The organism is Pedobacter psychrodurus (assembly GCF_032678585.1).
GTDB classification, from domain to species: domain Bacteria; phylum Bacteroidota; class Bacteroidia; order Sphingobacteriales; family Sphingobacteriaceae; genus Pedobacter; species Pedobacter psychrodurus_A.
The window spans coordinates 1-57,671 of record NZ_JAVTSN010000007.1; the positions used below are offsets into that span (position 1 = coordinate 1).

At 37.8% G+C, this 57,671-nt stretch carries 50 protein-coding genes, 5 tRNA genes and 1 pseudogene (1 of these 56 running past the window's edge); 17 read left to right on the forward strand and 39 right to left on the reverse strand.

Going from position 1 to position 57,671, the window contains the following annotated elements:
• From R2S57_RS06185 to rpsU, 20 genes are all read right to left on the reverse strand, one after another.
• On the reverse strand, positions 1-1,046 hold a 1,046-nt coding region (locus R2S57_RS06185), incomplete at its 3' end, for an SGNH/GDSL hydrolase family protein (RefSeq protein WP_316844196.1).
• Position 1,047: 1 nt separating this feature from the next.
• Complete coding sequence (locus tag R2S57_RS06190; protein ID WP_316844197.1) at positions 1,048-2,781, reverse strand: DUF4091 domain-containing protein; 1,734 nt, start codon at positions 2,779-2,781, stop codon at positions 1,048-1,050.
• 491 nt (positions 2,782-3,272) lie between these two features.
• A complete protein-coding gene (gene rpoC, locus R2S57_RS06195; RefSeq protein WP_316844198.1) occupies positions 3,273-7,559 on the reverse strand; it encodes a DNA-directed RNA polymerase subunit beta' in 4,287 nt (1,428 codons plus the stop codon).
• 93 nt (positions 7,560-7,652) lie between these two features.
• Positions 7,653-11,456 carry a DNA-directed RNA polymerase subunit beta gene (gene rpoB / locus R2S57_RS06200; RefSeq protein WP_316844199.1) on the reverse strand — a complete coding sequence of 1,268 codons (3,804 nt, stop codon included), beginning with the start codon at positions 11,454-11,456 and terminating at the stop codon, positions 7,653-7,655.
• A 157-nt stretch (positions 11,457-11,613) separates the two neighbouring features.
• Entirely contained in the window at positions 11,614-11,991 is a 378-nt protein-coding gene (gene rplL, locus R2S57_RS06205; protein WP_029279312.1) for a 50S ribosomal protein L7/L12, read from the reverse strand.
• Between the two features lie 64 nt (positions 11,992-12,055).
• Positions 12,056-12,577, reverse strand: coding sequence for a 50S ribosomal protein L10 (rplJ, locus tag R2S57_RS06210; RefSeq protein WP_108200815.1), 522 nt, complete (start codon positions 12,575-12,577; stop codon positions 12,056-12,058).
• Positions 12,578-12,579: 2 nt separating this feature from the next.
• Positions 12,580-13,278: a 50S ribosomal protein L1 gene (gene rplA, locus R2S57_RS06215; RefSeq protein ID WP_116250007.1), complete on the reverse strand. Its 699-nt coding sequence runs from the start codon at positions 13,276-13,278 to the stop codon at positions 12,580-12,582.
• Positions 13,279-13,298: 20 nt separating this feature from the next.
• Entirely contained in the window at positions 13,299-13,742 is a 444-nt protein-coding gene (rplK, locus tag R2S57_RS06220; RefSeq protein ID WP_010601094.1) for a 50S ribosomal protein L11, read from the reverse strand.
• 208 nt (positions 13,743-13,950) lie between these two features.
• Positions 13,951-14,469, reverse strand: coding sequence for a hypothetical protein (locus R2S57_RS06225; RefSeq protein ID WP_316844200.1), 519 nt, complete (start codon positions 14,467-14,469; stop codon positions 13,951-13,953).
• Between the two features lie 134 nt (positions 14,470-14,603).
• Entirely contained in the window at positions 14,604-15,143 is a 540-nt protein-coding gene (gene nusG / locus R2S57_RS06230; protein WP_025143263.1) for a transcription termination/antitermination protein NusG, read from the reverse strand.
• A gap of 9 nt (positions 15,144-15,152) precedes the next feature.
• Positions 15,153-15,350: a preprotein translocase subunit SecE gene (gene secE, locus R2S57_RS06235; protein ID WP_090502364.1), complete on the reverse strand. Its 198-nt coding sequence runs from the start codon at positions 15,348-15,350 to the stop codon at positions 15,153-15,155.
• Positions 15,351-15,441: 91 nt separating this feature from the next.
• Positions 15,442-15,512: transfer RNA gene (locus R2S57_RS06240), tRNA-Trp, on the reverse strand.
• 85 nt (positions 15,513-15,597) lie between these two features.
• The gene (gene tuf / locus R2S57_RS06245) at positions 15,598-16,785 is read right to left on the reverse strand and encodes an elongation factor Tu (protein WP_029279334.1); all 1,188 of its coding nucleotides are present in this window, start codon (positions 16,783-16,785) and stop codon (positions 15,598-15,600) included.
• Between the two features lie 126 nt (positions 16,786-16,911).
• Positions 16,912-16,983, reverse strand: a tRNA-Thr gene (locus R2S57_RS06250).
• A gap of 81 nt (positions 16,984-17,064) precedes the next feature.
• Positions 17,065-17,140, reverse strand: a tRNA-Gly gene (locus R2S57_RS06255).
• Positions 17,141-17,221: 81 nt separating this feature from the next.
• Positions 17,222-17,304 (reverse strand) — tRNA-Tyr (locus R2S57_RS06260).
• Positions 17,305-17,343: 39 nt separating this feature from the next.
• Positions 17,344-17,416, reverse strand: a tRNA-Thr gene (locus tag R2S57_RS06265).
• 557 nt (positions 17,417-17,973) lie between these two features.
• Positions 17,974-18,321, reverse strand: a complete 348-nt coding sequence (gene hpf, locus R2S57_RS06270; protein ID WP_055914885.1) for a ribosome hibernation-promoting factor, HPF/YfiA family — start codon at positions 18,319-18,321, stop codon at positions 17,974-17,976.
• 14 nt (positions 18,322-18,335) lie between these two features.
• The gene (locus R2S57_RS06275) at positions 18,336-19,220 is read right to left on the reverse strand and encodes a tyrosine-type recombinase/integrase (RefSeq protein WP_316844201.1); all 885 of its coding nucleotides are present in this window, start codon (positions 19,218-19,220) and stop codon (positions 18,336-18,338) included.
• A 163-nt stretch (positions 19,221-19,383) separates the two neighbouring features.
• Positions 19,384-19,578 (reverse strand): 30S ribosomal protein S21, encoded by a 195-nt coding sequence (rpsU, locus tag R2S57_RS06280; RefSeq protein WP_025143268.1) that lies wholly within the window; start codon positions 19,576-19,578, stop codon positions 19,384-19,386.
• Between the two features lie 167 nt (positions 19,579-19,745).
• Between rpsU and R2S57_RS06285 the strand changes: the two genes are divergently transcribed.
• Positions 19,746-20,132, forward strand: coding sequence for a hypothetical protein (locus R2S57_RS06285; RefSeq protein WP_316844202.1), 387 nt, complete (start codon positions 19,746-19,748; stop codon positions 20,130-20,132).
• Positions 20,133-20,240: 108 nt separating this feature from the next.
• Here R2S57_RS06285 and R2S57_RS06290 read toward each other — a convergent pair whose 3' ends face one another.
• From R2S57_RS06290 to R2S57_RS06300, 3 genes are all read right to left on the reverse strand, one after another.
• Positions 20,241-20,414 (reverse strand): DUF6496 domain-containing protein, encoded by a 174-nt coding sequence (locus R2S57_RS06290; RefSeq protein ID WP_316844203.1) that lies wholly within the window; start codon positions 20,412-20,414, stop codon positions 20,241-20,243.
• A 306-nt stretch (positions 20,415-20,720) separates the two neighbouring features.
• Positions 20,721-21,875: an acyl-CoA dehydrogenase family protein gene (locus tag R2S57_RS06295; protein WP_316844204.1), complete on the reverse strand. Its 1,155-nt coding sequence runs from the start codon at positions 21,873-21,875 to the stop codon at positions 20,721-20,723.
• Positions 21,876-22,164: 289 nt separating this feature from the next.
• Entirely contained in the window at positions 22,165-23,064 is a 900-nt protein-coding gene (locus R2S57_RS06300) for a ComEA family DNA-binding protein (protein WP_316844205.1), read from the reverse strand.
• 95 nt (positions 23,065-23,159) lie between these two features.
• Between R2S57_RS06300 and R2S57_RS06305 the strand changes: the two genes are divergently transcribed.
• The 6 genes from R2S57_RS06305 to R2S57_RS06330 all read left to right on the forward strand — a co-directional run bounded on the left by R2S57_RS06305 (position 23,160) and on the right by R2S57_RS06330 (position 29,461).
• Positions 23,160-24,911 carry a lysophospholipid acyltransferase family protein gene (locus R2S57_RS06305; protein WP_316844206.1) on the forward strand — a complete coding sequence of 584 codons (1,752 nt, stop codon included), beginning with the start codon at positions 23,160-23,162 and terminating at the stop codon, positions 24,909-24,911.
• 339 nt (positions 24,912-25,250) lie between these two features.
• On the forward strand, positions 25,251-26,078 hold the full coding sequence (locus R2S57_RS06310; RefSeq protein ID WP_316844207.1) for a 1-acyl-sn-glycerol-3-phosphate acyltransferase: 828 nt from the start codon (positions 25,251-25,253) through the stop codon (positions 26,076-26,078).
• Between the two features lie 307 nt (positions 26,079-26,385).
• On the forward strand, positions 26,386-27,540 hold the full coding sequence (locus R2S57_RS06315) for a hypothetical protein (protein WP_316844208.1): 1,155 nt from the start codon (positions 26,386-26,388) through the stop codon (positions 27,538-27,540).
• Positions 27,541-27,671: 131 nt separating this feature from the next.
• A complete protein-coding gene (locus R2S57_RS06320; protein ID WP_316844209.1) occupies positions 27,672-27,947 on the forward strand; it encodes a hypothetical protein in 276 nt (91 codons plus the stop codon).
• A 295-nt stretch (positions 27,948-28,242) separates the two neighbouring features.
• On the forward strand, positions 28,243-28,569 hold the full coding sequence (locus tag R2S57_RS06325) for a hypothetical protein (protein WP_316844210.1): 327 nt from the start codon (positions 28,243-28,245) through the stop codon (positions 28,567-28,569).
• Between the two features lie 412 nt (positions 28,570-28,981).
• Positions 28,982-29,461: a hypothetical protein gene (locus R2S57_RS06330; RefSeq protein WP_316844211.1), complete on the forward strand. Its 480-nt coding sequence runs from the start codon at positions 28,982-28,984 to the stop codon at positions 29,459-29,461.
• A 629-nt stretch (positions 29,462-30,090) separates the two neighbouring features.
• On the opposite strand, the gene R2S57_RS06335 is transcribed toward R2S57_RS06330, so the two are convergent.
• The 14 genes and pseudogenes from R2S57_RS06335 to rpsT form a co-directional block, all read right to left on the reverse strand.
• Complete coding sequence (locus R2S57_RS06335; protein WP_316844212.1) at positions 30,091-31,518, reverse strand: hypothetical protein; 1,428 nt, start codon at positions 31,516-31,518, stop codon at positions 30,091-30,093.
• A 102-nt stretch (positions 31,519-31,620) separates the two neighbouring features.
• Positions 31,621-34,419, reverse strand: a complete 2,799-nt coding sequence (locus R2S57_RS06340; protein WP_316844213.1) for a TonB-dependent receptor — start codon at positions 34,417-34,419, stop codon at positions 31,621-31,623.
• Positions 34,420-34,530: 111 nt separating this feature from the next.
• Positions 34,531-35,046 (reverse strand): DUF962 domain-containing protein, encoded by a 516-nt coding sequence (locus tag R2S57_RS06345; protein ID WP_316844214.1) that lies wholly within the window; start codon positions 35,044-35,046, stop codon positions 34,531-34,533.
• Between the two features lie 88 nt (positions 35,047-35,134).
• Complete coding sequence (rny, locus tag R2S57_RS06350; protein WP_316844215.1) at positions 35,135-36,706, reverse strand: ribonuclease Y; 1,572 nt, start codon at positions 36,704-36,706, stop codon at positions 35,135-35,137.
• A gap of 326 nt (positions 36,707-37,032) precedes the next feature.
• Positions 37,033-37,323 carry a cell division protein ZapA gene (locus R2S57_RS06355; protein WP_131527169.1) on the reverse strand — a complete coding sequence of 97 codons (291 nt, stop codon included), beginning with the start codon at positions 37,321-37,323 and terminating at the stop codon, positions 37,033-37,035.
• A gap of 33 nt (positions 37,324-37,356) precedes the next feature.
• The gene (locus tag R2S57_RS06360; RefSeq protein WP_025143282.1) at positions 37,357-37,647 is read right to left on the reverse strand and encodes a hypothetical protein; all 291 of its coding nucleotides are present in this window, start codon (positions 37,645-37,647) and stop codon (positions 37,357-37,359) included.
• 31 nt (positions 37,648-37,678) lie between these two features.
• Entirely contained in the window at positions 37,679-40,078 is a 2,400-nt protein-coding gene (pheT, locus tag R2S57_RS06365) for a phenylalanine--tRNA ligase subunit beta (protein WP_316844216.1), read from the reverse strand.
• 187 nt (positions 40,079-40,265) lie between these two features.
• The gene (locus R2S57_RS06370; protein ID WP_316844217.1) at positions 40,266-40,460 is read right to left on the reverse strand and encodes a hypothetical protein; all 195 of its coding nucleotides are present in this window, start codon (positions 40,458-40,460) and stop codon (positions 40,266-40,268) included.
• Positions 40,461-40,475: 15 nt separating this feature from the next.
• A complete protein-coding gene (locus R2S57_RS06375; protein WP_316844218.1) occupies positions 40,476-40,670 on the reverse strand; it encodes a hypothetical protein in 195 nt (64 codons plus the stop codon).
• A gap of 1 nt (position 40,671) precedes the next feature.
• Entirely contained in the window at positions 40,672-42,066 is a 1,395-nt protein-coding gene (locus R2S57_RS06380; protein WP_132394989.1) for a radical SAM protein, read from the reverse strand.
• Positions 42,067-42,071: 5 nt separating this feature from the next.
• Positions 42,072-42,830 carry a prolipoprotein diacylglyceryl transferase gene (locus R2S57_RS06385; protein WP_316844219.1) on the reverse strand — a complete coding sequence of 253 codons (759 nt, stop codon included), beginning with the start codon at positions 42,828-42,830 and terminating at the stop codon, positions 42,072-42,074.
• Positions 42,831-42,836: 6 nt separating this feature from the next.
• Positions 42,837-43,676 (reverse strand): endonuclease/exonuclease/phosphatase family protein, encoded by an 840-nt coding sequence (locus R2S57_RS06390; RefSeq protein WP_316844220.1) that lies wholly within the window; start codon positions 43,674-43,676, stop codon positions 42,837-42,839.
• Positions 43,677-43,782: 106 nt separating this feature from the next.
• Positions 43,783-44,479 (reverse strand): annotated as a pseudogene (radC, locus tag R2S57_RS06400) (RadC family protein).
• A gap of 70 nt (positions 44,480-44,549) precedes the next feature.
• Positions 44,550-44,804: a 30S ribosomal protein S20 gene (gene rpsT, locus R2S57_RS06405; protein WP_029277289.1), complete on the reverse strand. Its 255-nt coding sequence runs from the start codon at positions 44,802-44,804 to the stop codon at positions 44,550-44,552.
• A 242-nt stretch (positions 44,805-45,046) separates the two neighbouring features.
• Here rpsT and purN point away from each other — a divergent pair, with 242 nt between their 5' ends.
• Positions 45,047-45,625 carry a phosphoribosylglycinamide formyltransferase gene (gene purN / locus R2S57_RS06410; protein WP_316844223.1) on the forward strand — a complete coding sequence of 193 codons (579 nt, stop codon included), beginning with the start codon at positions 45,047-45,049 and terminating at the stop codon, positions 45,623-45,625.
• A 2-nt stretch (positions 45,626-45,627) separates the two neighbouring features.
• On the opposite strand, the gene R2S57_RS06415 is transcribed toward purN, so the two are convergent.
• Positions 45,628-47,040, reverse strand: a complete 1,413-nt coding sequence (locus tag R2S57_RS06415; RefSeq protein ID WP_316844224.1) for an MFS transporter — start codon at positions 47,038-47,040, stop codon at positions 45,628-45,630.
• Between the two features lie 82 nt (positions 47,041-47,122).
• Between R2S57_RS06415 and R2S57_RS06420 the strand changes: the two genes are divergently transcribed.
• The 7 genes from R2S57_RS06420 (at position 47,123) to rodA (ending at position 55,179) form a co-directional block, all read left to right on the forward strand.
• Positions 47,123-47,500 carry a helix-turn-helix domain-containing protein gene (locus R2S57_RS06420; protein WP_316844225.1) on the forward strand — a complete coding sequence of 126 codons (378 nt, stop codon included), beginning with the start codon at positions 47,123-47,125 and terminating at the stop codon, positions 47,498-47,500.
• 194 nt (positions 47,501-47,694) lie between these two features.
• Complete coding sequence (gene purH, locus R2S57_RS06425) at positions 47,695-49,221, forward strand: bifunctional phosphoribosylaminoimidazolecarboxamide formyltransferase/IMP cyclohydrolase (RefSeq protein WP_316844226.1); 1,527 nt, start codon at positions 47,695-47,697, stop codon at positions 49,219-49,221.
• A 221-nt stretch (positions 49,222-49,442) separates the two neighbouring features.
• The gene (locus R2S57_RS06430) at positions 49,443-50,465 is read left to right on the forward strand and encodes a rod shape-determining protein (RefSeq protein ID WP_010601761.1); all 1,023 of its coding nucleotides are present in this window, start codon (positions 49,443-49,445) and stop codon (positions 50,463-50,465) included.
• Positions 50,466-50,560: 95 nt separating this feature from the next.
• Entirely contained in the window at positions 50,561-51,400 is an 840-nt protein-coding gene (gene mreC / locus R2S57_RS06435) for a rod shape-determining protein MreC (RefSeq protein ID WP_316844227.1), read from the forward strand.
• The gene (locus R2S57_RS06440; protein WP_316844228.1) at positions 51,393-51,908 is read left to right on the forward strand and encodes a rod shape-determining protein MreD; all 516 of its coding nucleotides are present in this window, start codon (positions 51,393-51,395) and stop codon (positions 51,906-51,908) included. The genes mreC and R2S57_RS06440 overlap by 8 nt, the downstream gene beginning before the upstream one ends.
• A complete protein-coding gene (gene mrdA / locus R2S57_RS06445; protein WP_316844229.1) occupies positions 51,908-53,917 on the forward strand; it encodes a penicillin-binding protein 2 in 2,010 nt (669 codons plus the stop codon). Before R2S57_RS06440 ends, mrdA begins: the two co-directional genes overlap by 1 nt.
• On the forward strand, positions 53,917-55,179 hold the full coding sequence (gene rodA, locus R2S57_RS06450; protein ID WP_316844230.1) for a rod shape-determining protein RodA: 1,263 nt from the start codon (positions 53,917-53,919) through the stop codon (positions 55,177-55,179). The genes mrdA and rodA overlap by 1 nt, the downstream gene beginning before the upstream one ends.
• Positions 55,180-55,365: 186 nt before the next feature.
• Here rodA and R2S57_RS06455 read toward each other — a convergent pair whose 3' ends face one another.
• Positions 55,366-56,571 carry a hypothetical protein gene (locus R2S57_RS06455; RefSeq protein WP_316844231.1) on the reverse strand — a complete coding sequence of 402 codons (1,206 nt, stop codon included), beginning with the start codon at positions 56,569-56,571 and terminating at the stop codon, positions 55,366-55,368.
• A 123-nt stretch (positions 56,572-56,694) separates the two neighbouring features.
• Here R2S57_RS06455 and R2S57_RS06460 point away from each other — a divergent pair, with 123 nt between their 5' ends.
• Both R2S57_RS06460 and R2S57_RS06465 read left to right on the forward strand, forming a co-directional pair.
• Entirely contained in the window at positions 56,695-57,276 is a 582-nt protein-coding gene (locus R2S57_RS06460; RefSeq protein ID WP_316844232.1) for a thymidine kinase, read from the forward strand.
• A gap of 353 nt (positions 57,277-57,629) precedes the next feature.
• On the forward strand, positions 57,630-57,671 hold the 5' portion of the coding sequence (locus R2S57_RS06465) for an SDR family oxidoreductase (RefSeq protein ID WP_316844233.1). The gene runs 765 nt beyond the window's last position; 42 of the gene's 807 nt are visible here — the first part of the coding sequence; the start codon lies at positions 57,630-57,632; its stop codon lies beyond the right edge, outside the window.

Here is a 57,671-nt window from a genome sequence, read left to right on the forward strand (position 1 = left end):
GTGCCATCAATCGTGCTGTCGTCGGTAAAAGCGATTTCTTTTGCTGTGAGGATGTAAAGATCTTTGATACCCGATTTCTGTAATTTCTGATAGGTATTATTTAATATTTGAGAAGTCCAGATGTATCTTCCAGTCAGTGCGGTATCTAGATTAACCTGTGGTAAACCAGAACTGTGTTCGACCAGTAAAATAGGTGTTTTAGGATGTTTTGCTTTTAAACTTTGAACCGAACTGGTAATACGTTTCTCAATTTCCTCTGCGGGATAAGCCTTTTTATCCGTCAAATTAGGCTGGCAATCGAGTACATAGAGTTTAGGATCCGTTTGGTTCATTAAATCGACTAGTGGTGCTTCCAACCGGCCATTACCTGAAAAACCCAAATTAATAACAGGCTGATTTAATTTTCTGCCTAATATATTTAACCAGGCCATACCCGGTCTGCTGGCGCTCGCACCCTGCATAATGGAAGTGCCATAAAATATCAAAGGAAATCTTTCATTGGCTTCCTCCACTTTAAAATCGGTACCTGCAGCTACTCCTATTTTTAACCATCTGGGTGTATTGTAGAGCGGCATATACAAACGGAACTTTTTAATTTTTACCGCAGGATCAAAATTTTCGTAACTATAAGTCACAGTATCCTTATAGTTGTAAGCGGCTTTTACCCAATGCCATTTGTTCTGTACATCTTGTGCATATAAATCTACCCCACTTACGCCTAATGTTGGCATATTATCTAAACTTCGGCCGCCATTAATCTGATATTTTATCACAATTTTAGGTGCCGTAGTATTAAAATCTATGTATTCTCCGGCAGTTTGCTTAGCTAAATTCCACACTTCTTTGCGCACCTCTTTTTCTGCGGCAGAAGGCAAGCGATTATAATAGTTAGCACTATCGGTATTTTGCCAAACTTTCCCCTTTAATGTAGTGTAATCGTTCGTTTGGGGATTAAACCACTTGAAATTCTCATCAACTTGCGCATAAATTGAATTGCAAAATGTCAGGCAGATGAGCAAGGAAAGCAAAAAAATATTAGGCCTCATATTATTTATTTAATAGTGGTTTTACATTTTGTAATGCTTCATCAGCCGTAACAGTTGATAAAGATTTGATTTCGAATTTTCCTAAAGCTTTATTCAACTCATCAAGCGCAGCGGCGTTTTTATTTTTTGCGTATAGTGTTTTCAAATATCTAATTTTCTCGAAATCCTGTCCGCCCTCAATCAGTTTTTCAAATCTAACAGATGTTAAGGGCCCTGGATAAACCTGATAGGTATCGCCAGCTGGCCAGGCAGTAAAACGGGTATCGGTTAATGGATTTTTCGTCCAACTGTTGTAAGCCCAGCGCACATAGCCATCCATATTTTTATTGGCCGTATACCAACCCATCCATACCTGTTCTGCCGGAGAAGAAAAGCTGAAAGCATTTGGATAAGGTTCGGTACAGCAGGTGTACCAGGTACTAGTTTTACCTTGCTCGTTACGTTTTTGCAGTACATCTGATGGGAATTCCCACTTTGAAGCGATGCAATAATTATCGATATCGTTTTCTATTTCCTGATGATATTCACCTGCTAAGGCGAGTTTCCATTTCGGATCAACACTTTTTAACAGTTTAATTACGGCCTGCATAGCTTTCATCGGCCGCTCATCCATAGCGATATAGGTCTTTTCAAACCAGTTTTTGGTTTTAAGGTGTTTGGTGAAATCGGTAAGCATAGTTTTCCAAAATGCATCGTAAGCAGGTGTGCCAATGGCTTCGGTAAAGACAGCTTCTTTGCCAGTGATCTCATCCCAATAGGTAAAAGCAATTTTCCATGGCACCATACTGTAGCAATTGATACGTTGATTTATACCCGTAGTCATTACGAAAGCAATATATTTATCAAATAGACTGTAATCGTAAACCCAATTGCCATCTTTTTTCCTGGTCCATTTGATTAAACTTGGATAATCATCGTAGGTTTGGTGCCCCCAGGGCTCATTTACGATACTCGCCGTAATTGTTTTTTGTCCGGCCTCGGCCAGCATGGTATAATATGGTTTCATTAAAGCAAAATGTTCGTCGCTCCATAATTTAAGCTGATGCGTTCGGGCAATAGCTGCAGGATGCTGCCATAAGTCTAAATCGTACTTCCATTGGCTTGGAGGCGGTAAAGTTTTATCCAATACGTGAATTTTGATGGGCAAGCTATATTCTTTTTCAGCTTTAATTTTGACTGTTCCTGAGTAAAGCCCGGCTTTTGCTCCGGCAGGAACTTTTATACTCACCCAAACCGGCTGTGTGTTTTTAGCGTTAAGGTCAATGTGATTCGTTTTGGTATCGATCAGATCTGCTACAGATGATGAATCAAAATCTGCAGGTTTACGGTAACCACAACCATCTCTAAACTCATCGGTAATTACGTATTTGATAAAACCAGAGCTGATGTTTTCTTTCTTAATGCTGTTGCCTTTCTGATCTTTAAGATCAGAAAGTTGTACACTTACATTAGCAATATTGCCTTTGGCCCAAAGCAACAACTGCGTGTGTATTTTTTCACCTTTCCAGGCTGAGGTTGTCCATGAATTCTGGTTTTGAACCGTTGGCACTATCTCTTTAGCAAATCTAACATTGCTGCTGGCAAAGCTGACATTTAACGCCCTGGATATGTTTTCCCACTGTTTATCTATAGTTTCACTATTTGGCAGTTTTGTTTTTTGGAGCGCCAAACTTACATCCTGGGCGGCGCTTGTTAAGCCTAAACCCATCATTAATATCACTGATAAAAACTTCATAAACCTAAGTTAATGAAAGCAATCAGAATAAGGTTAAGAGATTGGAAAGCCGCCTTTACGCAAACGTTTGACGGATTGTAACAAAATTGATGGATTTTAAATCCCATAGAAAAGCCTCTCAATATATTGAAAGGCTTATAATTATATGAAAAAGTTAAGGTTTAACTTACTTATTAATAAACATCAAAATAAATCCAATTGTTACGGCGATCTGACCAACCCCAAAAAAACATCCATTTTATAATATCTCCTTAGAATTAGCTAAATCTTCTTTAGTAGCTAAAATCTCACGTTTATTTTCAAATTCAGACTTAACTTAAGCTTTTATGTATGAAACCAATTGCTTTGCCCTCTTGCGCTCCGAGTTTAGCCTTTAAAATCTGAAAAAGTTGAATATATGTAAAACTCATGGTTATAAATTTATAAAAAAATTTAGGGCAAAAAAAATCCCGATGTAAAACATCGGGATTAAAATTATTATAAGATTAAATCTAAGCTTCTACTTCTTCTTGTTTCGAGGCTAATAATTTATCGTATTCTTCTTGAGAACCAACAATGATTCTTTCGTAACCACGTACACCAGTACCTGAAGGGATTAAGTGACCAACGATCACGTTTTCTTTCAAGCCTAACATATTATCGCGTTTACCTGCAATTGCTGCCTCATTTAATACTTTCGTAGTTTCCTGGAACGAAGCCGCAGAAATGAACGATTTAGTACCTAATGATGCACGAGTAATACCTTGTAAGATAGAACTTGCAGTTGCTGGTCTAGCATCTCTAACCGTGATCTGTTTTAAATCTTTACGTTTCAATTGAGAATTTTCGTCTCTTAATCTACGTAATGAAACAATCTGACCTGGTTTGAAATCTGTAGAATCACCTGCATCTTCAACAACTTTCTTGTCGTACATGGCATCGTTCTCGTCGGCAAAATCCCAACGGTCAACAGCATTGTTTTCTAAGAAAATAGTATCACCTGGATCTTCAATATGAACTTTCTGCATCATCTGGTGAACAATTACCTCGAAGTGTTTATCATTAATTTTCACACCTTGTAAACGGTAAACCTCTTGAATACCATTTACTAAGTATTCTTGAACCGCTGCAGGGCCTTTAATTGATAAGATATCCGCTGGAGAAATTGATCCATCTGATAATGGCATACCTGCTTTCACAAAGTCATTATCCTGTACAAGAATGTGTTTCGACAATGGAACAAGGTATTTTTTAACTTCACCATCTTTTGATTCGATTGTGATCTCACGGTTACCACGTTTAACGCCACCTAAAGTTACCACACCATCAATCTCAGTTACTACAGCTGGGTTAGATGGGTTACGTGCTTCAAATAATTCCGTTACACGAGGTAAACCACCTGTAATATCTCGGGTTTTACCAGTTGCACGAGGAATCTTAGCGATAATCTGACCAGTTTGGATCGCTTCACCTTCGTCAACTGAAACGTGGGCACCTACCGGAATGTTATAACCTTTGATAAATTCACCTTTTTTGTCAACAATCTGAACTGAAGGATTTTTAGTTTTATCACGTGTATCGATAATCACTTTTTCACGGTGACCAGTTTGCTCATCTGATTCTTCACGGAAGGTAACCCCTTCAATAATGGCATCAAATTGTGCTTTACCGGCAAATTCTGAAAGAATAACCGCGTTGTACGGATCCCATGAACAGATTTTATCCCCTTTTGAAAGTTTATCACCTTCTTTTACGAATAAGAATGCACCGTAAGGGATGTTGTTGGTTACAATGATACGTCCAGTTCCTGGCTCAACAATTTTGAACTCACCTGAACGACCTAATACCACCTGAACTGTACCTTCTTCTGTTTGTGTATCAACAGTACGGATATTTTCAAATTCGATTACACCATCAAACTTAGCTACAATGTTAGATTCTGCAGCGATGTTTGATGCAGTACCACCCACGTGGAAAGTACGAAGTGTTAACTGTGTACCCGGCTCACCGATTGATTGTGCTGCAATTACACCAACTGCCTCACCTCTTTGAACGCGTTTACCAGATGCCAAGTTACGACCGTAACATAGTGCGCAAACACCACGTTTGTTCTCGCAAGTTAATACCGAACGGATTTCGATACCTTCTAATGGAGATTCTTCGATCAATTTAGCAACATCTTCGTTGATATCTTCACCTGCACTTACCAATAATGTGTTATCCAAAGGATTATACACATCATGTAATGAAGTACGGCCTAAAATCCTGTCGTATAATGGCTCAACGATATCTTCCTGATCTTTTAACGCAGTGGTGTACATACCTCTTAAAGTACCACAATCAACCGAGTTAACAATCATATCCTGTGCAACATCATGCAAACGACGGGTTAAGTAACCAGCATCAGCTGTTTTTAACGCCGTATCCGCCAAACCTTTACGAGCACCGTGAGTAGAGATAAAGTACTCTAAAACCGATAAACCTTCTTTAAAGTTTGATAAGATCGGGTTTTCAATGATATCACCACCTGAACCAGATTTTTGAGGTTTTGCCATCAAACCACGCATTCCGCAAAGCTGACGAATCTGCTCTTTCGAACCACGTGCACCTGAATCAAGCATCATGTAAACTGAGTTAAAACCTTGGTTATCGCTAGATAACTGAGTCATAACGAAAGTAGTTAACCTGTTGTTGATACGGGTCCAGATATCGATAATCTGGTTGTAACGTTCGTTGTTGGTAATGAAACCCATGTTATAGTTGTTTCTTACCTCTTCAACCTCAGCAGCTGCCTGTTCTAATAAAGTATGTTTTTCTACCGGAATGTTTACATCTTGTAAGTTGAACGATAAACCTCCCTGGAATGCCATACGGAACCCTAATTCTTTGATATCATCCAAGAACTGAGAAGCACGTGCCATACCTGTCATTTTAACTACCTCACCGATAATATCTCTTAACGATTTTTTAGTTAACAACTCATTGATATAACCAACTTCTTCAGGAACCATTTGGTTGAACAATACTCTACCAACAGTAGTTTCAGTTAATTTATTAACGATCGAACCATCACTTTGCTTCACATTTACCCTTACTTTGATAAATGCATGCAAGTCTAATTCTTTCTCGTTATAAGCAATGATAACTTCTTCCGGAGAATAAAAATTCGAATCCTGTCCTTTTACAACACGAGTTTCATCTGTTCTACGGCCTTTAGTAATATAATAAAGACCCAAAACCATATCCTGAGATGGTACTGTAATTGGCGTACCGTTTGCAGGGTTTAAGATGTTATGTGCCGCCAACATCAATACCTGGGCTTCCAAAATTGCTGCATTACCTAACGGTAAATGCACAGCCATCTGGTCACCATCAAAATCGGCGTTGAATGCAGTACATACTAATGGGTGTAACTGGATTGCTTTTCCTTCAATTAATTTTGGCTGGAAAGCCTGGATACCCAATCTGTGTAAGGTAGGTGCACGGTTTAATAATACCGGGTGACCTTTTAATACATTTTCTAAGATATCCCAAACTAATGGATCTTTTCTATCAACGATTTTCTTAGCAGATTTAACTGTTTTTACCACACCACGCTCAATCATCTTACGAATAATGAACGGTTTGTAAAGCTCAGCAGCCATATCTTTAGGAATACCGCACTCGTGTAATTTAAGGCTAGGCCCTACAACAATTACCGAACGAGCTGAATAATCCACACGTTTACCTAATAAATTCTGACGGAAACGACCTTGTTTACCTTTCAGGATATCTGAAAGTGATTTTAAAGCACGGTTACCTTCAGTTTTCACCGCATTAACTTTACGTGAGTTATCGAATAACGAATCTACAGCTTCCTGTAACATACGTTTTTCGTTACGTAAAATTACCTCTGGTGCTTTAATCTCGATCAAACGTTTTAAACGGTTGTTACGGATAATTACACGACGGTATAAATCATTTAAATCTGAAGTAGCGAAACGACCACCTTCTAATGGAACTAAAGGACGTAATTCAGGAGGAATAACCGGAACGATTTTAACAATCATCCACTCAGGGCGATTCTCGATACGTGTATTAGCACCACGGAAAGCTTCAACAACCTGAAGACGTTTTAAAGCCTCATTTTTACGTTGTTGAGAAGTTTCGTTAGCAGCCTGGTGACGTAAATCATAAGATAAAGTATCTAAATCAATACGTTTTAATAAATCTTCTAATGCTTCAGCACCCATTTTGGCGATGAATTTATTAGGATCTTTATCGTCTAAGTATTGGTTTTCTTTAGGTAATTTATCTAAGATATCTAAATATTCTTCTTCCGTTAAGAAGTCCATATAATTGATACCCTCTTCAGCCATTAAGCCTGATTGAATAACTACGTAACGCTCATAATAGATAATTAAATCTAGTTTTTTTGTAGGTAAACCTAATAAATAACCGATTTTGTTTGGTAAAGAGCGGAAGTACCAGATGTGTGCAACCGGAACCACTAAAGCAATGTGGCCCATACGCTCACGACGTACTTTTTTCTCCGTTACTTCAACACCACAACGATCGCAAACAATACCTTTATAACGGATACGTTTGTATTTACCGCAATGACATTCGTAATCTTTTACCGGACCAAAAATACGCTCACAGAACAAACCATCACGTTCAGGTTTGTAAGTACGGTAATTAATGGTTTCTGGTTTCAACACCTCACCGCTCGAACGTTCCAAAATAATTTCTGGAGACGACAAACTAATCGTGATTGATGTGAAATTGCTTTTTAATTTATTATCCTTTTTGTAAGACATATCTCTTGTATAAGGTTAAAGGCGGAGGGCGGAAAGGTGGAAGGTCTGGGCGCTTAAACCCTCAACCTTCTACCTTTTCACCTTCTACCTTAGTTAATCTAACGTAATATCTAAACCTAAACCGCGTAACTCATGCACCAATACGTTGAACGATTCTGGTACACCTGGAGTTGGTAGGTTTTCACCTTTAACAATGGCTTCGTAAGTTTTGGCTCTTCCGATAACATCATCCGATTTAACGGTTAAGATCTCCTGAAGAATATTAGCTGCACCGAATGCCTCTAATGCCCAAACCTCCATCTCACCAAAACGCTGACCACCAAACTGGGCTTTACCACCCAAAGGTTGTTGTGTAATTAATGAGTATGGTCCGATTGAACGGGCGTGCATCTTATCATCAACCATGTGACCTAATTTCAACATGTAGATAATACCTACCGTTGTAGTCTGATCGAAACGCTCACCTGTTAAACCATTGTATAAGTAGGTTTTTCCTGAAGCAGGAACTCCCGCTTTCGCAATCCATTCTTCTACTTCATCATGGGTAGCACCATCAAAAATCGGCGTTGCAAATTTAACACCCAATTCCTGGCCTGCCCAAGCTAAAATAGTTTCGTAGATCTGACCAAGGTTCATACGTGAAGGTACACCCAGTGGGTTCAACACGATATCAACCGGGCTACCATCAGCTAAGAAAGGCATATCTTCATCACGCACAATACGTGCAACAATACCTTTATTACCGTGGCGACCTGCCATTTTATCACCTACTTTTAATTTACGTTTTTTAGCTACATAAACTTTTGCCATCTGTACGATTCCTGAAGGAAGCTCATCACCTACACTGATCGCGAATTTATCACGTTTGTAAGCACCAAGCTCTTCGTTAACACGGATACCGTAGTTGTGAAGCAACATTTTAATCAACTCGTTTTTATCATCATCAGTAGTCCATTTGTTAGGGCTAATGTGCGCAAATTCAAGTTCTGCTAAAATTTTCTGAGTAAATTTAGCGCCTTTAGCAACCAATAATTCTTTGTAAATGTTAAATACACCCTGAGATGTTTTTCCGTTTACGATCGTGAATAATTTGTCTACTAATTCTGCTTTTAATTTCTCAGTGATATTGTTATATCCTTTGTCTAATTTCTCAATTGCCGATTTCTCTTCCGCTTTTGTAGTTTTCTTAGCACGGCTGAATAATTTAGTATCAATTACCACACCCTGGATTGAAGGAGGAGTTTTTAAAGACGCATCTTTAACATCACCTGCTTTATCACCAAAGATTGCACGTAGTAATTTCTCTTCCGGTGAAGGATCAGACTCTCCTTTTGGAGTGATCTTACCAATTAAAATATCACCTTCTTTTACATCAGCACCAATACGGATAATACCATTTTCATCAAGGTCTTTAGTAGCCTCTTCAGAAACGTTAGGGATATCTGGTGTTAATTCCTCTTCTCCACGTTTAGTATCACGTACTTCTAATTCAAACTCTTCAATATGCAATGAAGTGAAAACGTCGTCACGAACAATACGCTCGTTGATTACAATCGCATCCTCAAAGTTGAAACCTTGCCAAGGCATGAAAGCCACTTTCAGGTTTCTACCTAATGCCAGTTCACCGTTTTGAGTTGCATAACCTTCGCAAAGTACTTGTCCTTTCGTAACTTTCTGACCTTTTCTTACGATTGGTTTTAAGTTGATACAAGTATTCTGGTTGGTTTTTTTGAACTTAATTAAACGGTAAGTTTTGCTATCACCTTCAAATGAAACTAAACGATCATCTTCGTTACGTTCGTATTTAATGGTAATTTCGTTCGCATCTACATATTCTACAACACCATCACCTTCTGCATTGATCAAAGTTCTTGAGTCACGTGCAACGCGACCTTCCAAACCTGTTCCAACGATTGGTGCTTCAGGACGTAACAATGGTACGGCCTGACGTTGCATGTTCGATCCCATCAAAGCCCTGTTCGCATCATCATGTTCTAAGAACGGAATCAACGAAGCAGCGATTGAAGTAATCTGGTTAGGTGCAACGTCCATTAAGTCTAATTTCTCAGGCTCAATAATCGGGAAGTCACCCTCGTAACGCGCTTTAACACGTGGAGTTGTAAATACACCTTTATCATCGTACTCTGCATTGGCCTGAGCGATGGTTTTACCATCTTCATCTTCAGCAGATAAATAAATAACGTCTGAATCTACAACTACTTTACCATCTTCAACACGTTTGTACGGTGTTTCAATGAAACCTAAGTTATTGATTTTAGCATGCACACAAAGTGATGAAATCAAACCAATGTTCGGTCCCTCTGGAGTTTCAATCGTACATAAACGACCATAGTGCGTATAGTGAACGTCACGTACCTCGAAACCGGCACGCTCACGTGATAAACCACCTGGACCTAGGGCCGATAAACGGCGTTTGTGTGTGATCTCTGCCAATGGATTGGTTTGATCCATGAACTGAGATAACTGGTTGGTACCAAAGAACGAGTTGATAACCGATGATAATGTACGGGCGTTAATCAAATCGGTTGGTGTAAACACCTCATTATCGCGAATGTTCATACGCTCACGGATTGTTCTGGCCATACGGGCTAAACCAACACCAAATTGTGCGTACAATTGCTCACCTACCGTACGTACACGACGGTTAGACAAGTGATCGATATCATCTACCTCTTCTTTTGAGTTGATCAATTTGATCAGGTATTTCACAATTGCAATAATATCTGCCTTTGTTAATACTTTTACCTCATCAGGGGTATTCATTTTCAATTTACGGTTAATGCGGTAACGACCAACATCACCTAAATCGTAACGTTTATCCGAGAAGAACAAACGATCAATGATACCACGAGCAGTTTCCTCATCAGGTGGTTCTGCGTTACGCAAAGCACGATAGATGTTCTCAACAGCTTCTTTTTCTGAGTTTGATGTATCTTTCTGTAATGTATTATATATAATGGTATAATCTGCCTGACTTGCGCCATCTTCTTTAGATAAGATGATGCTTTTTACGCCAGCCTCGATAACCATATCAATGTGTTCGTCTTCTAAAACGGTTTCTCTTTCAAGAATCACTTCATTACGGTCGATAGAAACTACCTCACCAGTATCTTCATCAACAAAATCTTCAACCCATTTTTTCAATACTCTTGCAGCCAGTTTACGACCGATGTATTTCTTTAAACCTGATTTACTAACTTTTACTTCGTCAGCAAGATCAAAAAGTTCTAAGATGTCCTTATCAGAATCGTAACCGATAGCACGTAATAAAGTGGTAACCGGGAATTTTTTCTTACGATCGATATAAGCATACATCACGTTGTTAACGTCTGTAGCAAACTCGATCCATGAACCTTTGAAAGGAATAACACGTGCTGAATACAGTTTGGTTCCATTTGTGTGACGGCTTTGACCGAAGAACACACCTGGCGAACGGTGTAATTGCGAAACGATAACACGTTCTGCACCGTTGATAACAAACGTACCTTTTGGTGTCATATACGGGATCGTACCTAAATACACATCCTGGATAATGGTTTCAAAATCTTCATGTTCTACATCATTACAAGAAAGCTTCAGCTTTGCTTTTAATGGAACATTGTAGGTTAATCCACGCTCAATACACTCGTGTATATCGTAACGTGGCGGATCAACAAAATAATCAAGAAACTCTAATACAAAGATATTTCTTGAATCTGTTATTGGAAAGTTTTCAGCAAACACTTTAAACAAACCTTCGCTAGAGCGATCGTCTGATGTGGTATCTATCTGGAAAAATTCTCTGAATGATTGCAATTGCACATCCAGAAAATCCGGATAGTCTATAATGTGCTTACTAGTTGCAAAATTTACTCTTTGTTCGACTGTCTTTGCCAATGGACTAAAAGATTTTAGTTTAAGAATAAACTATTTGTTTGGTTTCGGTTTCAAGCATTCTCATTAACCAAACAAAATGAGATGTTTATAAACAGGTAAAGACACCGACATTTTCAGTCGGTGTCTAATACATTTTTAGCTTAGCTAAGTTAAGTGATTACTTAATCTCAACTACTGCTCCAGCTTCTTCTAATTGTTTTTTAAGAGCTTCTGCTTCGTCTTTAGTAACACCAGCTTTTAATTCTTTTGGTGCTCCGTCTACTAAGTCTTTTGCTTCTTTCAAACCAAGGCCAGTTAAGTCTTTAACAAGTTTCACAACTGCTAATTTAGCGCCACCAGCTTCTTTTAAGATTACATCAAATGATGTTTTTTCTGCAGCAGCAGCAGGTGCATCACCACCAGCAGCAGGACCAGCAACTACAGCAGCAGCTGCAGGTTCGATACCATACTCGTCTTTTAAGATTTGAGCTAATTCGTTAACTTCTTTAACGGTTAAGTTTACTAATTGCTCAGCAAACGATTTTAAATCTGCCATTTTATTAAGATTTTAAAAATTTACGTAAAAATAATTTTGTTTTATTGCGAACTTAAGGTGTTCGTTAACCTTCTCTCTCTTGTAGAGTTTTAACAATTCCTGCAATTTTGCCTCCGCTTGATTTAAGCGCAGATATAACATTCTTAGCTGGTGATTGTAATAATCCAACGATATCTCCGATAAGCTCTTCTCTTGATTTCAAGCTTACTAAGTTATTCAATTGGTCATCGCCAACGTATACTGATGAATCTATAAATGCTGCTTTAAGCAATGGTTTATCAGATGTTCTTCTCAAAGCTTTAATCAACTTAGCCGGAGCGTTTGCTGTTTTTGAGAATAATAATGATGATGAACCTTTAAGGGCTTCGTATATCTCAGAAGCATCGCCATCTAAACCTTCAATCGCTTTGCGGATTAAAGAGTTTTTAGCAACTTTCATTATGATATCACCTTCGAAACATTTGCGGCGGATGTTGTTAATCTGCTCAACAGAAAGGCTAGAAGTATCAGCAATATAGAAATTGCCATACTCTTGCATTTGTCCTTGTAGTTCTAAAACTACTTCGTTTTTTTCTTCTCTGTTCATGATTAAATCCCCGCTACTGATTTTGTTTCAATTGCAATTCCAGGACTCATTGTAGAAGACACGTGAATGCTCTTAAAATAAGTTCCTTTAGCAGCAGATGGCTTTAATTTTGAAATTACCTGAATGATTTCAAGTGCATTCTCATAAATTTTATCTGCCGGGAATGATACTTTCCCTATTGAAGCGTGTATAATACCGCTTTTGTCTACTTTAAAATCAATCTTACCTGCTTTAACCTCTGTTACAGCTTTACCAACTTCGTTAGTTACTGTACCAGATTTTGGATTTGGCATTAAGTTCCTTGGACCTAAAACACGGCCTAATTTACCTACTTTTGCCATACAAGCTGGTGTTGTGATAATAATGTCTACATCGGTCCAACCACCTTCAATTTTAGCCACATATTCGTCTAAACCTACGAAGTCTGCGCCGGCTGCTCTTGCTTCTTCTTCCTTATCAGGAGTTACTAAAGCTAAAACACGAACAGTTTTACCTGTACCGTGTGGTAAAGTAGCAATACCACGTACCATTTGATTCGCTTTACGCGGATCAACACCTAAAGACACATCAATATCAACTGATGCATCGAATTTAGTGGTAGTGATTTCTTTTACCAAAGCAGCAGCAGCCTGTAAAGTATAAGCTTTACCAGCTTCTATTTTAGCGTGTGCCTTTTTTTGATTTTTAGTTAATTTCGCCACTGTTGTAAACTGTTTTTTAATTAATTGTTCCAGGGTGCGTCACCAGAAACGGTGATTCCCATACTGCGTGCTGTACCAGCAACCATACTCATTGCAGATTCGATTGTAAATGCATTTAAATCAGGCATTTTATCTTCAGCAATAACTTTAATCTGGTCCCAGGTCACCGATCCAACTTTTTTACGGTTAGGCTCAGCAGAACCACTCTGTAATTTAGTAGCATCTTTTAACTGGATAGCTACAGGAGGGGTTTTGATGATGAAATCGAATGACTTATCAGCATAAACAGTAATTACAACTGGCAATACTTTACCTGCTTTATCTTGGGTACGAGCGTTGTACTGTTTGCAAAACTCCATAATGTTCACCCCTTTAGCACCTAATGCAGGTCCTACTGGTGGCGATGGATTTGCCGCTCCGCCTTTGATCTGTAATTTGATCATTGCACTGACTTCTTTTGCCATTTTGTGTTTTTTGTTTATTTAAAACTCAATGTTAAATATTGGAAGCATGTAACATTTAATTCCTTCGGGCTCCTATAAAGCTTAAAGGACTGCAAAGATATGGATAATCTTGCATTACTGCAATAGATAAGGATAATATATTTTATTAAATCGAGTGTATTAAAATATATTGGGTCAATAGTTGCAAATCATTTAAATTGGACTCAGCCTATTTGGCATTTAATATACCTAAGATTTGTTTTAAAGCCTCATCTATTTCATTATAGGATAATATTGTTGATGTGCTGGGCTTCGCCATACTTTTGATTACCTCGTTACCCTGTAGATAATAACGTGTTTCGACACTGTTTTTTATTTTAGAATCATTCAGGTACATTGGCTTATCGTAAAATGTTTCCTTTCTGAACAAGAAAAACAACCCTTTACTATTAAGGTAGTAATCCTCTACTGCTCTTCCAATTTCACCGTAAAAAGTACAATGTATCTTTTTTAGGCTATTCTTATCGTAATAGCCGATTACCTCTCCGCCTTCTGCCGACATGTCGGGCGCATCTTTGATTTTCTTTTTATAATGTTTTAACTGTTTATTGATTACCGAAAAGTTTAATTGTATTTTCTTGATGATAGCGGATGTATCAATCGATGTTTTGATTAAACGGTGATGCCTACTGAAACCATTAGCAGTATAACAAAACATACAGATCAAAAATACAAGAAGTCCTTTCATAGCTGTTACGTTTTTCAGATGTTAATATATAATTAAAGATAACCTAAAACCGGGTTGATCAGATATAAATTGATTTAAAACAAAAAAGCCCTAGAAAATAAATCCTAAGGCTCTTTAATATTTTAAATAATTGCTTACTCTTTTTCTACCTGCATATAGTTAAGTTCCAATGGTGTTTTACGACCAAAGATTTTAACCATTACTTTCAGTTTTTTCTTCTCTTCGTTTACTTCTTCGATAATACCAGAGAAACCGTTGAAAGGTCCGTCCATTACTTTAATGCCTTCGCCAACATAATAAGGAACATTCATGGTTTCGCCCTGTTCGCTCATTTCATCAACCACACCTAAGATACGGTTCACTTCTGCCTGGCGCATTGGGATTGGATTACCAGCTTTATCACCTAAGAAACCGATAACGCTATTAATTCCCTTAATGATGTGTTCTAACTCTCCATCTAATGTGGCTTCGATTAAAACATAACCAGGATAAAAGTTACGTTCTTTGGCAATTTTTTTACCATCTTTCATTTGGTAATATTTTTCCATCGGTATTAACACCTGTGGAACCAAATGAGAGAAACCTAAACGGCTGATCTCAGCATCAATGTACTGCTTTACCTTCTTCTCTTTACCGCTAACAGCCCTTACAACGTACCACTTTAGATCGCTCATTCGTAAATATTAATTAGAAAGTGATTTATAAAAAGTATCTAATACAAATGTTGATCCTTTATCCATTGCAAAAATAACCAATGCAATAATTAAAGAAGCTATCAATACTAGAATTGCCGAACTTTGCAGTTCGCCCCAAGTAGGCCATGTAACCTTATTGGTCATTTCATCGTACGATTCTTTTATAAACTCAACTACTTTAGCCATATTATAATGATTAAATGATTGAGTTAGTGAGTGAGAGAATGAAAATACATTCAATCGTTAAAACATTCACTAAATCAATCATTATTTTGAGCACGGGAACAAGGATTCGAACCCTGATCAAAGGTTTTGGAGACCTCTATTCTACCGTTGAACTATTCCCGTAATTAGAAAGCAAAGTGTTTAAGCGTACTCAAACACTTTGCTTTTCTTATTTTATCTTAATTCCCGATAAATCGGAATTTAAGATTTATTTTAAAATTTCAGTTACCTGACCAGCACCTACTGTTCTACCACCTTCACGGATAGCGAAACGTAGACCTTTTTCCATTGCGATAGCGTTGATCAACTTTACAGTGATGGTAACGTTATCACCTGGCATTACCATTTCAGTACCTTCAGCTAGTGAAATTTCACCAGTAACATCTGTAGTACGGAAATAGAATTGAGGACGGTATTTGTTGAAGAATGGAGTGTGACGACCACCTTCTGCTTTTGATAATACATAGATCTCAGCTTTGAAATCAGTGTGAGGAGTTACTGAACCTGGTTTACAGATTACCATACCACGACGGATATCAGTTTTCTCAATACCACGTAACAATAAACCTACGTTATCACCAGCTTCACCATAATCTAAGATCTTACGGAACATCTCAACACCAGTTACTGTAGATTTTAAGTTCTCAGCACCCATACCTAAGATTTCAACTGGATCTCCAGAGTTGATTACACCACGCTCGATACGACCAGTTGCTACAGTACCACGACCAGTGATCGAGAATACATCTTCAACAGGCATCAAGAATGGAAGCTCAGTTAAACGTGGAGGAATTGGAATGTAGCTATCAACAGCATCCATTAATTCCATAATTTTTGCTACCCATTTAGCATCTCCGTTCAAACCACCTAAAGCAGAACCTTGAATAACAGGAATATCATCACCAGGGAAATCGTAGAACGATAATAATTCACGAACTTCCATTTCTACTAATTCTAATAATTCAGGATCATCAACCATATCCACTTTGTTCATGAATACAACCAATGAAGGTACACCAACCTGACGAGCCAATAAGATGTGCTCACGAGTTTGTGGCATTGGACCATCAGTAGCAGCAACAACGATAATAGCACCATCCATTTGAGCCGCACCTGTAACCATGTTTTTAACATAATCCGCGTGACCTGGACAATCTACGTGTGCGTAGTGACGGTTTGCAGTTGAATACTCAACGTGCGCAGTATTAATTGTAATACCTCTTTCTTTTTCCTCAGGAGCTGAGTCAATTGAATCGAATGAACGTGCCTCAGATAAACCTGCATCAGCTAAAACTTTTGTAATAGCTGCTGTTAAAGTTGTTTTACCGTGATCGACGTGACCGATTGTACCGATGTTTAAGTGCGGTTTACTACGGTCAAATTTTTCTTTTGCCATTTTATTTATAACTAATTAGTAGGTTAACTTTTTATTAATTTTTATTTATTGTTTTGATGCAATGCAACACAAAAAACCTTGTCTACACTGCATATTAAACAGATTTAACAAAGCTTTATTATCCTGAGCCAACTATGGGAATTGAACCCATGACCTCTTCCTTACCAAGGAAGTGCTCTACCGCTGAGCTAAGTCGGCTTTTTAGTTTCCAGTTCCAGCCTTTTAGTTTTAAATAATTTAAAACTGTAACCAATAACTGCCCACTTTTTCTAATTTTATTGGAGCGGAAGACGAGGTTCGAACTCGCGACCTATAGCTTGGAAGGCTATCGCTCTACCAACTGAGCTACTTCCGCTTTTAAAAACTAGTGATTGATTGAATGAAAGAATGAGAGATTTATTCTATCATTAAAACATTTGGTCATTCATTTAAAGTGTGGGGAGAGAAGGATTCGAACCTTCGAAATCTTGCGATAACAGAGTTACAGTCTGTCCCATTTGGCCGCTCTGGAATCTCCCCATTTTTTACTTCAAAATGTTAACACTTTAAAATAAAAAGAGCCTCCTATCGGAATCGAACCAATGACCTACTGATTACAAGTCAGTTGCTCTACCAGCTGAGCTAAGGAGGCTTTAAATTTTGTGCAATGATACGAAAAATCTTCATTTTTCATACTATTAACGTGTTTTTTTAAAACTTTTATCTTTTTAAAGAACAACCCTTTTCTTATTGGCTTAACACCGTTTCCGAAAGGGAATGCAAATATACACACTTATATTTCACTTCAAAATAAATTTGAAAAAAAATACCTAACTTTTTTAGCCCTTTAACCCAATATAGCCGATTTAAAAGAATAGGTACTTCATAATCAGCCGCTTTGCCCCGGCATAAAAACGCATTATTTTTTTAACTTTTTATGCGTTTTAAAGTTCCGTGAATCGGTTTTTAGCCTGAACCGTTCTTTTCTTTATTTACCCAACCGAAGCAACGGTCAATTTGTATACTCCTTGTTACATTTAAATCGCTTAAATTCTTTTAAAATTTTTAAAAAAATAACAGATCGTAAGATTTATTTTATCTAAAAAGAGATTATACAGCATTTAAAATTCGATCCCCACAAATGTTGCGCATAAAAAAACGGCAACACCATGATGAATGATGTTGCCGTTTTCATTAAAGCTCCTATATTTAATAGTCAGCTGCTTCGCTTTCGGTTAAAATTGCTTTGTGCTCACTTAATTTTGCACGTGTTTTATCTTTATGTTTAGTGATCTGCTTTCTTAATGATTCAATAGCCAGATCAGTGGCTTCTTCAAATGATTTACATTGTTCTTTAGCGAAGAGGGTACCTCCCGGCACAATGAGTTTGATCTCACTGATCTTATTGGCCTCGTCCTCTACGTTCTCTAACTTTAAATACACTTCGCCGCTAATGATCTGGTCGAAAAACTGATCTAGCTTGTTTGCTTTCTTTTGTATAAAATCTAACAACTTACTGTCTGCACTGAAGTGGATTGATTGAACTCCGATTTTCATTTTTCCTCCTTTTTTTACGCCTTTGGATGGGCTTGTTTATAAATTGTTTTTAATCTTTCGATCGAATTGTGGGTGTAAACCTGGGTTGCCGCTAAACTGGCGTGGCCCAATAGTTCTTTAATGGCATTTAAATCTGCTCCCGCATTTAACAGACTTGTTGCATAACTGTGCCGGAGCACGTGGGGACTTTTCTTCTCATGGGTTGATACGTGGTTTAGGTATGAGGTAACAATACGGTATATTAACTTTGGATATGCCGCTGCACCTGTATTGGTAACGATTAAGATAAGCAAATTGTTATTAAAGTTTTGCAACTTTTTTAGTTCAATGTAGGTATTTACCTGATTGATAAGCTGTTTATTTATAGGGATAATTCTTTCCTTATTTCTTTTACCCAGCACCTTTATCGTTCCCGAATACACATCAACATCTGTATCTTTTAACTGAAGCAATTCGGTTAAACGCATGCCGGTACCAAAAAGCAGTTCGATCACCATCTGGTCGCGAACGGAAGAAAAACTGTCGTTGAAATATTGCTCCGAATCTAACAGCTGATCCATCTTTTGCGCATCAACAAATACCGGAAGTCTTTTGGGTATTTTGGGCGCTTTAATTAAAACAGTAGGGTTTTGATCAATCTTGCCTGCCCTCAGCAAAAACTTATAAAAACTTCGTAATGTAGAAATTTTCCGGTTGATGGTATTTTCTGATACTTCCTTTTCCATCAGCTCTACCATATAACTTCTTAGATGAACATGTTTAATTTCCAGAAAACTGAGATCGAATGTGATATTGATATACGCTTCAAACTGATCTAAATCTGTTTGATAAGAAGTAACGGTGTGCTGGGAATAGCGCTTCTCGTGAGTTAAATAAGTGATAAAACTTTCTAGCAACATTCAATATCTTTTTGGGAGGCATTGATATGAAGTTACAAATAGTTTTGATATAAAGAAATCATTAATTAATTGTTTATTGTAAAGTTTTGGATTTCTTTTAAAAACAAAAAAGTCCTTTCGATTTTAAATCGGAAGGACTTTTCTGTACTTATATCGTGAACAACTAAGAAGTTGTATCTAGATTCATATTCTGAATGTAAACAGCATGTTTAATTTCAGTACGGCGAGCAACGGATTTTTTCTCGTATGCTTGGCGACTACGTAGTTCTCTCAATACACCAGTTTTTTCAAACTTTTTCTTGAAACGTTTAAGGGCTTTATCTAATGATTCGCCGTCTTTAATGTTGATAATGATCATAACGCTGAAATACCTCCTCTCGTGGTTTTTAAATTTCCCGTGTTATCGGGGATGCAAATGTAAGCAAAAGATTGAAAATGAGAAAGGTTTTTAAAAAAGAAATTTTATTTAAATCATTATACAAATTCATCTGTTGATTAACTACATTTATATATACATCATCATATATGACAACAGGCAAAAAAGTTACCTCAATTATCGCAGTTATAGTTGTTATTGCGTTAATCGCGATTTGTTATTACCGCTATTTCTTTGTTTTTGGCGAAGGCGTTAAAGCAGGCGAGTTAAATTACGTCGTAAAAAAAGGTTATGTATTTAAAACCTATGAAGGTAAACTGATCCAAAGCGGTGTAAAATCCAGACAAGCAGGAACCTTGCAAAATAATGAATTTGAGTTTTCTATCGCAAACAAGGGAATTGCAGAGAAAATGATGGCCAATAGTGGTAAATTTTACGAATTACATTATAAAGAATACAAAAACACCCTACCCTGGCGTGGATTTAGCGTTTATGTAGTGGATAGCATCTTGACCTCGAAAGACTTACCACAGTAGGTTTAATGATAGGATGATTGAATTAGTGAATAATTGAATTTTGATTGATAGAATTTGGTAACATGTCCATTCTATCCATCACGCATTCGAAACTCAATCATTACTTATTTAATCTTTCTTCGGCACTTTCGCTCCTGCTTTTCTTGCTTCCGATAATCCGATAGCAACTGCTTGCTTTTTGGAGGTTACTTTTTTCCCTGAGCCGCTTTTAAGCTTGCCCTCTTTCATTTCGTGCATAGTTTTTTCTACTTTCTCACCAGTTTTTTCTGAATACTTTGCCATATTTTAGTTCATTAGTCATTGGTCCATTAGTCATGAGTTAGCGTGAGGCATTAATTAGCATGGTTAATCGGTTAATTGTTTAAATCGGTTAACTGAAGCCAAACTCAATTAGTCTTTAGTCTTTAGTCTTTAGTTAAAACATAGATTCCGGCGTAGAGGTTTTGAAAATTTAAACAAAAAAAATCCGGAGGTGGTTAAACCGTCCGGATTACTCATAATATATTTGGTTTTTAATAAGGTTGAAGGTGAAGGTTTAAGGTATGAAGTTCAATGCATAAAGCCTAAACCTCCTACCTTAAAAACCCTCTACCTTGATAATATTTCTCTGGCAATTACAATCTTCTGTATTTCGGATGTGCCCTCGCCAATTGTACATAATTTACTGTCGCGATAAAATTTCTCTACCGGAAAATCTTTGGTATAACCATAACCGCCGAATATCTGAACAGCCTCTGTGGCTACCCTTACCGAAACCTCTGAGGCAAAATATTTCGCCATAGCCGATTCTTTAGTCATCGGTAAATGCCTGTTTTTTAAATCTGCCGCCTGGCGGATCAACAATTCGGCTGCTTCAATTTCGGTAGCCATATCGGCAAGTTTAAAACTAATGGCCTGAAAGCTGGAGATTGGCTGTCCAAATTGCTGGCGTTGTTTAGAATAAGCTATTGCTGCATCGAAAGCACCTTTTGCAATGCCTAAGGCCAATGCTGCGATCGAAATTCTTCCGCCATCCAAAACTTTCATGGCCTGCTTAAAGCCTTCGCCCACATTGCCCAATAAATTAGCTTTTGGTACGCGGCAGTTATCAAAAATCATTTCTGTGGTTTCCGATGCACGCATGCCGAGTTTATTCTCTTTTTTACCAGCAGTAAAACCCGGCGTACCACGCTCTACCACAATGGCCGAAATTCCTTTCGAACTCCCCTGCTCACCCGTTCTTACCATCACTACGGCAATATCACCGCTTTTACCATGGGTAATCCAGTTTTTCGCACCGTTTATAATATAATCATCGCCATCTTCAACGGCGGTGGTCATCATTCTTAAAGCATCAGAGCCTGTATTTGCTTCTGTTAAACCCCAGGCGCCAATCCATTCGGCTGTTGCCAGTTTCGGCAACCATCTCTGTTTTTGTTCTTCGGTTGCGAAGGCCAAAATATGGCCGGTACATAAAGAGTTATGTGCCGCCAGCGATAGGCCGATTGAGCCACAAACCCTGGCCACCTCTACAATCACATCAACATATTCCTGATAGCCTAATCCAGCGCCACCGTATGCTTCGGGAACCAAAACCCCCATTACGCCCAATTCTCCAAGTTGTTTAAACAGTTCTATTGGGAAATGCTGTGCCTCATCCCAGTCCATAATATTTGGACGAATGTTTTTCTCTGCAAAATCGCGGACCATAGCCTTTACGCTTTGCTGAGTTTCTGTTTCCGAAAAATCGAAGCTTACGCTCATTAAATTTTATATTTTAAGTTAGTTGGAGGCAATTATAAACAATTATTTGATAGTTAGTTACCATTGAATATTTGTGTAATTGCAGAATGAAATGGTATTTGGTTCAATTAGTTATTCGTTTAATTTTTAAACCTCGAAATTAAACAGGAAACTTTTTTTTATTTTTTTCACAACCAAAGGCGAATATTTTAACAAAACGAGGTTTTTGACTGAATGTGGATTGAAAGATTATAAATGCAAACATCCCCTTTTACAGAACATTTCTTTATATCCATTTATCTGAATACCCCTAAAAAGAAATATAAGGTGTAACCTTATCAATTACCTCCTGGTTTAAGATTACGATCTTTTTTAAATCGGCCAGACCGGAATAATTGCCATGCTGCTTGCGGTATTGAAGAATAGCGTTGATCTGTTTGTACGACAGATAAGGATTTCTTTTCAAATCGTCAAAAGTAGCTGTATTGATGTTAATCATTTTTAACGATCCTGCACTGATAGAAATCTGACCTTCTATTTCGGCATATTTATTGGCATCTAAACCATAAATTTCCATCAGTTGCTCCTTCTTGTAAAAACCGCCTAAACGCTCACGGTATCTGATTATCCTATTGGCAAAAGTACCACCAATGCCTTTTACCTCATCCAATTGCGCAGAATCGGCCTTGTTGATATCAACAATTACCGGTGCCTTTTTTACATACTCCTTTTTCTCGAAAGGAACATATGCCTTTGAATCGGTTTTGGGCTGATTGGCTATTTTAACATACGGGAATATCTTCTTGTACATTTCCGGAGAAATGGTATACATTTTCTGGAGATCTTCGGCTTTATAAAAATGACCACCCTTTTTAGTGTAATTGATAATGGATTGAGATTGCTTTAGCGACAAACCCAAAGTTTGCCAACCCTCTACATCCAAAGTATTGGGATCGAAATTAAAAAGTTTAATTACTTTCTTTGCATCTAAATTTTCAATCCTGTCGCGAACAGTTTTCGCATACTTCTGATCCTCAATAGCTATTTTCTGAATTTTTGCTAAAAGATTGGGCTCATCTTTCTCAATAGGTTTATAAGCACTATATATAATAGGTATGGCTTTTAATGTGATAATAATAAAGATGAGAAACAGCAATCCATTGAACTCGCCCTTACTAAAACCAAAATTTTTATTGAGCCAAATTCTCATTGATGCGATATGACATGTGTATTATAAATATAAATCTTATTTTTGGGATTGCAAAACTGAGCAGGTTTTGCTTATCAACGCCATAAGAATTTTATATGAAGATCATAACTACGTCTGAGTTTGCGAAAGCAACAAAGATAGATAAGCTAGGTGTACCGGGTTTAGCAGGTTTGATGATGGAGATCATGAAACTGAACGACATTAATGATGTATTCGCTCAAAATCAACACTTTAAGGGTTTAGAATTTGTAGATAAGATATTGGAAACCATTGGCGTTTCTATCGAATTTGATGATGATGATTTAAATTGCATTCCGAAAACAGGCCCATTCATTGCCATCGCAAACCACCCATACGGTGGTGTAGAAGGCTTGGCCCTGGTTAAACTTTTATGTACGGTTAGGCCTGACGCTAAAGTGATGGTAAACTTCATTTTGAAAAAAATCCCCAACCTCGATGAGTTTTTCGTTGCGGTAAACCCTTTCGAAAATGTTCAGCATACCTCCAGCATCAGTGGTTTAAAAACAACCTTTGATTTACTTAGAAATGGTGTTCCGATCGGGATTTTCCCTGCCGGAGAGGTTTCTACCTTTAAATTGGATGCACAGCAGGTAACCGACAGAATGTGGCACCCTGTTGTTGGCAAACTTATTGCCAAAGCGAAAGTTCCGGTGGTACCGATTTATTTCCATGGCAACAATGGTGTTTTCTTTAACATTTTAAGTTTCATCCACCCAACTTTACGTACGGCTAAACTGCCTTCGGAGTTTTTAAATAAACATGGCCGCACCATCAGGGTGAGAATCGGAAAGCCAATCGCGATTTCTGAAATCTCGCACATGAATAGCAGCAACAAGTTAATGGACTTTTTAAGGGCCCGTACTTATGCACTTGGAATTGGGCTCGATACCGAAAAAAAACTCTTCAATCCATTAAATCTATTCAAAATTAAAAAGAAACCCGCTGAAGTGATTGAAGAAACCTCGAGGGTCTTGATTAAAAATGAAGTAGAAAAATTAGAAGATTTTAAGGTATGGACGGAGAAAAATTACGAGGTATACATCGTTCCGACGTTAAAAATCCCTAATATTTTAAGAGAGATTGGCCGTTTGCGTGAAATTACCTTCCGCGAAGTAGGTGAAGGAACCAACAAGAAAATCGATCTGGATAACTACGACATCTACTATAACCATTTATTTATCTGGGATAAGGATTTAGAAAATATTGTGGGTGCATACCGCATTGGTAAAGGCGATGAGATTTTAGAAAGCATGGGCCGCCGTGGATTTTATCTTTCTGAACTCTTTAAAATGAAAGATCAGTTTTACCCGATGTTGCGCCAGGGAATCGAACTGGGCAGATCGTGGATCAGAAAAGAATACCAGGGTAAACCATTGCCCCTATTTCTACTTTGGAAAGGCATTTTAAAATACCTGATCGATAATCCACAATACCGTTATATGTTCGGACCGGTAAGCATCAGCAACAATTTCTCCAAATTTAGCAAGGCCTTAATTGTTGATTACATCACCAAAAACCATTTTGATTACGAGATGGCTAAATATGTTAAACCAAGGAATAAATTTAAAGCCGATCTTTTACCTATTTCTACTGACACATTGGTGGATAGCAGTGAATCTTTTAAAGATTTAGACAGTATTATTGGCGATATTGAAAATTCGCACATTAAAATCCCGGTATTATTAAGGCAATATATGAACCTGAATGCGAAGATTATCTCTTTCAACATCGATCCTAAATTTTCGGATTGTTTAGATGGTTTCCTAGTGGTAGATACACACAATATACCACCAGAAATGCTGGAGAAACTTGGCAAGAACCTATAATTTTAAGCAATAAAAAAACCCAGACATCCATCTGGGTTTTTTATTATCAACTAACCTAAACTTTATAAATACTAACCAAATATTTATGCCACAAAAGTATGATAGGCTTGTTAAATTGTTATTAATGATATGTTATTTATAGAATATTTCACGACACAATTTGTTAACGAATAAATACGCAATTGTTCATATTATTCTATTATCTTTAGCTACTCTGTATGAGCTATGACGAACATCCTTTTTTACAAAAACAGGATGTTTCCCTCCCTTATATTTAGCTCAAATAAATAGTCTTTTATCAGATTGGTTTTTTAATGAAACCGATCTTGAAACCTTATTATGACAGTCATTTCTAAAGAAACTTTTTCAAAAGCAACAGGTATAGGTAGTATTCCAATTCCTGGATTAGCATCTTTTTTAATGAAGATTATGAAAATTGATGCGTTTAATGGGATAATCAAGGATGCCAACAATTTGGAAGGACAAGAATTTGCCGCTCACTTATTGAAGAACTTAGGTGTTAATTTAGTAATTGACGATGAAGACCTGGCCAACATTCCTGCTTCTGGTTCGTTCATTGCAATTGCCAATCACCCTTACGGAGCAATAGAATCTTTGGCAATACTAAGCATTCTGGCAAAACATCGTCCTGAAACGATGTTTATGGGTAATTTTTTAATAAAAAAGATCCCGAACCTGGAAAAATGCATCATCGCGGTAAATCCTTTTGAGAAAGTTATCGATTCGTCGAGCATCAGCGGCCTGAAGGAAACTTTAAAAACCTTAAAAGACGGCACTCCCGTTGCAATCTTTCCAGCTGGTGAAGTATCCTCCTATAAATTCAAAAAAAACCAGATCACCGATAAAGAATGGCATCCGGTAGTTGGAAAAATTATATCAAAAGCCAACGTACCTATCCTACCCATCTATTTCCATGGCAATAATGGAATACTTTTTAGCCTTTTAAAATTCATTCATCCATCCTTACAAACCATTAAATTAATTTCCGAACTGTTTAATAAAAAAGGGCATGTGCTTAAAATTCAAATCGGCAAACCCATTTTAGTTAAAGATATCGATTGCGGCAAATGCAATATTTCGCTTCTAAAATATTTGAGGGACTCGGTTTATACCTTAAAAACCAAGAAAAACTCCATTATAAATTAAAGATTAGCCTATTTAACTATATAAGGGTAAATAAGATGAATGCTCAAACATTTTTATAGGGTTCATAAATTTTGCTTATCACCACTTCTGTAATCCCAGTATTTTTTTTCTAAGACACCGCTATTTCATTTCAAAAACCGTTAACACACAAATGTTAAGTTATCATTACTTCGTTCAGCACCTGTTAACATAAAGAAATTGTTGCTTTTATGTTAATAATAGGTAAATTTAATGTAACCAAATATGGAGCAGTTTGAAACGTGGGACCTACATATATTTTTTGAGCATAGTTTTGTTCGTTTGCCTGATGATGAATACGCTCATCGTAAAGGGACAGAACTACTCGTTCGATTTTTATAACGGAACCTTCAATTTCAGTATCGATTCTTCCATTGTTCTGCCAGTAGCTCAAAACGCTACTTCGGCTGAAGTAGCAAAATTTTACAGCAAAATCTCTTCGGGTAATTATACGTCACTCATTGCTTCACTAAAAAATTACCGGGAAAAATATAATTTAAACGATTGGATCTATTATCAACTGATCCGCAAAACTGCAGAACAGATCAGTCCAAAAGCCGACAATTATTTCGGTTATACTTTATACAAATGGTTTTTGCTGGGCAAATGTGGCTACGATGCCAGGCTTGCCGTTGGCAATAATCAGGTAATTTTTTATGTAAGAAATGATGAGGACATTAGCGATGTTCCATTTTTTATGGTTGATGGCAAAAAATTTATGTGCCTCAATTACCATGATTATGGAAAAATGTTTAAACAGGCCGATGCTTACAAGCCGGTTAAAATTTCCATTCCGGAAGCAAAAAATTCCTTTTCATACAAGGTAACCCGAATGCCCGATTTTAAGCCCGAAAGCTATCAGGAGAAAGATATTGAGTTTAGTTACCGTCAAAAAATCCACCATTTTAAACTGAAAGTGAATGAAGATGTACAAACTATATTCAAAAACTATCCGGTAGTCGATTTTGAATCCTATTTTAATATCCCCTTAAGCAGGGAAACTTACAGTTCGCTCATCCCTACGCTAAAAGAAAACTTAAATCATATGGATCAGAAAAAGGGCGTTGATTATTTGATGAGGTTTACGCGTTATGGTTTCTTATATGAAGATGATGAGGAAAATTTCGGCAAAGAAAAACGTTTCTCACCCGAACAGACTTTATTGAGCGCCTACAGTGACTGCGACGACAGGGCTGCCCTGTTTTTCTACCTGGTAAAGGAAATATACGATCTGCCGATGATTGCGCTGTTATACCCTAAACACTTAACGATTGCCGTACAATTCGACAAACCGGTAGGCGAGCCGATTACCTATAAAGGCAAAAAATACTCTTACTGCGAGCCTACCCCACAGTCGCAGAATTTAAAAATCGGACAGCTTTCTTCAAACTTGAAAAACAGCAAATATGAAGTGGTATATGCCTACGAGCCTGTTAAGCGATAAAAGCATCCCTAAATATTAAATCAATGTTAATTAATTGTTTAATTAATGTTATCTTATCAATAACAAGCTGAATCATCGGGTAATTGCAGTATTTTTATCTTTGAACTCATGTTTAAATTTAATTTATCCTTATGTCTGCAATCATATATACCATTTTAAAAGAGTTTTTTGTTGAGGTAAACGGCCACGCCATAAAGGCCAGGATCATGTCGCCAATTCATGATGACAAAGTTTTTGTGTTCAAGATCAGTTCATTTTATAAAAGCAAAACTGATGCTGATGCTTATGAACCTGCATCTACATTCACTTCATATGCAAATGCTGAGCGGCACTTACTTCAATATCTGGAAGGTTTTCAAAATACTTTAGATCTGGGTGGAGCTATTGCTCCAGGCCATGCTTTCTAAGTATTTTCTTTGTCGTCTTTTTCTGGTGTGCGTTCGGACTGGATCATCTAATCTTCAAATTCTTTTTATCCTATTGGTTTCTTTTAAGGGGATAACCTATTAAAATAATAACCAAAACAACAACTCCGATCAATATTAGATCATTTAAGCGCGTTAGATTACAATTGAACCGATCTGATTTAAAATACGTTAGGGGAAATATTTTACATGTTAAGCCTCAACCATTCGTTAACATAATGATAATGTTAATTTAACTTTCCCTTTTTCTACCTTTGAACAAATCCCAAAGTTTCAGATGAAAAAGAATAAATCCAAGTCGAAAAGTCATTCGACAAGCAAAAAACTACGTAAAGAATTAGAATCGAAATTAGCCCTTGCATTTAACGAAGTTATTGTACAATACGGCAAAGCAAAAAAAACAGATAAAGTAATCGAAAAGTTTGCAAAGCAATTGACTAAAAAAGTTACTTTCGTTACTCCAAATGATTCTATAGCGCCATTTACAAAAGAAGATCAAACTACACCTGCGGCTCCAAAAGCAAAAACGGTTAAACCGGTTGCGGTAAAAGAGGTTGCTAAAAAAGCAAAAACAACTGCAAAAGAAGAAGTTGAGACGAAATAAAAAGAAAAGGCCCTGTTGGTAAGCCAACAAGGCTTTCTTAATGTTTCAATAAAAGCTTAGGTGAATTTCCACTGCTCTTCTTTTGATAATCGAAGGCTAAAATTTAAAGTCGTTATTCACTAAACCTACCTGGTAACACCGCTGGCATCTTTAATATTTGTTTCAAAAAAAATAAGTATATTAGCTATATTAATTAAATTAACCGTTAGCGAACCATATAATCTGCCTGGATAAACTTAGCTTATCCTTAAAGGCAATAAAACTCATCCCATTTATTTTATTGGTAAATACGCAGTTTGATTAGGTAAATCAAGGTTGTGGCAATTTTTATGTGCTACCTCCCTGATTAAACCAGCCTCTTCAAATTGCCTTTAGGTTGAAATTATTTTTTTCAATTAAATAACATATATCTATGAGTTTAAACAACAAAATCTCAGCAGAAATTACTGCCGAGCAACTGGCAAAAGTAACTGCACAATTACAGGAAGCAAAAACAACGCTTAAAGATGTGCTGATTTTTAACCTTACGGCAGAAGAGCGCCAGACCATGTTAAAGATGGGAGATGGAACGTTGGCCTTTGTGGGCAAAGCAATTACACACGCAAAACAATCGCCCAATCTGGTACCCTCTTTTTTAGATGTGACCGAAATACAAAAAGACTACAAACTTGCAGCCGATCTGTATGAAATTTACCTCGAAACAAGTAAGTTTTTACGAGCGGTGGATGACTGTATGATGGTAGCAGGAGGCGAAGCCTACGAAGCACCATTGGTTTTTTACAACGCTGTTAAAGGTGCTAATAAATCGAATATTGCAGGCACGCAAGATATTTATGATGACCTGAAACAGCAATTCCCAAGAAATAGAAGGAATACCGAAAACAATATATAAGAAAGCAGTATTGGCAGTGATTTTCAATTATGGCCATTACTTTTCTTTTTGTGTAAGTTGATTAAACAGGTTTACCGCAGCTATTGATTAACCAAAAACCTATAATTATAGCTTATGAACATCTATTGTTTAACTAAGAACCTATAATTATAGGTTTAGCACCTATATTGTTTAACCAAAAACCTATAATTATAGCTTATGAACATATATTGTTTAACCAAGAACCTATAATTATAGGTTTAGCACCTATATTATTTACCCAATAACCTATAAATATCGCTTAGGAACACATCATATTGAATCGAAAACATATCGTTATGGGTTTTGAAAGCATATTTTAACCTAAAACACTATAAAAAGCCTGCTCATCCTTTTTAAAAATGAATCGAAATTTCGCAAAGCAACTGAAAAAATTTTATTTTCGTTACTCAAGATGATTGTATAGCTCCATTTACAAAAGAAGATCAAGCTACAGTTGAGGATCCAAAAGTGAAACCGGTTGGCATAAATGAGGTTGTTAAAAAAACAAAAACAACCCCAAGGGCAGAAATTGAAGCAAAATAAAATTGCAATAAAAAAAGGTCCCGATTCTCATCAGGACCTTTCTTTATTATTGGTTTAACTCAATATTATTTAACTGCTCCAGGAGTTGTATAAGCTAAAGATTGAGGATCAAAATGAGCCCAACCAGCAGCCCAGTTCTCAGAACCAAATGCGCCTTTAAAAGCTACACTTGTAAATCCAGAAGCTAATTTTGCATTGGTAAATGCCGCGCCAGATGCCGCAGCTGAACTAGCTACAACTGTAAAGTTAGGAACGCCTACTCTTGCTGAAGCAACTAAATCTGCAGAATATTTGTAAGGATCAGTTAAAATGCTTCCAGCTAATGCAGCGCCATCAAATGTATTTACTGCAGTTAACAATGGAGTAATTGTACCTAAAGCAGTTGCATTCGATGCTTTAATCTGATTGCTTTTGCTGTTACTGTTATAAATTAAGTTGTTAGCAAAAACAGATTCACCTAATGAAAGATTGTTTGAAGCTGCATTTCCACCTGCTGGTAATGCATCATCATAGAAAACACCTTCTGTATAACCAACGATTACTGAATTAAATAAGCTCATAGCTGAGTTACGACGAATTTGTGCACCATGTTGGAAGTTAGCATTAATACTGCTACCGCCTGAACCTACTGGCCCCAATATTGTCATATTTGAAAAAACGGCAGAAGTTTTAGGAGCATTTGAACTACCTGCAGCGTCATTATCTGATTCGAAACCGTTTGATCCGGAAACATCAGCAGTTACTGCTAAACGTTGTGCTAAACCAAACTGAACTTTACCAGAGAAACCGTTATCGGTATCAAAATCATCATCCCAGCTGTCAATTGCCAATAAGTGAGAACAGTTTACAGCACCGCCAAACCACTCAAAAGCATCGTCACCTGAACGATAAACTTCAACGTAATCTACTACAGTACCAGAACCAACTGAACCAAAAGTTAAACCATTGATTTCGTTATCAGGACTTAAAGCAATACCTGCGTATTCAATACGTACATATTTAATTACACCCGAGTTATCTGCATTATCTGTACCGCCATGCTTACCTTTATCAGTTGCATCAGAAATACCTTCAATAGCTACAGAAGTACCAACGTTATTTACTGCTTTACCTAATACAATAACACCTCCCCAATCGCCTTCTTTACGTGCACCTGCGGCAACACTTGAAGTAAATACAATTGGCTTATCAGCTGTACCTGTTGCATTGATTTTAGCACCTCTTGTAATAATCAAAGCTCCTTTAGTCGCTTTATCTCCTTTGATAATTGTACCTGGCTGGATCGTTAATGTAGCATTATTAGTAACAAAAACATTTCCTTTTAAAAGATAAATTTTATCTGCGCTCCATGTTGTGCCTGCAGTTATGTCACCAGAAACCTCAACAGTATTAGCTGCTACTGGCGGGTTAATTTCTTCATCAACAGTGTTCTTTGAACAACTTGCTAAGAAAACCAATACGCTCATTGCGCAAATTAATAATTGTTTTTTCATTTTATTTTTTGTTTTACTTTTTTCAAATTTATTATCTAAATGTAACTGCGGGGTTAAGCAACCTTTAAGGTATTGTTAACTATTTAACTTACAACTCTGATACTAGAAAGTGTAAGAAAACGACAATGAATAATTGCCCCCTGGTTTATAACTGGAGATTGTTTCATCTGTTGTGGTGTTATCAAACTTCTTATTTAAATCTCTATCATAATATTGAATAATGCGCTTATTTAATATATCCCCTGCATTGAATTTAATTTCCCCTTTGTTTTTAATTACTTTTAATGCCACTTGCAAATCGAGTACATCTCTTGGCACATCCCAAATCTCAGGGAACAAAGCACCACCAGCAACAATCAGTCTACGTCCAACGCGATTATACAATGCATTGAAACTCAACTTATCATCTAAGAAGCTATGTTGCAAACCTGCATTAATAATATACGGAGCCTGTCCAACCATTGGCCTATCGGTATTCAACAAGTTGATTCCGCTATTTGTCACCTTCACTTTCGATTTAATGAAAGATAAATTGGTGTAGAAAGTGGTTTTCTTTAAGAAATCTGTATTTGAAATAAAATCTAAACTTTTACGGAACTCGAATTCTACGCCATATACATTTACTTCATCGGTATTAATATAGGTTACAATCCTGCTAGAGCCAGAATCCTGATTGTAAGATTCAATTGCGTTATGAAACTTTTTATAAAAACCTGATACCGAAATAACCTGGCCTGCCTGAGGATAAAATTCAAAACGGATGTCACCATTATCTATTTTTGCTTCTTTCAGATTTGGGTTACCCTGTTGAAGTGATAATAACTCATAATCATAAATTGAAGTAGACGACAGTTCTCTAAACTCAGGACGAGCCAGCGTACGGTAATAAGAAGCTCTTAAGTTAATTTTAGGTGTTAAATTATAGGTATAGTTTGCCGATGGTAAAAAATCAACGTAATTATCATCAACAGAAGTTTGAGGTGAAGGAATTTTCGCATCCAATACTACATTAAATTGTTCAACCCTAAGGCCCCAAACTAACCTTGATTTCTCACCAAATTTATTATCTAACATTAAATAGCCAGCATTAGTCATTGAATGAGCATCATAAGAATCTGCATCAGCAGAAATATCAGACAAATAATATGCACCGCTATTAATGGCGTCAGCTCCATAAAGTGTACTCAAAGATCTCCTTGCAATTTCATCGGCATTAGCTGCGCCAGTGTTCGCAACTAATCCAACAAACCTGGCATCGAATGATCTATCACGATAAATCGAGCTTAAACCAGTTTTAAAAGTAGCCAACTGGCCCAACATTTTAAATGGTAAAGTATAATTTGCTCCGCCACTGTAGTTGTTTTCATTTAATTTTGAAAACAAAGTAGAATTCTCTTTACTTAATGTACCTGTACTTGCTACATAAACATAATCAGCAGAACCAATATCTGAGGGATTTCTTTGATAGGAAACTTTCTTTTGATCAGGCTGGTCATTTAAAATATTGGCATAACTTACAGACCAATTGATTTTGGAATTATTTTCACCTAAAGCATGATTACCTTCTATTGTTGATTTAAACAAAGATTTTTGCATTAAATCGAAAGCGAAATATTTTGTATCGCGATTTCTATCCTTATTGAAACCATTTCTTTCAAGATAAGAATCATCATAATTTCTATTGTAAATATTTTTGAAGGTGATTTTACTTTTACCGTACGTATAAGCAAAGTTTGCTAAAGCACCTAAACTGGTCGAGAATCTATAGATATTATCATGATAATCGACATTTACATAGTCGCGAATAACATCGTTATTTATGGTCTGCGAATTCCTGTAAGTTAAGGCAAATAAAGATCCAAATCTATTTGCACTATTTTTAAAGGTTTTAACCCTACCTAAGGTAAATTGATAGTTCTGGGTTGGCAGTGCCGTATTATTATACACATTCCAGTTTCTGGGAAGTGCTTTCATTCCAGCGGCTTGCTCAGTAGGCGTTAAACCATTATTAAATTTATTTCTTGAAGGGAAGTTGCTTGGCAATGCTCTATCACCATTGTCAAACCCAACATAATCAGTAAAGTTTCTTGCTCCACTTTTAAAATCTTTGAAAGTAGACTCTGTATTATAACCAGCGCCAATCCCCAAACTTATAAAATTACTATCAGGAATATCTTTAGTTAAGATCTGAATTGAACCACCTGTAAAATCTGCTGGCAAATCTGGAGTAGCCGTTTTGCTTATAATTAAATTATCAACCAAATTTGAAGGCACAATATCAAAAGAAAAGGCTTTACGATTGGGCTCAGTACTTGGTAATGATCCGCCATCAAGCGATGCATTATTATACCTATCACTCAAGCCTCTTATCACAACAAACTTATTATCCTGAACGGTGGCACCGCTTACCCGCTTTAAAACGTCAGAAGTATTTCTATCTGGAGATTTTTTAATTTGATCGCTTGAAACACCATCAGAAATTACAGCACTATTTTTCTGCTTAGCGTAAAGTGAGTTTATCGACTCTTGTTTAAAGCTGGCTTTTACAACAACCTCACCAAGATTTTGTCCACCTGCCTCATTAAGCACAATATTTAAACTCGTAACAGATGGCGATTTAACTTCTACATCAGATACTTCTTTGGTTTGATAACCCACGTAGGAAAATTCGAGTGTATATTTTCCATTTGCCATTGCCTGTAAAATATACTTTCCATCTACATCTGTAGAAACACCCTTGGTAGTACCTTTGATTTTAACGGTCACACCAATTAGCGTCTCTCCGGTTTTTTTATCGCTTACTGTTCCGGAAATTTTACCTGTTTGAGCGTAGGCTGCTATACTTAGAAATAGAACGAGCACAGTTAATACTGTTCTTTTAAAAAATGTGATTGATTCCAATTTGCCTTTATTTAATTTTAGGCAAAGCTATTACCACAATGTTAGCTGTACGTTAGATGTTAATTAAGATTTGTTTAGCTAAAGGTTAATTTAATGTTACCCGCTTAAGGTTTAGTATCTAATACCCATTTTACGGCAAATGAAGTGCAATAACCAGATCGGACCGATTAACAGGAATTTAACATCATCCAGAAACGATGGTTTCTTTCCTTCTATTTTATGTCCGATAAACTGGCCTACCCAGGCAGCCACAAATATTGCCGCATAAATGGCATATGCAGTTCCACTGCCTAAACCAACGGCCTGCTCAATTTTCACGATGATATAACTCATCAGGCCTACTACCCAGATCATCAAAAAAAACAATACTGGCGACAAGGTAAAATAATAATACAAGCTAAATGCCAATAGAAAAGAGGCCCAGTTAAAGAAACCGTTATAGCTGCCTAAAAAGCCAATATGTGGAAAGGGGATCTGCCAGATCAAACCCAATAAACTGAACACAATTAATGGAACACAGATCCAATGCACCAATTTGTTGGTTGGGTTTTGATGACTTTCGGCATACTTATCAAAAAGTACATCTACTGGTCGTTTTGGTTCGGTTGTTTGGACTTGCTTGCTCATTATGTAAAAATAAAAAAAAGCGATGGAATATCCATCGCTTTATATAAGAGACCTTATAGGTTTTTAAAAGCTATAGAGTCTTAAGTTATTACTTCGCAAATGCTACTGAACGGGTTTCTCTGATTACGGTAACCTTAATCTGACCAGGGTAAGTCATTTCGGTTTGGATACGGGTAGAAATATCGGCAGCTAAAAGTTCCGCCTGTGCATCGGTGATGCGTTCGCTTTCTACAATCACACGTAATTCTCTACCTGCCTGGATAGCAAAAGTTTTCTCCACACCAGGATAAGATAAAGCCAGTTCTTCTAAATCCTTCAAACGTTTGATATAACTTTCTACCACCTCACGGCGTGCACCCGGACGGGCACCAGAAATCGCATCACATGCCTGGATGATCGGAGAAATCATTGATGTCATCTCGATTTCATCGTGGTGGGCACCAATTGCATTACAGATTTCAGGATGTTCTTTATATTTTTCGGCCAGTTGCATCCCTAAAATTGCGTGCGGCAATTCCGGGTTATCATCAGGCACTTTACCAATATCGTGTAATAAACCTGCACGTTTAGCCATTTTAGCATTTAAGCCCAATTCTGCAGCCATTGTAGCACAGAAATTGGCTACTTCACGCGAGTGATGTAAAAGGTTTTGTCCGTAAGATGAACGGTAACGCATACGACCAACCATACGGATCAGCTCCGGGTGTAAACCATGGATACCTAAATCGATCACCGTACGTTCGCCTATTTCAACGATCTCATCTTCGATCTGTTTTTTGGTTTTTGCTACAATTTCTTCAATACGTGCCGGGTGGATACGGCCATCGGTTACCAAACGGTGTAAAGCTAAGCGGGCAATCTCTCTTCTTACCGGGTCGAAACCTGATAAAATAATTGCCTCCGGGGTATCATCAACAATAATCTCGATACCGGTAGCGGCTTCTAAAGCACGGATATTTCTACCCTCTCTACCAATTACACGGCCTTTAATTTCGTCGCTTTCGATATGAAAAATAGAAACTGAGTTCTCGATCGCTGCTTCGGTAGCGGTACGTTGAATGGTTTGGATAACCACTTTTTTCGCTTCTTTACTGGCGGTAAGTTTGGCTTCGTCAACAATATCCTTGATCTGGATCATGGCCTGTGTGCGGGCCACTTCCTTCAAGTTTTCGACCAACTGGTTTTTAGCCTCTTCAGCAGATAAACCTGCAATGGTTTCCAATTGCGTTAAGTGTTGATTTTTCAGTACATCAACTTCTTCCTGCTTTTTAACCGCAATTTCGGTCTGTTTTTCGAGGTTGCTTTTTTGCTTATCGAGATCCTGTTCTTTTTTATTGAAATTCTCCATACGCTGATTTACCGATTGCTCTTTCTGCTTCATGGTATTTTCGCGTTGGTTAATGTTGTTGTTCTTCGCATTCACTTCTTGCTCATGCTCGGCTTTCATTTGCAAAAACTTTTCTTTTGCCTCTAAAAGTTTATTCTTTTTTAAGATTTCTGCATTGTTCTCTGCATCTTTTAAAATCTTTTTCACCTTATTCTGTGCAGCAACTTCCTGCTGTTTAAGCAAGTTACGCAGGAGGAATCTTCCTACCACTACTCCGATAGCTATACCCGCTATTACGGCAAATACGTATCCTAATATTTCAACTATTTCCATTTTGTTTTTTAAGTAAAAAAAAACCGCAACTAATTTTTAAAGTCTCATACATTTTAAACCTCAACTAAGCATAATTAGGGTTTAAGCCATTTTCAGGTGCCATAGCAGATGAAATACGCCCTCTTAACCCTATAGATATTGAAGTGTTAAGTTTTATAAAATTTGAAACTCAAAAACTAGCTGCGGCTATATTTTTGTGCTAATATCGTGTTCTGTCGTGAAGCAGAGCGCATATAGCCGAGGGCATAATACGCGATTAAGAGCCAGGATTTAACTCCCAGATTCTTCATTGCATTCAGTGTGACAAAAAATATAAAGAACGAACCTTATTTTGAAAAGAAATTATTGAGTAAAATATCCAATTCTTCAACTTTATCGGCAACAGCGGTATCCTGGTTTTGTACTTTGTTTTCTGTTCTCAATACGGCCGTTGCATAGTGCAACACTGCCATAGAAAGAAGATCCTGCTTATCTCTAACCGCATAGTTATCCTGATAATCTTTTATGCGCTCATTGATCATTTTTGCTGCCCGTCTCACAATTTCTTCCTCTTCCATATTCACCTTTAAGGGATAAATACGGTCGGAAATGGTTATTTTAATCGAGATTTCTCCCATTGTTTAGCTTAGTTTCTGATTTCTTTGCATTATTTATTTTTTTAATAATGCAATACTTTTATCAATCTCCCGCACAAAATCGTTAATTTTTTGTTTAATGTCAAGCGACTTTTCACTTGTACCCTCAATACTTTTAGCCAATTTTGTAACCCTGAGTTTTTCATCAAGTTCTACATTTTTGCCTTTTGCCGTATCAAGTGCAACTTTTAACGATTGATTTTCAAGCTTTAATAAATCATTTTCTTCCTGTAGCGCATTACATAACTCAATTACCTGAGCCGTTTTTTGTAATACTTTATCTAATTGATCTGCAACAGAAGTCATGAATTTATTTCTAAAAATACGAAATTATATTTTATTTCCTAATTTCTGCGCCAGCTTGTGCCGTTAAATTGGCAATTAGCTTCTGCATGGTATTTTCAATCTGCTTATCGGTAAGGGTTTGCTCCTCATCCTGTAAAATGAAATTTAAGGCGTATGATTTTTTACCCTCAGGCAATTTATCGCCAACATATACGTCGAACACCCCAACTTCTTTGATCAGCTTTTTATCCGTTTTAAAAGCAATTCCTTTTAAGGTATCGAAGGTTACATTCTGATCGATCAATAACGATAAATCTCTGCGTACTTGTGGGTATTTAGAAACTTCTTTATTGATGATTCTATTTTTCTTTACAATATCCAGCAAGGTAGCCCAATCAAAATCAGCATAAAAAACCTCTGCATTTACATCAGCCACCTTACGATCGGCCTTTGAAGCTGCTCCGAAACTTACCAGCGTTTTATCTCCACGGAAATATTTAATCCCATAGGCAAAGTTTTCATCATTTAAGGTATCGGTTTGATAGCTTGCAATCCCCAAACGCGAAATAATCGCATCAACCGCTGATTTCAGGTTATAGAAGCTGGATGATTTAGCGTTATGGTTCCATTGCTCGCTTTGCTTCGCGCCAGAAATCAATAATAACAACCTCGAACGCTCTACATACTTTTCATTGATAAGATGATAGGTTTTACCAAATTCGTAAAACTTAACATCTGCATTTTTACGGTTTTGGTTGTACGCTACACTCTCCAATGCGGGCATCAATAAATGTTGACGCATTACATTTAAATCGCTGCTTAAAGGGTTTAAAATAAATACGGCTTCTTCTAAATTTTTCGAATAAGCCGATTTAGTTAAGGAGTTACACATAATCTCAGCATAACCATTTGAGGTAAGCATATCAGCAATTACGTTGTGCGTATTTTCTTTCTCAGGTTTAACGCTGTACGAAAGTGATGCATTTACCTTTGCCGGAATTTCGATATTGTCGTAACCATAAATGCGCAATACTTCTTCGGTAATGTCGCATTCGCGGGTCACATCAACTTTAAACGACGGCACCCTTAAAGCCAGCGTATCGTTTGATGTACTGGTTGCCGAAATACCCAAAGCGGTAATAATATGTTTGATTTCGGCCGAAGGAATATTCGCACCGATTAATTTATTGATATTGGTATAACTTACCTCAAACTCAAAGGGCTTGATATGGCTTGGGTAGATATCAGAAATTGAAGAGGAGATTTCACCACCAGCCAATTCTTTAATTAATAAAGCTGCATATTTTAAGGCGGTAACTGTAATTTCAGGATCGGTACCACGCTCGTAACGGAAAGAGGCATCGGTTTTTAAACCATGTCTTTTCGACGTTTTACGAACAGAAACGGAATTGAAATAAGCACTTTCCAAAAAGATATTTTTCGTACCAGCATCCACACCTGATGATTTACCACCAAAAACACCTGCAATACACATTGGCGTTTCGGTATTACAGATCATTAAATCATCGGCACTTAATTTACGCTCTACATCATCGAGGGTTACAAAAGGGGTACCTTCGGCAACTTTTTTCACAATTACTTTTCCACCGGTAATTTTATCGGCATCGAAAGCATGCAGAGGTTGCCCCAAACCGTGCAGGATATAATTGGTAATATCAACCACATTATTGATCGGACGTAAACCGATAACCTTTAATTTATCTTTTAACCAGTCTGGCGATTCTTTTACCGTAACACCAGAAATAGTCACACTGCTATAACGCGGACAAGCGGCTAAATCTTCTACTTCTACCGGGATAACCAGATTTTCGTTATCCGTTTTAAAAGCAGAAAGATCAGGCATTTCATATTCACTTCTGAAATAAGCAGCTAAATCTCTGGCCACGCCTAAATGCGAAGCCGCATCGGCACGGTTTGGCGTTAATCCGATTTCGAAAACATAATCATCATCCATTTTAAAATGGTCTTTTGCACGGATACCCACTTCAGTATCTTCAGCAAGGATCATAATGCCATCGTGAGATTTACCTAAACCGATTTCATCTTCAGCACAGATCATTCCTTGCGAAAGTTCTCCCCTGATTTTAGATTCTTTGATTTTAAAAGGTTCGCCTTCCAGAGGATAAACGGTTGTACCCACGGTGGCTACCACCACTTTCTGACCAGCGCCTACATTTGGTGCACCGCAAACAATCTGGAGGTTTTCTTTAGCACCAACATTTACGGTAGTAATACGTAAACGATCGGCATTGGGATGCTGCACACAGGTTAATACCTCGCCAATAACTAAACCCTCTAAGCCACCTACAACAGGCTGAACCTTTTCTACACTTTCTACTTCCAAACCCACATTGGTAAGGATTAAAGAAAGCTCCTGAGGTGTTTTGTCGATCTGTACGAATTGTTTTAACCAGTTATATGATATTTTCATTTTGGAGAATCAGGTAACAAGTATCAAGTATCGAGACAAGCTCGAAGGATACTCTAATTTTATAAAACGCAAAGATATTATTTAAAGCCCAAAGGAGAAAGCTAAATTATTGAGATTTGAGATTCCAGACATGAGATTTGAGACTTACGAAGGCTAAAACCCTGATTCAGGCACAAAATATAAATCACTAATGGCCAATATTCAGATTGGATAGAATAACCGCACACGCTCCGGCTCCTATTACGAGCATAATAACCGAGGCAATAAGCAATCTGAGACCGGGCTTAACCGGTTGATCATTTATTGCTTTTATGATGATCAGAATAACACCAACCACAAACAGCAAAACGGCCACTACCCAATATACAATAAAAATTTCCATGCGTTTTAAATTACATTAACTGTTGGCGAGTAAAACAGCACAGGCTCCAAAGCCGATTACCACCATGATTACAGAAATGATAACCAATTTCAGTCCTGATTTTACGGGTTCGTTGCGTGATGATTTAATGATAATCTGGATAATGCCGACCACAAAAAGCACAATGGCGGTAAGCGCATAAATAACCAATAATCCGAATAAACCGCCCATACTAGTTCATATTTAATTTTTCCCTGATTAAATCTATTTTATTATCGCGGTAAAATATATTCATGGTTTCAAAAGGAACCATTTTGTATTTGTCGCTCACAATGTGTACACATGATTTTTTTACTGCCCGGACATCGAAATCCAGCGGATCCATAAAATTCATAATGATGATCCGGAATAAATTGTCATAGCTCAGATTATCCGATTTCACCCTCGGCAGGCAGCACATCAGTTCGCCAAAGGTATCTTCGGCACAATCAACCGAAACACCTGTACTGAACAGATTGAGCATGTGTTCTTTCAATTTTTCATCATGTTCGAAAACAATGGTATTTTTGGAGTTGTTCAATAAATCTTCGGGATTGATCAAATGTGTCATCGGAATTACCTCATCACCGATTTTTAAGGCATATGCCATACACAGTGCATCTGGATTACAGGGAACCGGTATTAAATCCTGTGGGGTAAAAGTTGGGTATTGCTCATAAATTTTCCTACGCACCTCGGTTAAGGTAATCCTACCCTGCTGATCGTTGTAATCATCATTTCTGCCCGCAACCTGTGTAGGCTGAAAAGTAACCCCACGCACACATTTCTGTTTTAGCGCATAATCCAATATATCGCCAATTTCGTGATCGTTCAAACCATTTTGTAAGGTAACCACCAGGGTGGTAGAAACGTTAAACTGATTAAGATGATCAATGGCCTTTCTTCTCACTTCGGTAAGATCTTCGCCCCTTAGCTTAGTTAATACTTCAGCACTGAAACTATCAAACTGCAGATAGATTTCGAAATCGGGCATATAACTGGCTAATTTTTCCACAAAGTTGATGTCTTTCGCAATCCTGATCCCGTTGGTATTGACCATTAAATGTTTAATGGGTTTCGTTTTAGCAAGATCTAAGATTTTGAAAAAATCCGGGTGTACTGTGGGTTCTCCACCCGAAAGCTGAACCACATCCGGTTCTCCCTCATTTGCGACTACAACATCCATCATCCGTTCTATTTCTTCCAGGGTACGGTGCCTGCCATAACTTGGCGACGACATGGCGTAACAGGTTGGACAAGCCAGATTACAACGATCGGTAACCTCTATTACAGTTAAACAAGAATGCTGTTCGTGATCGGTACACAAACCACAATCGTATGGACAGCCATAATGCACCTTCGTATTAAACTTAAGGGGCATTTCGGATTGTTTATTGTAATTCCGGATCTGCTTATAATACTCCACATCATCAGCAATCATTACTTTGCTATCGCCATGGGTCCTGCAGTTTTTAAGCATGAATACCTTGGCATCCTGAAAAACAATTTTTGCGTCGCAAAGCTGTAAACATTCGGGACAAAGACTTTTGGTATAATCGTAATATATATAATCTCTTGTATTGGCCATAGCATTTACAGTTTAGGTAAGATCCTTTTCGAAATCCTGATGATGAATCTATAATAATAGATAAAAATAAACAATGCCGACCAATGAATGCTGCTTAAATTTAAAAATAATGACTGGTAAGGTTTGATAAATTCGATCAAAAAACGGAACAGAAAATAAAGCACCATCAATAACTTAAAGCGATCTCCATTAATTAATTCAAACTGCTTTAATCTGTTAAAGAGAAAAATCAAAAGCAGCAGATAAATCATTTCGTATAGCATAATGGGATGCCGCGATATGCCGTCGCCCAAATCCATGCCCATAAAAAAATGCGTGGGAATGCCATATGTTGGTTCATCAATCCCCATTGAAAAGCAACCGATGCGGCCAATAATCAGCGCAACCAAAATGGGAATAACATAAATATCTCCTGAGGCAATTTTTACGCCTATTATTTTTTTTATTAATTCGACACCAAATAAACCGCCAAGCAATCCGCCAATAATGGTTTTACTCTGGTATAGGATTGAAAAAGTAAGGTGATGGATAACCTCAGGCGTTTCGAGCACGGCAACCACCCGCGATCCGATCAACGCGCCCAACATGGCACCCAACATAATCCACAACCTGTTTTCATCAGATATTGGATCTACAATGCCTTTTTTAAAATAATAATAAAGCCTTACCCCTACAATAAATGCGAGTGTTTCGAAAATATAATGATAATGGTATTGCTTACCAAAAAGTTCGAACTGGAAAGGGAATACCGATATCAATTTCAACAGCATTTACTTAAAGAAAAGCCGACAAAAAACAGGTAAATGATCGGAGTAATACCTTTTGTCCTTACTATCCGTTAATACAGCAAACTTTTGCACTTCAAAACCTTTATTTACAAAAACGTAATCGATCCTGTCTTTCAGATCGCTATCAAAATGAAAGCCGTTAAAGGTACCTGCCGGACCATAAGGCGCTTCTACAGAAACCTCTTTTGCATCTGTAAGAAAAGATTTGATGGTGGCAATCGCTTCTGTTTCTGGTGTTACATTTAAATCACCGGTAAAAATAACAGGCAAGGTTGGTGCAATCTGCTGTATCTTTTGTTTAAGCAATTTAGCCGATTCTATTCTCGCCTGAACGCCAATATGATCGTAATGCGTATTAAAAACGATAAACTCTTTTTTATTCAGTTTATCATACAGTTTAACCCAGCTACATACACGGTTTAAGGCGGCGTCCCAGCCTTTAGAAGGCACATCGGGCGTTTGCGATAGCCAAAACGTTCCGCCATCTTTTTTAGTGAAGCGGCTTTTATCAAAATAAACAGCAGAAAATTCACCTTTTCTTTTTCCATCATCGCGCCCAACGCCCACCACATCGAAATTAGAATTTTCGAGCAGGGCATCAAACTGCTCAGGCAAGGCTTCCTGTACGCAAAGGATATCGGCATCATGGAATTTCACCAATGCCTTTACATTATCTTTCCGGTTAGGCCAGGCATTAATGCCATCAGATGCTACATTTAAGCGGATGTTGTAGGTAATAATGTTAATAGGTGCTGCTGATTTTTGCGCAAAGGCCAGCACGCTTAACAATAGAAAAACAGGGATGATTTTTAGGGTATTCATATGATAAATTACACAATTTAGTTATTCCGGTATGCCGGATGTTATAAAATTTAAGCTGCGATTATACTAATTTAAGGTTAATTGTATTTTAACTATCAAATATCTTTTAAATTAAATCGTCATCCTTGTAACTATAATAGCGGTTGTTGGCAAAAATCAGATGATCTACCACATAGAGACTGAGCAAATTGCCTGATGCAACCATGTCTTTGGTCAGCTTATCGTCGCTCTCGCTTGGTTTTAAACTTCCCGAAGGGTGGTTATGCCAATACAATATTTGCCGCATTGTTTTCTAAAGCAGTTTTGAAGATAATTTTCGGATCAGCTACGGTTCCAGCCTGCCCGCCCTTACTGATTAAAAATTTTCCGATTACACGGTTAGATCTGTTCAGCAATAGGATCCAGAATTCTTCGTGATTTAGATTGGCAAAGGTTTGGTGTAAATATTTGTACACATCGTTGGATGTGGTGATCTGGGCATTAATTTCTTCTGTAGTTTCCTTTCTCCTTAAGCCAAGTTCAAGCGCAGCAATAATACTTAATGCCTTAACCTCACCAATTTCTTTAAACTTAGAGAGCTCCTGGATGGATGCCTTTCCTAGTTTTGTTAGGTTGTTATCGTAAAAGGCTAAAATCTTTTTACTTAAATCAACAGCCGTTTCATTTTTATTTCCGGAGCCTATTAAAATGGCAATTAATTCGGCATCGGTTAAATGTCTCCGTCCATGCAATAAAAGTTTTTCGCGGGGACGATCTTCTTCTGCCCACAGTTTTATATCCAGTTTAGTTTTATAGTTTTCCATTTTTTTAGACAAAAAAAAGGCATCCCAACTTTTGGTTGGGATGCCTTTACTAATATCGTAAAAAATTAGCTTATTTTAAACCGTTAACGAATTTCGTTAATTTTGATTTGTTATTAGCCGCTTTGTTTTTGTGGATAATGTTCTTTTTAGCTAAACGGTCTAACATAGAGATTACTTTTGGCAATAAATCAGATGCAGATTTTTTATCTTCTGCAGCACGTAATCTTTTAATAAAGGTACGTGTAGTTTTTGCCTGATATCTGTTACGTAAACGTTTTGTTGCGTTTGCTCTAATTCTTTTTAATGAAGATTTATGATTTGCCATTTCTATTTAGCCTTTTATTTTTCTTATTCGTTTCCTATAATTCGGGTTGCAAATATAGGATTAATGTTTTTAAATTACAAAACACTTTTAACTTTTTTTTCGTTAAAATTTAACCCCGTTTCCGAGCTGCAAAAATACATTAAAATTATTCATTAATAATACTTTAACTGAATTGAATAAAAATTCTTTACAATTCAGGAAAACAGGCTTAAAAATACTATTTTTGGGCAAACCCATTTTGCGTGAAAAAACGAATAGCCATCTTTGCATCAGGCTCTGGCTCCAATGCCCAAAAATTGATGGAGCATTTTAAGCGGAGCAACGAAATAGAAATTTCTTTGGTATTAACCAATAATGCCGACGCCTACGTGTTACAAAGAGCTGATAATTTTGAAATCCCTACTCATATTTTCGACAAAAACGAGTTCTATAAAACTGACGAAGTAATCGATTTGCTCAAAAACCTGGAGATCGACTTCGTTGTTCTCGCTGGCTTTCTCTGGCTAATCCCTAAAAGCCTGATTCACGCTTACCCAGGCAGGATCGTGAACATCCACCCTGCAATCCTCCCTAAATTTGGCGGCAAGGGCATGTATGGTGATCATGTACACAATGCCGTAATGGCTGCTGGCGAAACCGAAGGTGGTATTACCATTCATTATGTTGATGAAAACTATGATGAAGGGGAATACATCTATCAGGCAAGATATAGAATCGACAAAAACGATAACCTGGAAATGGTTAAGTTTAAAGGTCAGCAGCTCGAACATCAGCATTATCCCCGCGTAGTGGAAACCATTGTAAAAAAGATCAAAAAGTAGTTTTATTTAAGTTGATCAGATTGCTGGTTTGTTTTTGGCATCAAAAACAACAGTACCGTTACGATGATCAGAAATCCGATATCCAACAATGTTGCCCATTTGTAGGCAACAGGGGATAACGTTGTTATTGGCGGATTGTGAAGATGTGCAAAGAAAACACCCCCTACCACTGCAACCCCTAAAGCTACCGAGACCTGTTGCAAGGTTAAATAAACTCCGGATGAGGCACCCAACATATCCTTTGTAATATTTTTCAGTGATATGGTCATTAGCGAAGGTAAAATCGTACCACATCCAACACCATAAACAAACAATAAAATAACGATATATATTTGAGGAGCATCATTTGAACGAAATATAAGTAAGTGGAAAACGAGGGCCACAATCATAATGACCGATCCGGTGAGCGGTATAAATTTACCATATCGCGCTACCCATGGTGTAAAAAGCAAAGAGGCCAACACATAACCTAAGCCTTGACAAACAAAATACATTCCGGTACGGGCTGAACTCAGCCCCATTCCATTTTGCAGGTTAATGGTGTTGATCAGGAAATAAGAATCCTGAACGAGGTAATAAAACAAAGAGATTAAAAGCCCCATCTTAAAATTAAAGTCTTTAAAAACGCTGACGCTAAGCAAAGGACTTCTACCCTGTTTTACAATTTGACGTTGATTATAAACAAAAGCCAGCAACAAAATGAATGAGATAAGCAACATTCCAATGCTCCACGCTGGCCAGCCTAATTCCCTTCCCTGGATTAGGGGGTAAATAAAGGTGATTAAAATCAACATCAGCAATATACTGCCAATAAAATCAAATTTCTCAGCGGTTCGTAATTCATGCGCTTTAAGATACTTCAGCCCCAAAATAACTGCGGTTACTCCAATGGGCACATTGATTAAAAAAATCAATCGCCAGCTTTGTTCAATAATAGACAGATCAGGGATCAATCCACCTAAAAACTGACCAACAACAGAGGCCATACCTGCAATACTGCCATACACCCCAAAAGCTTTTACCCTTTCAGTAAGATCTGGAAATAAATCAGGTATAAAAGCCATCCCCTGCGGCACCATAAATGCAGCGCTTATTCCCTGAATAAATCTCGCCGTATTTAATTGCATTGCAGATTGGGAAAAGCCACAAAAAAAGGAAGCGATTGTAAACAACGTCATTCCGATTAAAAAAACTTTCTTTTTCCCGAAATGTGCCCCAGCCCGCCCGCCCGTAATCAGAAAAGAGGCATATCCTATTATATACATCACAATTACAAGTTGTATATCGGCATCGGTACCTTTAATTCCGGATTTAATAGATGGCAAAGCTACATTCACAATAAACAGATCTAATACCGATAAAAATATAGCTGAACTCACCAGTAACAACAGGAACCACTTTTGATTTTTTTTCATCACCATGCTTTTCTTATATTTAAGATTTAAAGTAAGAAAATGCTTTAACGGCAATCAAGTAGTCTTATAAACCATACTAAGTATGCAAAACAGCACCAATAATGAGCGTGAAGCAGTTATAAATGGAGAAAATTTGGATTTATTTTTAAATGACCCGCCATTGACAGGCGTATTTAAGGTAATTGGTGGCAAATGGAAAATTATGCTCATTAAAGCCATTGCAGCAAAATGCCCTAAAAGGTTCGGGGAGCTTAGGCACGAGATGATTTTTTTAAGTCAGGGCACATTGACCGCACAACTTAAAGAAATGGAGCGCGATGGACTTATTGTACGAGAGGCTTTTGCAGAATCGCCCCCTCGTGTTGAATACAAACTTACCGATCTAGGAAAAACACTACTACCGGTTATAGATGTTTTAGAAGAATGGTATACCCATTTCCAAAGCAAGTGTAAACATTAAAAATTTCGGGTAAAGCAATGAAAAACAAAGTAGTAGCACAAATTTTACAACCAACATTAAAACCTAAAAATAGCATTAAAAGACAAAAAATACGGGGTAAAGAAAAATCTGTAAATAATTTCATTTTTATTAGGTTCTTCGTCTAAATAAATGCCTCTGTTTTACTACCTTTGCGGCTCAAAATTTTCAGTAGAATGAGTCAATCCATTAAAATCAAAAACGCTTTAATCTCAGTATATTATAAAGATGGTTTGGAACCATTGGTAAAATTGTTAGCCGCACAAGGGGTACAATTATTTTCTACCGGTGGAACAGAACAATTCATCAAAGATTTAAACCTTCCGGTAACTGCGGTTGAAGATTTAACAGGTTATCCATCTATTTTAGGTGGCCGTGTTAAAACCTTACACCCGAAAGTATTTGGTGGAATTTTAAACCGCAGAGCGTTAGCGGGCGACCAGGAACAGATTGCTGAATATGAGATCCCTGAAATCGACCTGGTAATTGTTGATTTATATCCTTTTGAAGAAACCGTAAAAGCAGGTGGAACACCAGAAGAAATTATCGAAAAAATCGATATCGGTGGTATTTCCTTAATCCGTGCCGCTGCAAAAAACTTTAACGATGTGGTGATTATTGCATCGAAAAACGACTACCCTACTTTACAAGCTCAATTAGAGGCGCAAAATTGCGAAACCACTTTGGCACAACGTAAATCGTTCGCTAAAACGGCTTTCCATACCTCATCTCATTACGATACTGCAATTTTCAACTATTTCAATACAGAAGAGCCGCTTGATGTTTTCAAACAGAGTGTAACTGAAGCTAAAACATTACGTTACGGCGAAAACCCGCATCAGGGTGGCGTATTTTATGGTGATTTAGACGCCATGTTCACTAAACTTAACGGTAAAGAGTTATCATACAACAACCTGGTTGATGTGGATGCAGCCGTTGCTTTAATTGACGAATTTGAAGATCCGACTTTTGCGATCTTAAAACATACAAATGCCTGCGGTATCGCTTCGCGTGCAACAGTTAAACAGGCCTGGCTTGATGCTTTGGCTTGCGATCCGGTTTCTGCCTTTGGTGGTGTGTTAATCACCAATGTTGCCGTTGATTTAGAAACTGCCCAGGAAATCAACAATCTTTTCTTTGAAGTATTAATTGCTCCTTCTTACCAACCAGAAGCAGTAGAATTGTTCAGCAAAAAGAAAAACCGTGTTATTTTACAACGCAACGAGGTTGAGTTGAGCAAAAAGCAATTTAAAACTTTATTAAACGGAGTAATTGAACAGGATAAAGATTTAATTATCGAAGGTCCGGAGCAAATGACAACCGTTACCGATAAAGCGCCAACCGCACAGGAGTTAAAAGATTTATTCTTCGCAAACAAAATTGTAAAACACACTAAATCCAACACCATTGTATTGGTTAAAGACGATGTTTTAATTGCGAGTGGTGTTGGTCAGACTTCTCGTGTTGATGCTTTAAGACAGGCAATTGAAAAAGCAGCTGCTTTTGGGTTCAGCGTACAAGGTGCTGCAATGGCATCGGATGCTTTTTTCCCTTTCCCTGATTGCGTTGAGATTGCTGCCGAAGCCGGAATTACTGCTGTGTTACAACCGGGTGGATCGATTAAAGATGCGGATTCTGTTGCCAAAGCAAACGAAAAAGGCATTGCTATGGTAACCACTGGAGTAAGACACTTTAAACACTAAAAAAGGTAGAAGGTTGAGGGTTTAAAGAAGGAAGTTTAACAAAAGGCCTTCAAACGAAGACCGTTTAAACCCAACAATTATAGGTTTCGATTTTCCAAACATTTTAATTGCCTCAAAAACAATTTAATAACTGAAGAAAATAAAACTTAAAACAATAAAAAAGCTATTTTTACATTAGGAATAGTATAGATTTGACAAAATAAAGAAAACATACCTTATACATGGGATTATTTAACTGGTTTACGCAAGAAGTTGCCATCGATTTAGGCACTGCGAATACCCTGATTATACATAACGACAAAGTAGTTGTAGATGAGCCATCTATCGTTGCTTTTGATCGTACTACAAACAAAGTCATTGCTATAGGTCGTCAGGCAATGCAAATGGAGGGTAAAACCCACGATAATATTAAAACCGTTCGTCCATTAAAGGATGGTGTAATTGCCGATTTCAACGCTGCTGAAGCCATGATTAAAGGTATGATCCGTATGCTTAATGGCGGTAAAGGCTGGATGTTCCCATCTTTACGTATGGTAATCTGTATCCCTTCTGGTATTACTGAGGTAGAAAAACGTGCGGTACGCGATTCGGCAGAAATTGCCGGCGCCAAAGAAGTATACTTAATCCACGAACCAATGGCTGCTGCTGTAGGTATCGGGATTGATGTGGAAGAACCGATGGGTAACATGATTATCGATATAGGTGGTGGAACCACTGAAATTGCGGTTATCGCATTATCTGGTATCGTTTGCGATCAATCGATCCGCGTTGCGGGAGATAACTTCGACTCTGATATTGTAAACTACATCCGCCGTCAACATAACATTATGATCGGTGACCGTACTGCTGAAAAAATCAAAATTGAAGTTGGCGCTGCTTTACCTGAACTTCAGGATGCACCTGCCGATTTTGCGGTTCAAGGTCGTGATTTAATGACTGGTGTACCAAAACAGATTACGGTTTCTTATACCGAAATTGCACACTGTTTAGATAAATCGATCTCTAAAATTGAGGAAGCGATTTTAAAAGCTTTAGAGATTACCCCTCCAGAACTTTCGGCCGATATTTACCAAACGGGTATTTATTTAACCGGTGGTGGTGCCTTGTTAAGAGGGTTGGATAAACGTGTTGCAGCAAAAACGAAATTACCTGTTCACGTTGCAGAAGATCCACTTCGTGCGGTAGTTCGCGGAACCGGCATCGCCCTTAAAAACATTGGCGGATATAAATTCTTAATGCAATAACATTTAGCTTGGAGTTTGGGGTTGTGAGCTTGGGGTTTTCCACTCCTACACCAAACTTTTAACTCCCAACTCCAATCTTTTAACTCCAAACTCAAATGCGTAACCTTTGGATTTTCATTAGCAGATACAACGCATTTTTCTTGTTTATCATCTTTTTTACCATTGGGGTTTACCTCACGGTGAAAAACAATTCCTATCAGCGTAGCGTAACCCTAAACTCTACAAATGAGGTTGTGGGCAACGCATACGAAAGGTTAAATATTTTTAAAAGATATTTAAACCTCGGAATGGTAAACGATAGCCTCGCTGCAGAAAACGCCAAACTTAAAAGTCAATTGCTTGGATTAACCACTATTGATACGGCCAAGGATGTTAAGGTTGTTGATACGGTGACCAATCAGGACTACACCTACCTCGCAGCCAAAGTGGTTAAAAATTCGATCACGCTACGTAATAACGTCATGACGATCAATAAGGGCACCGTTGATGGAATTGCCAGTGGCATGGCCGTTATTGCCCCTCAGAGAGGCGTAGTTGGCTTTATCCGCGATGTTTCAGCACATTTAGCTACCATCCAATCGTTATTGCACAAAGACACCAAAATTAGCGTAACCCTCAAAAAGAACCATGCTTTAGGTTCGTTGGTATGGGGAGATGGGAATTTCGACATCAAAAAAGCCTTTGTAAAAGAGATTCCGAATCACATTAAAATGTACGTTGGCGATACCATTGTTACATCGGGTTATGCGTCATTTCCTGCCGGAATTTTAGTAGGAAGGATCAGTAAGGCAAATGTGGCTACAAATGATAATTTCTTATCAGCAGAATTAAATTTATTTACAGATTTTAGCACATTGCAATATGTATATGTGATTAAAAATAAAAAAGCTGAAGAGCAAAAAGCTTTGGAAAGCCTCGTTAAACCGAATGAATAGTAGAATCATAATTGTAAACGTGATCAGGTGGTTTTTACTACTTTTTGTGCAGATCTTCCTGCTCAAAAATATGGGCTTTTATGATCTTTCTACACCATTTATTTATGTACTGTTTTTGCTCTTGCTTCCATTCGGTATCCCAAATATTGTACTGTATCTATTGGCTTTTGTAACCGGATTAACGTTAGATGCTTTTTACGATACCATGGGCGTACATGCTACCGCCTGTGTGGTACTGGCTTTTGTCAGGATTTCCTTTATATCGATAAGTTTAAACCGAGACGCAATTGACGACCCAGAACCTTCGTTAAGTTATATGGGTTTCCAATGGTTTTCACTTTATGCTTTTCTTTGCGTTATTGCACACCACCTGGTGCTGTTCTTTCTAGAAACATTCAGGCTAACCGAAGTTGGTTATACCTTAATGAGATGCGGCTTAAGTTGTATCTTTACACTGCTTATTATTTTATTGGTAGAGTTTATATTCTATAGAAGAACATCACGTTAATGGATCAATTATTTAACCGAAAATATATCGTTCAAGGATTATTTATTGTAATCGCCCTGATTTTATTAGGAAAGTTATTTTATATCCAGATCATTAGCGACAAGGCCTTTAGTTCTGCCGAAAGTAACGTATTGCGTAAAATTTATAAATATCCGGCCCGTGGCGCCATCCTGGATCGGAACATGAAAGTTATCGTACAGAACGAACCCGTTTACGATTTAATGGTGATCCCAAACGAGGTTAAACCATTTGATACTTTGGCAATGGCCAATGCTTTGGAAATTACCGTTGATGATGTGCGTAAGAAACTAAAAAAGGCAAGGGCACAATCTACCTATCAATCTACATTTTTCGAAAGACAGATTTCTGTACAAAGCTACGCACGCTTACAAGAGATCATGTACCGTTTTCCCGGCTTTAGAACGCAAGACAGAACCATCAGGCATTATCCGGACAGTATTGCTGGTCAGCTTTTCGGTTATGTAAAAGAAGTAAGTCCTGATGATATTGAAAAATCTGAAGGTTATTATAAACCAGGTGATTTTATCGGAAAAAGTGGCCTTGAACGTTCTTATGAAGACTTTTTACGTGGAGAAAAAGGGGAAACCAGGATATTGTATGATGCCAAAAACATCGCTCAAGGCAGTTACGCTAATGGAAAATACGACGTTAATGCTGTATCAGGCGACCGTTTAATTTCTTCGCTGGATATTAGGATTCAAAGGCTTGGTGAAGAGCTGATGAAAAATAAAGTTGGGGCTATTGTAGCCATCGAACCATCTACTGGTGAGATATTGGCTTTTGTAAGTAGCCCAGGTTACGACCCGAACCAATTGGTTGGAAAAGACTGGGGCAAAAACTATATGAGCCTGATTGCAAATCCTTACCGCCCGCAGATTGTCCGCCCTATTGCCGGGCAATATTCTCCAGGGTCCTCATTTAAACCTGTTGATGCATTAGTTGCGTTACAGGATGGTGCAATTGATCCAAATACCACGTTTTTCTGTCCGGGTTATTATATGGCCGGAAACCATAAAGTAAAATGCGAACACGTTGATGGCACCATTAACATGCAACGCGGTATCGCCCGTTCTTGTAATACCTATTTCTGTCATGTTTTTCAGAGCATCATCACCAAAAACGGCATGAAAAACCAGCGTCAAACCTATGCCAACTGGCACGAGCAAATTGCTAAATGGGGTTTTGGCCAGAAACTGGGTATTGATATGCCTTTCGAAAAAAAGGGGATATTTTATCAGGGAGATCATTATGATAAAATTTACGGCAAACGCTGGGGATATACTACTGTAATTTCGCAGGCCATAGGCCAGGGGGAGATTACCTCTACCCCATTGCAAATGGCTAACGTAATGGCCGCTATTGCCAACCGTGGTTATTATTTAAAACCCCACCTCATCAAAGGTATTGGCGATAAAAACGTGGTTAAAAAAGAATACGTGGTTAAAAATTATGTTGGTGTTGATGCCAAGTATTTCCCCATTGTAATTGATGGAATGAGAGACGCGGTGAACAGTGCGTGGGGAACAGCAAAAGAATCTCAGATCCCTAATATTGTAATGTGCGGTAAAACCGGAACGGTACAAAATCCACATGGTAAAAACCACTCTGTGTTTATCGGTTTTGCACCTATGGACAACCCGAAGATTGCCATTGCCGTAATTGTAGAAAATGGTGGTTTTGGCGGCTCGTACGCAGCCCCGATTTCGAGTTTTATGGTAGAAAAGTATTTAACAGATTCGATTAAACCAAGATCGAACGGTTATACCGTTAAGGCATTTTCTGAAACAAATCTTTTACCTGCACTTATTGATAAGACCAAAAAGCTTAAATTAAGCAAACTAGACAGTTTAAATATTAAAAAGGCAGATTCGGTTAAAAGAGTTAAAGACAGTTTAAAAATGAAACCGGCAATATTAAAACAATCGGCTGCTATTAAACCTAAAGTGGGTAAAACATTTGTAAACAATAATCCTGTAAACAATAAGTAATGATGCAACAACAGGGAAACCGCTTCTTCTTTAATGTAGATTGGATTACCGTTTTAATCTATGTCGCATTATGCGCCATTGGTTTCACCAATATTTATGCATCGGTACCTCCTGAACATTCGGCGGTATTCAGTTTTAACACACTTTACGGGAAACAGCTCATTTATGTTTTAACAGGTTTAATTTTAGGGCTATCTATCCTATTATTTGATGGGCGGCTTTTTAATGTTTTCTCGCCCTTTATTTATGGCGGCACATTATTGCTGTTGTTGGCCGTATTAGTAATAGGAAATAAGGTTGCGGGTAACCAGGCATGGATTGCCATCGGCTCTTTTAAACTGCAACCTGCCGAATTTGCAAAGTTTGGCACCGCATTGCTATTAGCGAGGTATGTAGGCGCATTTAACCCCAAGTTCCGCGATTTTAAATCGATTATGATTGCCGGATTAATTGTTGCGGCCCCGCTTTTATTAATTATGCTCCAACCCGATACCGGCTCCGCGCTGGTTTTCCTTGCGTTTATGTTTCCGCTATACCGCGAAGGACTATCTGGTTATTTCCTCTTAATTTTCCTGGGGATGATTGTACTTTTTGTGGCCGATTTTCTCGTACCCACTTATATCCTCATCATCATCATCCTTGCGATAGCTTCACTATTTATCTATAACAACAGAAGGAAACAGAAAATCATTTTCTCCACCGTACTGGTTACCTTATTTGCCATTGGCTATCTTTTTTTAATTAAGGTAGCTTACGAAAAAGTGCTAGCGCCACACCAGCGTAGCCGCATCGAGCTGATGCTGGGCCTTAAAACCGATAACAAAGGTGCGGGTTACAATGTAATTCAGTCGCAGATTGCCATTGGATCAGGGCAGGCAACCGGCCGTGGTTTTTTACAGGGAACGCAAACTAAATATGGTTACGTGCCTGAACAGAGTACCGATTTCATCTTCTCTACCATAGGGGAAGAATGGGGTTTTCTGGGCTGTTCGGTTGTAATTGGACTATATATATTCCTACTCCTCCGATTGATTAATTTGGCTGAAAGACAGCGATCCACCTTCTCTAGGGTTTATGGCTATAGTGTTGCCTGTATCCTCTTTTTTCACGTATTTATTAATATCGGGATGACGATTGGTATTATTCCTGTAATTGGAATTCCGTTGCCATTGATCAGTTATGGAGGTTCTTCGTTATGGAGCTTTACAATCCTGTTATTTATATTCTTGAAGCTGGACTCTAACCGGATGGGATTTATTTAGGAGTCTGAAGTCCAAAGCCGTCAGTCTTTAGTCCATAGTCAGAAGTCAATATTACCGGTCCTTTATGTAACGTGCTCCTGAACTTGTTTCAGGATCTTACTCACATGATGGATACTGAACAAGTTGAGTATAACGCTCATGGTATAACACCATCGCTTTACGCCAAACGCCATACCCTTCCCGCTCCTACTTACTAAACCTTCTGTTCAGCAATTCGTAAAACTGATCAACCGTAGCCTGTTTATTGGCCCAGTTATTTTTTGCGGCATAATTGTTCTGAAGGTAACTATCAGCGGCTTCGAAACTGCTCATTTTATTGATAATATCGATCACTTCAGAATAGGCCAGGTTATAACCATTAAAAAGATCTTTAATAAAAAGCAGTTTTTCATTTAAATTAATCGCCTGTTTTAAATCGGCAATTGGCGCTTTAGCAGGTTCTTCTCCTTTTCCATTCGTTTTGGCCAACAAATCATTTAAACTTGGTGTTGGATTTGAAGTTGCTGGTTGTGGCGCTGGCTTTACCGGAACTGCTTCTGGCGTAAATAGCGGGCGCTCCTGTTCAACCCGTGGAGAAATAATAGGATCATCCAATTTCACATCTTTAAGGGCTTCAATCGGCTGGCTTGGCGCGGCAATTGGTGCTTCTTCTTCAATAACTGCAACTGGTTCTTCTTCCGCAACGACTAAAGGTTCTTCCTCTTCTTCCTGTGGGATTAAAAAAGGCTCTGGACCAATTTCATCCTCTTCAGTTGGTACAACCTCTGGCTGCACTGCCAAAGCCTCTTCTTTTTCGTGTATTTTCTTTTTCTGCGCTAAAATTTCTGCTTCTTCTTTACTCAATGGGCGGTCGAAAATCTCTTCTACAGATCCCATAGCTATCGGATTCGCTTCATAATCAAACTGATCATTTTCATCGTGCGTACCCAACACAAACTCAAAACTATGATTGTCCTGATCCGGTTTGAAAAAATCCTGATTTGAAAGCGATTCGGCTTTTTCTTCTTCAATGGTTTCATCATCAAAAATCTCCTGTTCTGGCTTCACATCAACACGCGCTTCCTCTTCTTCGGCGGTAACTACTTCTTCCAACTCCTGCGGATCGAAACACTCTTCATCTTCCACATAACTTTTTTCAACTTCCGGTAATATAATGGTATTCTGCTCAGCCAATAAAGCATGATTCCCCGCTTCAACAGGTTTATCTTCTACTATGGTGTTTAATTTTTTGACAATATTGACGTGATCAGACAGAAAATGGGCATTGGCGAGAAAAAGCTCAAGCTCCAAATCGTTTAATTGGTGGGGATTTTGAGCTAAAAACTGATACTGCTCATTCAATTCTGTTAAAATACTGCCGATCTTTCTGAAAATATCCTGTTGGTTCATCATAAAGTTAAAACGAATTTTTAGTCGATTTATGTTGGTAACTATGTGTCCAAAAATAACACATAATTCTCATATTTGTTCGGTTTAAAAATTATAGAACGGACATAGGGGAATAAAAAAGCGGGCATGTTATTTAGCGAACAAAATTTTAGAAGAAGAGGCGAATTTTCAGGAAGTATAGAAGTGGTGTGTGGTTCTATGTTTTCTGGTAAAACCGAAGAACTGATCAGAAGGTTAAAAAGAGCCCAGATTGCTAAATTGAATGTCGAAATTTTCAAACCCCGTACCGATACCCGTTACCACGAAACTGCAGTGGTATCACACGATCTAAACTCCATAAACTCTACTCCTGTTGATAGCGCATCGGCTATTTTATTGCTCGGCACCAATACCCAGGTAGTGGGCATAGATGAAGCTCAGTTTTTTGACGATGAATTGCCTGATGTTTGCAATAAACTCGCCCTTAAGGGGATCCGTGTAATTGTTGCTGGTTTGGATATGGATTTTACCGGCAAACCCTTCGGTCCGATGCCTGCGTTAATGGCCATTGCGGAACATGTAACCAAAGTAAATGCGGTTTGTGTTTGCTGTGGCAATCCTGCACTGTATAGCTACCGCACAGCGGCCGATGAAGCGACGGTTTTATTGGGCGAAAAGGAAAGTTATGAGCCACGTTGCAGGGCCTGTTATAATTTGGACAAAGGCTAAAGAGGTTAATTGTATAAACTGGTTAATCGGTCATTAGGAACTGGAAACTATTAACTGAAAACTGCAGTTGGCTCATTGGTAACTGTCAACCGAAAACTGCCAACGAGAAACTGAAAATTGGTCATTGGTCATTGTTTCACGGCTATAAATATTCGTTTTTTGAAGCGCAATAGCTGTGCTAGAATTAAAGTATGTTCCCGTGTTTCGCAGTACGCTCCGGGTTTCGTTCCTCAACCCTGCAGGGTACCTGCTGCACCCGGGGCTAGGTGGCAAAAGCGCTACTGATGAACGGAGAAACAAAACCCTCCTCTATTTTTAAAAATTGTATGAAGTAAAATTTAACTGATATTTGTATGGTGAATACAAGAAAAAATACCATTTCTATCTTAGGCTGT

What these genes read in the sequence shown, in the direction of transcription:
- tuf (WP_029279334.1), bottom strand. Translation starts at nt 16,785, where the DNA reads ATGGCAAAAGAAAAATTTGACCGTAGTAAACCGCACTTAAACATCGGT.
- R2S57_RS06330 (WP_316844211.1), top strand. Translation starts at nt 28,982, where the DNA reads ATGAGTTTAAACAACAAAATCTCAGCAGAAATTACTGCCGAGCAACTG.
- R2S57_RS06300 (WP_316844205.1), bottom strand. Translation starts at nt 23,064, where the DNA reads ATGAGAATTTGGCTCAATAAAAATTTTGGTTTTAGTAAGGGCGAGTTC.
- R2S57_RS06225 (WP_316844200.1), bottom strand. Translation starts at nt 14,469, where the DNA reads ATGAAAGGACTTCTTGTATTTTTGATCTGTATGTTTTGTTATACTGCT.
- rplL (WP_029279312.1), bottom strand. Translation starts at nt 11,991, where the DNA reads ATGGCAGATTTAAAATCGTTTGCTGAGCAATTAGTAAACTTAACCGTT.
- R2S57_RS06380 (WP_132394989.1), bottom strand. Translation starts at nt 42,066, where the DNA reads ATGGCCAATACAAGAGATTATATATATTACGATTATACCAAAAGTCTT.
- hpf (WP_055914885.1), bottom strand. Translation starts at nt 18,321, where the DNA reads ATGAAAATCGGAGTTCAATCAATCCACTTCAGTGCAGACAGTAAGTTG.
- mrdA (WP_316844229.1), top strand. Translation starts at nt 51,908, where the DNA reads ATGGATCAATTATTTAACCGAAAATATATCGTTCAAGGATTATTTATT.
- R2S57_RS06440 (WP_316844228.1), top strand. Translation starts at nt 51,393, where the DNA reads ATGAATAGTAGAATCATAATTGTAAACGTGATCAGGTGGTTTTTACTA.
- R2S57_RS06455 (WP_316844231.1), bottom strand. Translation starts at nt 56,571, where the DNA reads ATGATGAACCAACAGGATATTTTCAGAAAGATCGGCAGTATTTTAACA.
- rplK (WP_010601094.1), bottom strand. Translation starts at nt 13,742, where the DNA reads ATGGCAAAAGAAGTCAGTGCAATGATCAAATTACAGATCAAAGGCGGA.
- R2S57_RS06190 (WP_316844197.1), bottom strand. Translation starts at nt 2,781, where the DNA reads ATGAAGTTTTTATCAGTGATATTAATGATGGGTTTAGGCTTAACAAGC.
- R2S57_RS06310 (WP_316844207.1), top strand. Translation starts at nt 25,251, where the DNA reads ATGACAGTCATTTCTAAAGAAACTTTTTCAAAAGCAACAGGTATAGGT.
- rpsT (WP_029277289.1), bottom strand. Translation starts at nt 44,804, where the DNA reads ATGGCAAATCATAAATCTTCATTAAAAAGAATTAGAGCAAACGCAACA.
- R2S57_RS06415 (WP_316844224.1), bottom strand. Translation starts at nt 47,040, where the DNA reads ATGAAAAAAAATCAAAAGTGGTTCCTGTTGTTACTGGTGAGTTCAGCT.
- R2S57_RS06360 (WP_025143282.1), bottom strand. Translation starts at nt 37,647, where the DNA reads ATGACTTCTGTTGCAGATCAATTAGATAAAGTATTACAAAAAACGGCT.
- rpoC (WP_316844198.1), bottom strand. Translation starts at nt 7,559, where the DNA reads ATGTCTTACAAAAAGGATAATAAATTAAAAAGCAATTTCACATCAATC.
- purH (WP_316844226.1), top strand. Translation starts at nt 47,695, where the DNA reads ATGAGTCAATCCATTAAAATCAAAAACGCTTTAATCTCAGTATATTAT.
- R2S57_RS06430 (WP_010601761.1), top strand. Translation starts at nt 49,443, where the DNA reads ATGGGATTATTTAACTGGTTTACGCAAGAAGTTGCCATCGATTTAGGC.
- R2S57_RS06355 (WP_131527169.1), bottom strand. Translation starts at nt 37,323, where the DNA reads ATGGGAGAAATCTCGATTAAAATAACCATTTCCGACCGTATTTATCCC.
- R2S57_RS06325 (WP_316844210.1), top strand. Translation starts at nt 28,243, where the DNA reads ATGAAAAAGAATAAATCCAAGTCGAAAAGTCATTCGACAAGCAAAAAA.
- R2S57_RS06370 (WP_316844217.1), bottom strand. Translation starts at nt 40,460, where the DNA reads ATGGAAATTTTTATTGTATATTGGGTAGTGGCCGTTTTGCTGTTTGTG.
- R2S57_RS06345 (WP_316844214.1), bottom strand. Translation starts at nt 35,046, where the DNA reads ATGAGCAAGCAAGTCCAAACAACCGAACCAAAACGACCAGTAGATGTA.
- R2S57_RS06305 (WP_316844206.1), top strand. Translation starts at nt 23,160, where the DNA reads ATGAAGATCATAACTACGTCTGAGTTTGCGAAAGCAACAAAGATAGAT.
- R2S57_RS06460 (WP_316844232.1), top strand. Translation starts at nt 56,695, where the DNA reads ATGTTATTTAGCGAACAAAATTTTAGAAGAAGAGGCGAATTTTCAGGA.
- R2S57_RS06335 (WP_316844212.1), bottom strand. Translation starts at nt 31,518, where the DNA reads ATGAAAAAACAATTATTAATTTGCGCAATGAGCGTATTGGTTTTCTTA.
- R2S57_RS06320 (WP_316844209.1), top strand. Translation starts at nt 27,672, where the DNA reads ATGTCTGCAATCATATATACCATTTTAAAAGAGTTTTTTGTTGAGGTA.
- rodA (WP_316844230.1), top strand. Translation starts at nt 53,917, where the DNA reads ATGATGCAACAACAGGGAAACCGCTTCTTCTTTAATGTAGATTGGATT.
- nusG (WP_025143263.1), bottom strand. Translation starts at nt 15,143, where the DNA reads ATGAGCGATCTAAAGTGGTACGTTGTAAGGGCTGTTAGCGGTAAAGAG.
- R2S57_RS06275 (WP_316844201.1), bottom strand. Translation starts at nt 19,220, where the DNA reads ATGTTGCTAGAAAGTTTTATCACTTATTTAACTCACGAGAAGCGCTAT.
- R2S57_RS06295 (WP_316844204.1), bottom strand. Translation starts at nt 21,875, where the DNA reads ATGAGCGTAAGCTTCGATTTTTCGGAAACAGAAACTCAGCAAAGCGTA.
- R2S57_RS06375 (WP_316844218.1), bottom strand. Translation starts at nt 40,670, where the DNA reads ATGGGCGGTTTATTCGGATTATTGGTTATTTATGCGCTTACCGCCATT.
- R2S57_RS06390 (WP_316844220.1), bottom strand. Translation starts at nt 43,676, where the DNA reads ATGAATACCCTAAAAATCATCCCTGTTTTTCTATTGTTAAGCGTGCTG.
- R2S57_RS06290 (WP_316844203.1), bottom strand. Translation starts at nt 20,414, where the DNA reads ATGGCAAAGTATTCAGAAAAAACTGGTGAGAAAGTAGAAAAAACTATG.
- R2S57_RS06285 (WP_316844202.1), top strand. Translation starts at nt 19,746, where the DNA reads ATGACAACAGGCAAAAAAGTTACCTCAATTATCGCAGTTATAGTTGTT.
- rpsU (WP_025143268.1), bottom strand. Translation starts at nt 19,578, where the DNA reads ATGATCATTATCAACATTAAAGACGGCGAATCATTAGATAAAGCCCTT.
- pheT (WP_316844216.1), bottom strand. Translation starts at nt 40,078, where the DNA reads ATGAAAATATCATATAACTGGTTAAAACAATTCGTACAGATCGACAAA.
- R2S57_RS06315 (WP_316844208.1), top strand. Translation starts at nt 26,386, where the DNA reads ATGATGAATACGCTCATCGTAAAGGGACAGAACTACTCGTTCGATTTT.
- secE (WP_090502364.1), bottom strand. Translation starts at nt 15,350, where the DNA reads ATGGCTAAAGTAGTTGAGTTTATAAAAGAATCGTACGATGAAATGACC.
- R2S57_RS06420 (WP_316844225.1), top strand. Translation starts at nt 47,123, where the DNA reads ATGCAAAACAGCACCAATAATGAGCGTGAAGCAGTTATAAATGGAGAA.
- rplJ (WP_108200815.1), bottom strand. Translation starts at nt 12,577, where the DNA reads ATGAACAGAGAAGAAAAAAACGAAGTAGTTTTAGAACTACAAGGACAA.
- mreC (WP_316844227.1), top strand. Translation starts at nt 50,561, where the DNA reads ATGCGTAACCTTTGGATTTTCATTAGCAGATACAACGCATTTTTCTTG.
- rny (WP_316844215.1), bottom strand. Translation starts at nt 36,706, where the DNA reads ATGGAAATAGTTGAAATATTAGGATACGTATTTGCCGTAATAGCGGGT.